General features: G+C 41.1%; 44 protein-coding genes, 15 tRNA genes and 1 rRNA gene (2 of these 60 running past the window's edge). 53 read left to right on the forward strand and 7 right to left on the reverse strand.

Annotated features, from left to right (window positions below):
* The 23 genes from BR73_RS0104270 to BR73_RS0104380 all read left to right on the forward strand — a co-directional run.
* Window positions 1–2,038 (forward strand): 23S ribosomal RNA (locus BR73_RS0104270); it begins 894 nt to the left of the window's first position.
* An 84-nt stretch (window positions 2,039–2,122) separates the two neighbouring features.
* Window positions 2,123–2,194: transfer RNA gene (locus tag BR73_RS0104275), tRNA-Asn, on the forward strand.
* Window positions 2,195–2,278: 84 nt separating this feature from the next.
* Window positions 2,279–2,350, forward strand: a tRNA-Glu gene (locus tag BR73_RS0104280).
* A gap of 33 nt (window positions 2,351–2,383) precedes the next feature.
* Window positions 2,384–2,456 (forward strand) — tRNA-Thr (locus tag BR73_RS0104285).
* Window positions 2,457–2,460: 4 nt separating this feature from the next.
* A tRNA-Ile gene (locus BR73_RS0104290) sits at window positions 2,461–2,534 on the forward strand.
* 64 nt (window positions 2,535–2,598) lie between these two features.
* Window positions 2,599–2,672, forward strand: a tRNA-Asp gene (locus tag BR73_RS0104295).
* Window positions 2,673–2,721: 49 nt separating this feature from the next.
* Window positions 2,722–2,794, forward strand: a tRNA-Val gene (locus BR73_RS0104300).
* A gap of 34 nt (window positions 2,795–2,828) precedes the next feature.
* A tRNA-Leu gene (locus BR73_RS0104305) sits at window positions 2,829–2,914 on the forward strand.
* 27 nt (window positions 2,915–2,941) lie between these two features.
* Window positions 2,942–3,015: transfer RNA gene (locus BR73_RS0104310), tRNA-Arg, on the forward strand.
* A 420-nt stretch (window positions 3,016–3,435) separates the two neighbouring features.
* Window positions 3,436–3,963: a DUF1700 domain-containing protein gene (locus BR73_RS0104315; RefSeq protein WP_033164532.1), complete on the forward strand. Its 528-nt coding sequence runs from the start codon at window positions 3,436–3,438 to the stop codon at window positions 3,961–3,963.
* Window positions 3,964–4,670: 707 nt separating this feature from the next.
* On the forward strand, window positions 4,671–4,844 hold the full coding sequence (locus BR73_RS29045) for a hypothetical protein (RefSeq protein WP_197032616.1): 174 nt from the start codon (window positions 4,671–4,673) through the stop codon (window positions 4,842–4,844).
* A 158-nt stretch (window positions 4,845–5,002) separates the two neighbouring features.
* Window positions 5,003–5,305: a rhodanese-like domain-containing protein gene (locus BR73_RS0104325; RefSeq protein WP_033164534.1), complete on the forward strand. Its 303-nt coding sequence runs from the start codon at window positions 5,003–5,005 to the stop codon at window positions 5,303–5,305.
* Window positions 5,306–5,437: 132 nt separating this feature from the next.
* Window positions 5,438–6,598 carry a class I SAM-dependent RNA methyltransferase gene (locus BR73_RS0104330; protein ID WP_033167075.1) on the forward strand — a complete coding sequence of 387 codons (1,161 nt, stop codon included), beginning with the start codon at window positions 5,438–5,440 and terminating at the stop codon, window positions 6,596–6,598.
* 284 nt (window positions 6,599–6,882) lie between these two features.
* The gene (locus tag BR73_RS27095; protein ID WP_051684960.1) at window positions 6,883–8,082 is read left to right on the forward strand and encodes an N-acetylmuramoyl-L-alanine amidase; all 1,200 of its coding nucleotides are present in this window, start codon (window positions 6,883–6,885) and stop codon (window positions 8,080–8,082) included.
* Between the two features lie 257 nt (window positions 8,083–8,339).
* Window positions 8,340–8,936, forward strand: coding sequence for an XTP/dITP diphosphatase (locus BR73_RS0104340; protein WP_033164535.1), 597 nt, complete (start codon window positions 8,340–8,342; stop codon window positions 8,934–8,936).
* Window positions 8,937–8,982: 46 nt separating this feature from the next.
* On the forward strand, window positions 8,983–9,465 hold the full coding sequence (locus tag BR73_RS0104345) for a metallophosphoesterase (RefSeq protein WP_033164536.1): 483 nt from the start codon (window positions 8,983–8,985) through the stop codon (window positions 9,463–9,465).
* A gap of 166 nt (window positions 9,466–9,631) precedes the next feature.
* Window positions 9,632–9,706 (forward strand) — tRNA-Pro (locus BR73_RS0104350).
* Window positions 9,707–9,747: 41 nt separating this feature from the next.
* Window positions 9,748–9,818: transfer RNA gene (locus BR73_RS0104355), tRNA-Gly, on the forward strand.
* A 26-nt stretch (window positions 9,819–9,844) separates the two neighbouring features.
* Window positions 9,845–9,918 (forward strand) — tRNA-Arg (locus BR73_RS0104360).
* 91 nt (window positions 9,919–10,009) lie between these two features.
* Window positions 10,010–10,083: transfer RNA gene (locus tag BR73_RS0104365), tRNA-His, on the forward strand.
* A gap of 16 nt (window positions 10,084–10,099) precedes the next feature.
* Window positions 10,100–10,171, forward strand: a tRNA-Gln gene (locus tag BR73_RS0104370).
* 51 nt (window positions 10,172–10,222) lie between these two features.
* Window positions 10,223–10,295: transfer RNA gene (locus BR73_RS0104375), tRNA-Lys, on the forward strand.
* A gap of 10 nt (window positions 10,296–10,305) precedes the next feature.
* Window positions 10,306–10,385 (forward strand) — tRNA-Leu (locus BR73_RS0104380).
* Between the two features lie 324 nt (window positions 10,386–10,709).
* Here BR73_RS0104380 and BR73_RS0104385 read toward each other — a convergent pair.
* The gene (locus BR73_RS0104385) at window positions 10,710–11,624 is read right to left on the reverse strand and encodes a glycosyltransferase family A protein (RefSeq protein WP_081848539.1); all 915 of its coding nucleotides are present in this window, start codon (window positions 11,622–11,624) and stop codon (window positions 10,710–10,712) included.
* A 317-nt stretch (window positions 11,625–11,941) separates the two neighbouring features.
* On the opposite strand from BR73_RS0104385, the gene BR73_RS27100 reads away from it, so the two are divergent.
* From BR73_RS27100 to xdh, 14 genes are all read left to right on the forward strand, one after another.
* Complete coding sequence (locus BR73_RS27100; protein WP_051684961.1) at window positions 11,942–12,784, forward strand: helix-turn-helix transcriptional regulator; 843 nt, start codon at window positions 11,942–11,944, stop codon at window positions 12,782–12,784.
* Window positions 12,785–12,799: 15 nt separating this feature from the next.
* Window positions 12,800–14,539, forward strand: coding sequence for an ABC transporter ATP-binding protein (locus tag BR73_RS0104395; RefSeq protein ID WP_051684962.1), 1,740 nt, complete (start codon window positions 12,800–12,802; stop codon window positions 14,537–14,539).
* Window positions 14,540–14,909: 370 nt separating this feature from the next.
* Window positions 14,910–16,148: a guanine deaminase gene (guaD, locus tag BR73_RS0104400; protein ID WP_242860620.1), complete on the forward strand. Its 1,239-nt coding sequence runs from the start codon at window positions 14,910–14,912 to the stop codon at window positions 16,146–16,148.
* Between the two features lie 117 nt (window positions 16,149–16,265).
* Window positions 16,266–16,856: a TetR/AcrR family transcriptional regulator gene (locus tag BR73_RS0104405; protein WP_033167080.1), complete on the forward strand. Its 591-nt coding sequence runs from the start codon at window positions 16,266–16,268 to the stop codon at window positions 16,854–16,856.
* Between the two features lie 339 nt (window positions 16,857–17,195).
* Entirely contained in the window at window positions 17,196–18,212 is a 1,017-nt protein-coding gene (locus tag BR73_RS0104410) for a molybdopterin-binding protein (protein ID WP_033164538.1), read from the forward strand.
* A gap of 128 nt (window positions 18,213–18,340) precedes the next feature.
* Window positions 18,341–19,327 (forward strand): XdhC/CoxI family protein, encoded by a 987-nt coding sequence (locus tag BR73_RS0104415; protein ID WP_033164539.1) that lies wholly within the window; start codon window positions 18,341–18,343, stop codon window positions 19,325–19,327.
* Between the two features lie 347 nt (window positions 19,328–19,674).
* Complete coding sequence (locus BR73_RS0104420; RefSeq protein WP_033164540.1) at window positions 19,675–20,244, forward strand: nucleotidyltransferase family protein; 570 nt, start codon at window positions 19,675–19,677, stop codon at window positions 20,242–20,244.
* 24 nt (window positions 20,245–20,268) lie between these two features.
* Window positions 20,269–21,558, forward strand: a complete 1,290-nt coding sequence (locus tag BR73_RS0104425; RefSeq protein ID WP_033164541.1) for an amidohydrolase family protein — start codon at window positions 20,269–20,271, stop codon at window positions 21,556–21,558.
* Window positions 21,559–21,587: 29 nt separating this feature from the next.
* On the forward strand, window positions 21,588–22,931 hold the full coding sequence (ssnA, locus tag BR73_RS0104430; RefSeq protein ID WP_033164542.1) for a putative aminohydrolase SsnA: 1,344 nt from the start codon (window positions 21,588–21,590) through the stop codon (window positions 22,929–22,931).
* Between the two features lie 71 nt (window positions 22,932–23,002).
* On the forward strand, window positions 23,003–24,697 hold the full coding sequence (locus tag BR73_RS0104435) for a 4Fe-4S dicluster domain-containing protein (protein WP_051684963.1): 1,695 nt from the start codon (window positions 23,003–23,005) through the stop codon (window positions 24,695–24,697).
* 196 nt (window positions 24,698–24,893) lie between these two features.
* Window positions 24,894–26,090 carry a diaminopropionate ammonia-lyase gene (gene dpaL / locus BR73_RS0104440; RefSeq protein WP_156034588.1) on the forward strand — a complete coding sequence of 399 codons (1,197 nt, stop codon included), beginning with the start codon at window positions 24,894–24,896 and terminating at the stop codon, window positions 26,088–26,090.
* Window positions 26,091–26,134: 44 nt separating this feature from the next.
* Window positions 26,135–27,319 (forward strand): YgeY family selenium metabolism-linked hydrolase, encoded by a 1,185-nt coding sequence (locus tag BR73_RS0104445; protein WP_033164544.1) that lies wholly within the window; start codon window positions 26,135–26,137, stop codon window positions 27,317–27,319.
* An 18-nt stretch (window positions 27,320–27,337) separates the two neighbouring features.
* On the forward strand, window positions 27,338–28,933 hold the full coding sequence (locus BR73_RS0104450; RefSeq protein ID WP_033164545.1) for a D-aminoacylase: 1,596 nt from the start codon (window positions 27,338–27,340) through the stop codon (window positions 28,931–28,933).
* A 288-nt stretch (window positions 28,934–29,221) separates the two neighbouring features.
* Window positions 29,222–31,774 (forward strand): selenium-dependent xanthine dehydrogenase, encoded by a 2,553-nt coding sequence (gene xdh, locus BR73_RS0104455; RefSeq protein WP_033164546.1) that lies wholly within the window; start codon window positions 29,222–29,224, stop codon window positions 31,772–31,774.
* Window positions 31,775–32,261: 487 nt separating this feature from the next.
* On the opposite strand, the gene BR73_RS29590 is transcribed toward xdh, so the two are convergent.
* Window positions 32,262–32,387 carry a hypothetical protein gene (locus BR73_RS29590; RefSeq protein WP_278248523.1) on the reverse strand — a complete coding sequence of 42 codons (126 nt, stop codon included), beginning with the start codon at window positions 32,385–32,387 and terminating at the stop codon, window positions 32,262–32,264.
* A gap of 123 nt (window positions 32,388–32,510) precedes the next feature.
* Here BR73_RS29590 and BR73_RS0104460 point away from each other — a divergent pair, with 123 nt between their 5' ends.
* From BR73_RS0104460 to BR73_RS0104480, 5 genes are all read left to right on the forward strand, one after another.
* The gene (locus BR73_RS0104460) at window positions 32,511–33,794 is read left to right on the forward strand and encodes an aminotransferase (RefSeq protein WP_033164547.1); all 1,284 of its coding nucleotides are present in this window, start codon (window positions 32,511–32,513) and stop codon (window positions 33,792–33,794) included.
* Between the two features lie 426 nt (window positions 33,795–34,220).
* Entirely contained in the window at window positions 34,221–35,498 is a 1,278-nt protein-coding gene (locus BR73_RS0104465; protein WP_033164548.1) for a BMP family ABC transporter substrate-binding protein, read from the forward strand.
* 145 nt (window positions 35,499–35,643) lie between these two features.
* Window positions 35,644–37,197, forward strand: coding sequence for an ABC transporter ATP-binding protein (locus BR73_RS0104470; RefSeq protein ID WP_033164549.1), 1,554 nt, complete (start codon window positions 35,644–35,646; stop codon window positions 37,195–37,197).
* Window positions 37,175–38,281, forward strand: coding sequence for an ABC transporter permease (locus BR73_RS0104475; protein ID WP_033164550.1), 1,107 nt, complete (start codon window positions 37,175–37,177; stop codon window positions 38,279–38,281). The genes BR73_RS0104470 and BR73_RS0104475 overlap by 23 nt, the downstream gene beginning before the upstream one ends.
* Before the next feature lies 1 nt (window position 38,282).
* Window positions 38,283–39,260, forward strand: coding sequence for an ABC transporter permease (locus BR73_RS0104480; RefSeq protein WP_033164551.1), 978 nt, complete (start codon window positions 38,283–38,285; stop codon window positions 39,258–39,260).
* 393 nt (window positions 39,261–39,653) lie between these two features.
* On the opposite strand, the gene BR73_RS0104485 is transcribed toward BR73_RS0104480, so the two are convergent.
* Window positions 39,654–40,133, reverse strand: coding sequence for a YbaK/EbsC family protein (locus tag BR73_RS0104485; RefSeq protein WP_033164552.1), 480 nt, complete (start codon window positions 40,131–40,133; stop codon window positions 39,654–39,656).
* Window positions 40,134–40,444: 311 nt separating this feature from the next.
* Between BR73_RS0104485 and BR73_RS27105 the strand changes: the two genes are divergently transcribed.
* The 4 genes from BR73_RS27105 to BR73_RS0104505 all read left to right on the forward strand — a co-directional run bounded on the left by BR73_RS27105 (window position 40,445) and on the right by BR73_RS0104505 (window position 44,390).
* Complete coding sequence (locus BR73_RS27105; RefSeq protein WP_156034590.1) at window positions 40,445–41,500, forward strand: metalloregulator ArsR/SmtB family transcription factor; 1,056 nt, start codon at window positions 40,445–40,447, stop codon at window positions 41,498–41,500.
* Window positions 41,501–41,851: 351 nt separating this feature from the next.
* Window positions 41,852–42,832 (forward strand): ABC transporter ATP-binding protein, encoded by a 981-nt coding sequence (locus tag BR73_RS0104495; RefSeq protein WP_033164553.1) that lies wholly within the window; start codon window positions 41,852–41,854, stop codon window positions 42,830–42,832.
* A complete protein-coding gene (locus tag BR73_RS0104500) occupies window positions 42,829–43,611 on the forward strand; it encodes an ABC transporter permease (protein ID WP_033164554.1) in 783 nt (260 codons plus the stop codon). Before BR73_RS0104495 ends, BR73_RS0104500 begins: the two co-directional genes overlap by 4 nt.
* On the forward strand, window positions 43,611–44,390 hold the full coding sequence (locus BR73_RS0104505; protein ID WP_033164555.1) for an ABC transporter permease: 780 nt from the start codon (window positions 43,611–43,613) through the stop codon (window positions 44,388–44,390). Before BR73_RS0104500 ends, BR73_RS0104505 begins: the two co-directional genes overlap by 1 nt.
* Here BR73_RS0104505 and BR73_RS0104510 read toward each other — a convergent pair.
* The 3 genes from BR73_RS0104510 to BR73_RS28140 form a co-directional block, all read right to left on the reverse strand.
* Entirely contained in the window at window positions 44,387–45,442 is a 1,056-nt protein-coding gene (locus tag BR73_RS0104510; protein WP_033164556.1) for a D-alanine--D-alanine ligase, read from the reverse strand. The genes BR73_RS0104505 and BR73_RS0104510 overlap by 4 nt on opposite strands.
* A gap of 313 nt (window positions 45,443–45,755) precedes the next feature.
* Entirely contained in the window at window positions 45,756–47,168 is a 1,413-nt protein-coding gene (gene ltrA / locus BR73_RS0104515; RefSeq protein WP_033164476.1) for a group II intron reverse transcriptase/maturase, read from the reverse strand.
* A gap of 467 nt (window positions 47,169–47,635) precedes the next feature.
* Window positions 47,636–47,812 (reverse strand): YjfB family protein, encoded by a 177-nt coding sequence (locus BR73_RS28140; RefSeq protein ID WP_081848741.1) that lies wholly within the window; start codon window positions 47,810–47,812, stop codon window positions 47,636–47,638.
* Window positions 47,813–48,287: 475 nt separating this feature from the next.
* On the opposite strand from BR73_RS28140, the gene BR73_RS0104525 reads away from it, so the two are divergent.
* Entirely contained in the window at window positions 48,288–48,830 is a 543-nt protein-coding gene (locus BR73_RS0104525) for a DJ-1 family glyoxalase III (RefSeq protein ID WP_033164558.1), read from the forward strand.
* Here BR73_RS0104525 and BR73_RS0104530 read toward each other — a convergent pair.
* Window positions 48,814–50,124, reverse strand: a complete 1,311-nt coding sequence (locus BR73_RS0104530; RefSeq protein WP_033164559.1) for an amino acid carrier protein — start codon at window positions 50,122–50,124, stop codon at window positions 48,814–48,816. The two genes, BR73_RS0104525 and BR73_RS0104530, sit on opposite strands and share 17 nt — an antisense overlap.
* Before the next feature lie 246 nt (window positions 50,125–50,370).
* Here BR73_RS0104530 and BR73_RS0104535 point away from each other — a divergent pair, with 246 nt between their 5' ends.
* From BR73_RS0104535 to lon, 6 genes are all read left to right on the forward strand, one after another.
* Complete coding sequence (locus BR73_RS0104535) at window positions 50,371–50,601, forward strand: alpha/beta-type small acid-soluble spore protein (protein ID WP_033164560.1); 231 nt, start codon at window positions 50,371–50,373, stop codon at window positions 50,599–50,601.
* Between the two features lie 470 nt (window positions 50,602–51,071).
* Window positions 51,072–52,421: a phosphoglucosamine mutase gene (gene glmM, locus BR73_RS0104540; RefSeq protein WP_033164561.1), complete on the forward strand. Its 1,350-nt coding sequence runs from the start codon at window positions 51,072–51,074 to the stop codon at window positions 52,419–52,421.
* 141 nt (window positions 52,422–52,562) lie between these two features.
* Window positions 52,563–53,852 (forward strand): trigger factor, encoded by a 1,290-nt coding sequence (gene tig, locus BR73_RS0104545; protein WP_033164562.1) that lies wholly within the window; start codon window positions 52,563–52,565, stop codon window positions 53,850–53,852.
* Window positions 53,853–53,864: 12 nt separating this feature from the next.
* Window positions 53,865–54,446, forward strand: coding sequence for an ATP-dependent Clp endopeptidase proteolytic subunit ClpP (gene clpP / locus BR73_RS0104550; RefSeq protein ID WP_033164563.1), 582 nt, complete (start codon window positions 53,865–53,867; stop codon window positions 54,444–54,446).
* Between the two features lie 35 nt (window positions 54,447–54,481).
* Window positions 54,482–55,777 carry an ATP-dependent Clp protease ATP-binding subunit ClpX gene (clpX, locus tag BR73_RS0104555; RefSeq protein WP_033167083.1) on the forward strand — a complete coding sequence of 432 codons (1,296 nt, stop codon included), beginning with the start codon at window positions 54,482–54,484 and terminating at the stop codon, window positions 55,775–55,777.
* A 244-nt stretch (window positions 55,778–56,021) separates the two neighbouring features.
* Window positions 56,022–57,671, forward strand: partial view of an endopeptidase La gene (gene lon / locus BR73_RS0104560; protein WP_033164564.1) — the 5' portion only. 663 nt of this gene lie beyond the right edge of the window; the window shows 1,650 of its 2,313 coding nt (coding positions 1–1,650); its start codon is at window positions 56,022–56,024; its stop codon lies beyond the right edge, outside the window.

The raw sequence follows: 57,671 nt of genomic DNA on the forward strand, positions 1-57,671 counted from the left end.
TAGCCTTGGTTTAGTCTGATGGAGGTAGAGCACTGAATATCCTAGGGGGCGTCAAAGCTTACCGAAGATTATCAAACTCCGAATGCCATACAGATGATGACCAGGAGTCAGACTACACGAGATAAGTTGGGTAGTCAAAAGGGAAAAAGCCCAGACCACCAGCTAAGGTCCCAAAGTGCGTGTTAAGTGGAAAAGGATGTGGGATTTCGAAAACAACTAGGATGTTGGCTTAGAAGCAGCCACACATTAAAAGAGTGCGTAATAGCTCACTAGTCGAGAGGTCCTGCGCCGAAAATGTCCGGGGCTAAAACACGACACCGAAGCTGTGGATAGTAGTAATCTAACGATAACTACTGTGGTAGAGGAGCATTCTTAATACCGACGAAGCGGTACCGTAAGGAGCCGTGGAGGGATAAGAAGAGAGAATGCCGGAATGAGTAGCGAGATGAAAGTGAGAATCTTTCAGGCCGAATATCTAAGGTTTCCAGAGTAAAGCTGATCTGCTCTGGGTAAGTCGGGACCTAAGGCGAGGTCGAAAGACGTAGTCGATGGACAACAGGTTGAAATTCCTGTACCTTATAAAAACAGAACTGTGGGGACGCAGAGACAAAGTCAGGGCCGGGTGAGGAATACCCGGTACAAGCGAGGTACCAGTGGAGCAGGAAAATCCGTTCCACAATGGGAAGACGTTAAGTGGACCGAAATATAAGTAGGGAAGCTGATGGAGGCACTGCCAAGAAAAGCCGCTATTGTTTTTTATAAGCCCGTACCGTAAACCGACACAGGTGGATGAGGAGAGAATCCTAAGGCCGACGGGAGAAGCATTGTTAAGGAACTCGGCAAAATGACCCCGTAACTTCGGGAGAAGGGGTGCCTGTAGAAATACAGGCCGCAGAGAATTGGCCCAAGCAACTGTTTAGCAAAAACACAGGTCTATGCAAAACCGTAAGGTGAAGTATATGGGCTGACGCCTGCCCGGTGCTGGAAGGTTAAGGGGAGATGTTAGGGGTAACCCGAAGCGTTGAACTTAAGCCCCAGTAAACGGCGGCCGTAACTATAACGGTCCTAAGGTAGCGAAATTCCTTGTCGGGTAAGTTCCGACCCGCACGAAAGGCGTAATGATTTGGGCACTGTCTCGACAATGCACCCGGTGAAATTGAAATACCAGTGAAGATGCTGGTTACCTGCGCCAGGACGGAAAGACCCCATGGAGCTTTACTCTAGCTTGATACTGGGATTCGGTATTGCATGCACAGGATAGGTGGGAGGCTAAGAAGCGGTGACTCCGGTTGCCGCAGAGCCGTTGTTGGGATACCACCCTTGCAGTACTGGGTTTCTAACATGTGCCCGTGATCCGGGCAGTGGACAATGTCAGGTGGGGAGTTTGACTGGGGCGGTCGCCTCCGAAAGGGTATCGGAGGCGCTCAAAGGTCCTCTCAGGATGGACGGAAACCATCCGAAGAGTGCAAAGGCATAAGAGGGCTTGACTGCGACACCGACGGGTGGAGCAGGTACGAAAGTAGGACTTAGTGATCCGGTGGTATAAAGTGGGATTGCCATCGCTCAACGGATAAAAGCTACCCTGGGGATAACAGGCTTATCACTCCCAAGAGTTCACATCGACGGAGTGGTTTGGCACCTCGATGTCGGCTCATCGCATCCTGGGGCTGTATTAGGTCCCAAGGGTTGGGCTGTTCGCCCATTAAAGCGGTACGCGAGCTGGGTTCAGAACGTCGTGAGACAGTTCGGTCCCTATCCGGCGCGGGCGTAGGATATTTGAAAGGAGCTGACCTTAGTACGAGAGGACCGGGTTGGACTGACCTCTGGTGTATCGGTTGCACTGCCAAGTGCATGGCCGAGTAGCCAAGTCGGGACGGGATAAACGCTGAAGGCATCTAAGCGTGAAGCCCCCCTTAAGATAAGATATCCCATGCGAATGCAGTAAGACCCCTGAAAGACGATCAGGTGGATAGGTTAGAGGTGGAAGTGTGGTAACACATGTAGCTGACTAATACTAATAGGTCGAGGGCTTGACCTAAATAAGTGAAATTTTATTTCGCTTATGGTTAATAATGTTCATATTTTTCATAAATCAAGTTATTAGAAAAGACAAGTGTAGTATTCCTCGATAGCTCAATGGTAGAGCACACGGCTGTTAACCGTGGGGTTGTAGGTTCGAGCCCTACTCGGGGAGCTGTAGTCAGCAAAAACTGCTGACTACAAAAAAAAAAATAATGATTGACATGCATTAAAGTTTGTGTTATAATATTTAAGTCATGGCCCCATGGTCAAGCGGTTAAGACATCGCCCTTTCACGGCGGTAACACGGGTTCGAATCCCGTTGGGGTCATTTTTTTGATATCATGAACGTGATAAGTAATATGCCGACGTGGCTCAATTGGCAGAGCAGCTGACTTGTAATCAGCAGGTTATCGGTTCGAGTCCGATCGTCGGCTTTTTGGACCTTTAGCTCAGTTGGTTAGAGCAACCGGCTCATAACCGGTCGGTCCGGGGTTCAAGTCCCTGAAGGTCCATTACATTAGTTGTTACAGCTTCAGTTGATATTTAAGATAATAAATACATATTTATTGTAAATATGGCCTAGTGGCTCAGTTGGTTAGAGCGCCGCCCTGTCACGGCGGAGGTCGAGGGTTCGAGTCCCTTCTGGGTCGTTTCTTTAGAAATAAAGAACCAAATAATTAATTTACATGAAAGTTTCGTGGGATCTTAGCTCAGCTGGGAGAGCATCTGCCTTACAAGCAGAGGGTCATAGGTTCGAGCCCTATAGGTCCCATAAATAATTGATTACCAGGTCAATTATTGAAAATGCCGGCGTGGCGGAACTGGCAGACGCACAGGACTTAAAATCCTGCGGGCCTAATCGCCCGTACCGGTTCGATTCCGGTCGCCGGCATTGCAAAATTAATAATTCTTTGAATCCGTGCGTTTAGCTCAGCTGGATAGAGCGTCTGGCTACGGACCAGAAGGTCGGGGGTTCGAATCCTCTAACGCACATATAGGACTGTAATTTCTTAATTGGAATTACAGTTTTTTGTTATTAAAAATGCCAATATAAAAATAGTTCTTGCTAATTCTTATAAATATCCCTTGAAGGTTTATAATAAGCGTTAATAGCAGGCTTATAATATGCAATAATAGAAACTCTAAATGGTTTTGAATTTATTATAAACTCTGTGGAAGTTCTTATATTCAAATCAGCTGCTTTGTAGATGAGCTAATTTTCAATCAAAACCCTCATAATAACTAATTTAATGAAATGTTAATAATAGAGCTATTTACCCCAGTGGAGCATTATGCTAAAATTAGACTAATTCTTAAAACATTAGATAAACTAATTATTATTAGTAGTCTGGATTTGATAAAAAGAAAGCAGCAAAGAAATCGGAAATGTATAGTTTGATAGTAGGAGGATACATGACTAGAGAAGAATTTATAATAGAACTTAAAAAAGCACTTGCGGAAGAGATACCTGCAAATGAAATTGAAAATAATATTAATTACTATAACAGCTATATAAGAGAACAAATGCAAACTAAGTCAGAGGAAGAGGTCCTTACAGAGCTGGGTGATCCAAGATTAATAGCTAAAACCATAATAGATAGCTTTCAGATGTCCCAAGGGCCGCTGTATAACAATAAGAGGCAGCGTAAGGGTTATGAGGATGCTTATACAGAGGAATGGCAGGATAATGATGCCGGAGAGGGATATAGCCAGGATAACGATGTATTTGGCAGTACAGGTACAGGGAGCAGTTATCGTGTCTATAAGAATTATGAGTTAAAGTGGTATCATAAAGTTGCTTTAGCGGCTATGATTGTTGTTATTCTTTCTATAGTGATTATAATTGGCGGTATAATATTAAAGTTATTCTTCTCTATAGGAATCCCTTTATTACTAATTTACATCGTTTATAGGCTGATAATAGCAAATCGGAACAATTGATTAGTGTCAAAGAATTATATTGTATCGATTATATTGTATCGATTATATTGTATCAATTATAATGTATCAAGAAATTATAATACAAGCGGTATGTTCGACAATAATGTAAATAGAGACAATGTATTCTTGATGTTATAATATATATAATGGTAATATTCTATGATTTATAGAATAAGCGTAATTAAAAAAAAGAAGCATAACTAAAAAAAGAAGCTTAACTTATAAAAAAGAAGCAGCAGCTACAGGTTAGAAACAACTTAGCAGCTGCTTTTTATATGCATAGGTCTCTTACAGAAGTAAAATGTTTAATTGGTTTTACGTAACTTTTACATCTGAATAGATCTTTTTAGTTAATTTATAGAAAGGTATATAGTGAAACAACCGCCAAGGGGGAGCCAAGGCGGTTGTTTCGATGAGGGGAGTATAAATAATTAATAAGGGGTTATATAGTGCGTTAGATGAATCTTCCGACCTCTCTCTAACACAACTACATTATAATACATAATTAACAATTATGCAAGATGCTAGCAATATAAAATCTAATATTTTTCTTAAATTTTCTGATTTACTTAAAAATCCAATATTTGTTAAGTGATAAAATAATATTTTCGATAAAATGAATTCACAGTTGCATATTTTAAATCATAAACGTTCATAATATGTGTGTAATCTCAATAAAAAATTAGATTTTTAGGAGGACTTTTAAAATGGCAAACAACAGTTATAATGATTACTCATCAAACTCAGAAAAAAATAGCACAAGCAAAAACACATCAACAAACACAACATCCAATACACAGAACAAAACTTCCAATAGCTCCAAAAACAACGCTAAGAATACAAGCACATCTAATTCTGCGCGTAATACAACAAAAGAATAATATCTGTAATGTTCTAAAAGAGCGTGTTGCGATATTAAAAATTGAGCAACACGCTCTTTTATGTAATATCAATTTTATGTAATATTTGCTCTTTTCACCTATCCAGGCACAATTAGGCATTTTACAGAATATTATAATATCGAAGTGCAGGTGATATTATGACTTTTGAAACTATAAATGCAAAGGATATAATGTACTACATAAGAAGGCCGGAGGTATTGATTATTGATATCAGAGAACCCCTTGAATACAGACAGGGGCATATACCATCTGCCATAAATATACCCTATGATGATTTTGAAGATGGTAAAAGGGATATACCCGGAGATAAACTGTTAATTCTGTATTGTGACAGAGGTAATTTAAGCCTGCTGCTTGCAAGGGACCTTAGCAAAGAGGGTTATTGGGTCAAGAATATTTATGGTGGTATGCATGCATATCGAGGTGCTCTTGAGTATTGATATATATAAATAAAAGCGTTTTTCCTGCCCAAACTCCTTGAAGCTGGTTTATTTATTGCATTGGTATATTTCATATGTTATAATTCATTGTTAGTTCAATTTACCTCAGTTAAACAAAGGGAGTACAATATGATGAATCAATATGAATTTTTGGCACCATGCCATTTCGGTTTAGAAAGTGTTCTGAAGAAAGAGATAACAGATTTAGGCTATGAAATAAAACAAGTTGAAGACGGACGTATTCTGTTTGCCGGAGATGAGACGGCCTTTGCCAGAGCAAATATATTTCTTCGTACAACAGAACGTATACTTCTTAAGGTAGGTAAATTTAGAGCAGAAAGTTTTGATGAGTTGTTTGAGGGCACGAAAGCAATTCCCTGGGAAAATTACATTCCTAAAGATGGTAAGTTCTGGGTAGCCAAGGCTACTTCTATCAAAAGTAAAGTATTCAGTCCGTCAGATATTCAATCAATCATGAAAAAAGCTATTGTTGAGAGATTGAAACAGGTCTATAAAATAGAATGGTTTCCGGAGGATGGGGAAAGTTATCCTATCCGTGTTACATTTATGAAAGATGAAGTTACTATCGGTATTGATACCTCCGGTGAATCTCTTCATAAAAGAGGATATAGAAAATACGCAAGTAAAGCTCCTATAACAGAAACCCTGGCAGCGGCTTTGATTATGGTTACCCCCTGGAAATACGATCGTATACTGGTGGATCCTTTTTGCGGCAGTGGCACTATCCCTATTGAAGCTGCCATGATAGGAGCTAATATTGCACCTGGAATCAACCGCTCCTTCCTCGCTGAGAATTGGAAACTGGTTCAGAAGAAGAACTGGTATCAGGCAATTGAAGAAGCAAACGATGTGAGAAAAAAAGATGTTGAAATGACAATTCAGGGCTATGACATTGATGGTGAAATTATAAAGGCAGCAAGGCAGAATGCTGCTCTGGCTGATGTGGAGGATTATATTCACTTTCAGCAGAGACCCCTCAGTGAATTAAGCAGCAGTAAAAAATACGGTTTTATTATTACAAATCCGCCTTATGGTGAAAGATTAGAGGAAAAGGAAGCTCTGCCGGCTCTTTATAAAGAAATAGGAAAAACCTATGCTAATCTGGATGCCTGGTCCATGTTTCTGATTACCAGCTATGAAGATGCCATAAAATATATTGGACGTAAAGAAGATAAGAACCGTAAGATATATAATGGTATGCTTAAGACCTATTTCTACCAGTTTATGGGACCTCGTCCGCCTAAAAGAAATAATACTGCTAAAGAAATTTAGTATACCCCCTGATAAGAATTTCATAAGAAGGCTGTCATATTACGGTTAAAAGCTTATAATCCTATTAATAGATAGAGTTATAAGAATGAAAACACAGTAATAGGCAGCTTTTTTTTCATAAAAACAATTAAACTTTATACAGTTTATATTATCCTACTTATTACCCATTAGCGAAGAATACAGTTAAATTAAGCACTTATAAATTGGGATATATGTAATAATATTTTGCTTATTGTAGAAAAATTAGATGCATAGTATAATCTTTCTATCAGGGGGATTATAGAATGGGAGATAAAGTGCTAAAGTATACGGCAGTTTTCACCTTTGGTCTGATGCTGTCGGTAGTTATATTTTCACTGATTTTATCTTATAGAGCGGGTCTTGTGGGGGATGATTCAGCTTTGGCTGCAATTAAAACGGTGTATGAAAAGCAAAATGAAAGTAAAGATTACCTTTCTACCGTCGATGAATTGAAAGATGAACTAGGGGATAAATATATAGCAATAAATAATACAGGTAATAATGAATTTACGGTAAGCGAGGACTATATTAACAAAGGTCTGACTTTGATAATAAAGGGCCTAAAAGACAAAAGTCTGACAGAAGACAGTATTGTAAGAGTAAATAATAAGGAAAGTTATCAGGGGATTGTTTCACAGAAGGCAGAGGCAGAAAAGAGCGGATATCTGGTACCAGAGGTATTAAATGCGGAGGATGGAGAAATTTCCTATGGTATAATACCGGAATTCGAGGATACCGACCCTGTTACTAAAATAGATATTGACTATAATAAGAAAGAAGATGGAACCTACGAAGCAATTATACAGTTAACACTGGATCATGTTTATGCTCCTTTTATGTTAGAAGAGAAGGGACAGGTCTATATTGCATTAAAGAAACCTTCTGAGGTCTACGAGCATATAGTTGTTTTGGATGCAGGACATGGAGGAAAGGATCCCGGTGCGGAAGCCTTCGATGGTTCTTATTATGAGAAGGAGATAAATCTTAAGATACTTTTATATGTTAAGGAGCTGTTGGACAAGGAGAATATAAAAGTATATTATACCAGAACTGACGATAGAACAATTTATCTGAATCCAAGAGTTAATCTGGCTAATGAAACAGAGGCCGATCTATTTATCAGTATTCATTGCAATTCCAGTGAATCCTCGCTGCCAAGAGGCCTTGAGGTGTTGTATAAGAGTAATTGGAACAAAAGCTCCTACAGCTCTGAACAGTTAGCCAGAATTGCACTGGAGGAAATGAAGACAGTGACTGGTCATGTTAACAGAGGTTTGGTTGCAGGAGATGAAATGTTGATAATTAATAAATCACAGGTTCCGGTCGCTTTAATAGAAGTTGGTTTTATGTCAAATCCCCAGGAGCTGGAGTTCTTAAAATCCAGTAAAAGAGAGAAAGAGATAGGGAAAGCAATTACTCAGATTATTAAAAGGGCTCTTGTTGAAAAAGATATTAGCAATTAAGGTTATACAAAATTGAATTGGTTCAAAAAAGATTTTTTAAAGAGAATTTTCACTTAAGATACTTAAAATGGAGTTTAAAAGGTAGCTCATACCAGTAATATAAAGCTTTTTTGAGATGACGGAGAAGCAGTCGTGTTAGTAATTATGTGAAAGTATGAAAGTAATAAACAATAGAAAGGTGCCACAAGGGGTTTTTCATATATATATTATTTTGTGGCAATACTGGCAGGAAGGCCTGCGGTATACAAGAGGTTAGAATGATGCAAAGAATTATATTCGCCACAGGAAATGAAGGCAAAATGAAAGAAATAAGAATGCTTCTAAAGGATCTGGACTGCCAGGTGATATCTATGAAGGAAGCAGGTATAGATACTGATATAATAGAAGATGGTGACACCTTTGAAGCAAATGCAATAATTAAAGCAAAAGCAATTATGGATATGACAGGTGAGATAGTTCTGGCAGATGATTCAGGACTGGAGGTGGATGCCATGGATAAAGGCCCTGGTGTTTATTCCGCACGGTTTATGGGTGAGGATACTTCCTATGATATTAAAAACAATTATATACTGGACAGGTTAAAAGGACTCAAAGGCAGTGACAGGAGTGCCAGGTTCGTTTGTGTTATCGCCTGTGCTTTTCCTGATGGCAGAATTCTTACTACCAGAGGTGAGTTTGAAGGTTTAATCGGGGATGCTATTTCCGGTGAAAATGGCTTTGGTTATGACCCTATATTCTGGGTACCTGAGTACGGCTGTACTTCTGCTGATTTATCCCCTGAGGTTAAGAATGAGGTAAGTCATCGAGGGAAAGCTTTAAGAGAAATGAAGGATAAACTGAAGGATTTAATGTAACAATAAATATCAACAGAAAGGCTATAATCGGGTCATAAAGGAATTTATGAAAATACTAATCGTAAGTGATACCCACGGAAGATTAAGCAATTTGGAAAAAGTTATTGCAAAGGTAAGCCCGCTGGATTTAATGCTCCATTTAGGGGACTTTGAAAGCGGTGAAGACTATATTAGATCTATAGCCTTTTGTCCCGTGGAATTTGTATCCGGAAACAATGATTTTTTTGCAGACGTACCAAAAGAGAAGATAATAACCCTGGGCAGCCATACAATACTAATGACACATGGACACCGGTATGGTGTTAATTTCGGTACGGGGAGACTAAAGGAAGCAGCTCTTTTGCAAGGTGCTGATATTGTTTTGTATGGGCATACCCACAGACCCTCCATCGATCTGAGTACGGGGGTATGGGCAGTAAACCCCGGCAGTATCAGCCAGCCCCGGCAGGAGAACGGCAAGCCCTCTTATATTATTATGGATATAGACGGGCAGGGAAAGGCCCATTTCAGCCTTAATTTCCTGGCTTGAGAGTACTTTATTAATCCACGGAAAAGCATAAACAATAAGCCTTAAAATCTGCCAAGACAAGACATTGTAGAAAAATTTAAAAAAGTTTAAAAAGTTGTTGACAATTATGTTGGCATAATATATAATGATTCTTGCGTCACGAAAGCCGCAAAAAATAAAAGCCTAACGGGGTGTGGCGCAGCTTGGCTAGCGCGCTTGATTTGGGATCAAGAGGTCGCAGGTTCGAATCCTGTCACCCCGACTTTTACTTTTGTTAAGGTGGCTAAAGATAAAATTTCATACGCGGGTGTAGTTCAATGGTAGAACACTAGCCTTCCAAGCTAGATACGTGGGTTCGATTCCCATCACCCGCTTGATGTATGTAATATACATCATATGTGTGCTAGTAGCTCAGTTGGATAGAGCAATGGCCTTCTAAGCCATGTGTCGGGGGTTCGAATCCCTTCTGGCACATTTTATCTTGTAAAGACATATATACGTCAGTTGATATCGACAGCTCCTGCGTTGGGTTAATGTGGACAAGATAAGGTGTTATTGTTTTATGGTGGGTATAGCGCAGTTGGTTAGCGCGCCAGATTGTGGCTCTGGAGGCCAAGGGTTCGAATCCCTTTATCCACCTTGGTAATAGTACCATTGGGCTGTCGCCAAGCGGTAAGGCACAGGACTTTGACTCCTGCAGTCGCTGGTTCAAATCCAGCCAGCCCAGTCAGCCATCGCTGAAATCAGGGAACCTGCCGCGAATGGTGTTATACTATATGGGATATTAGCTCAGTCGGTAGAGCACTTGACTTTTAATCAAGGTGTCCCGGGTTCGAATCCCGGATGTCTCATTTATAATAAGCGGATGTGGCGGAATTGGCAGACGCGCTAGACTTAGGATCTAGTGGGATACCGTGCAGGTTCAAGTCCTGTCATCCGCATTATAAGGAATTGCAGTGATAATGAGAAATCAAAATCGGGCATAAAACCAAAAAGTAACCACTACCTAAGTAGTGGTTACTTTTTGCTGTATTCGTCGGGAGTTAAAGTTAATGCATAGGTGGTTTTACGGCATTTCCATAGCGCAATAATTTGTCATTTTTTTTATATTTAGCGTATCATTTGCCATAGCAGCATAGCTTTTTCATTTTTTTATATATATTTATTAATAGTCATATGATAATACTTCTTAATACATCGCTGCAGCTTACTGTTACTTAGAGTTTCAGATATTAGAGTTTCAGATATATAAGTGGACAGGTCACTTATTCTACGGGAAGTTTCTTTCTCGCTTTATCAGAAGACTTATTTTTAGGCAGAGAAGTTTTTTTAATCTTTTCTGCGTTTTTAGTCGAACGGACAGATTTCTTGCGTTTTCCCGGATCCCGGGCTACTGCCAGATAAAACATCTGAATCCGCAGTTTGTTCTCATCATAGATATCAATGCTCTTATATAAATCTTTGTAATAATCAAAGAGAATGCGTTTGGTCCTTACTGTCTGTTTTAAATTTACCTGGGTTGATACAAGGCTTCCTTTGGTTTTTACGTAATAGTAGACAGGTTTCTTTATAACACAGACATCCTTTATGTATTGCAGGTATTCCAGGTTAAATAGAAAATCCTCGCACCAGTTAAGGTCTCTTGAGCATTTTAGCTTATGGGATTTTACGATATCGGTTCTAAAAAATTTGTTCCACATAACACCGTAGTAGAAGTTAGCAGGTGCTTTCATCATATATTCGGCAAATTCCCTGCGGCTGATTAAGCCCTCTTTGGGGATATGTCCCTTAATATAGATCTTACGGTTTACTACTCGGTGATAATCAGTAATAATCATGTCGCAATTATAATTTTCAGCAGCGGTGACAAAGGTTTCCGTTGCATCTTTTACAAGCCAGTCATCACTATCGATAAACTGCAGGTATTTACCTCTGGCATGTTTCATGCCAATATTTCTGCTGTCACTTACACCAGAATTCGTTTTATTTATTATCTGAAAGCGGGAATCCATTTCTTCAAATTTCTTCAGCACCTTCATGCTGTGATCCTTGCTTCCGTCATTTACCACAAGTACTTCAATATTTCTATAACTTTGATTACGGATGCTGGTTAGGCATCGTTCAATTGTTTGCTCCCCATTATATAGTGGTACAATAATACTGACCAGTGGTTCGTTCATAAATGCCTCTCATTCCGCCGTCTAAGACGGCATATTACAATAATTAAACCCACCGCTATTGATATTAAAGTAAGTAAATTATATCATTATTTACTATATATTACTATCGGAATTCGAAAGGAATTATGAATGATTTTCCATAATTCATGTGATATTCCTAAAAAACAACAAGGGAGAAATGCTCAGACTAACCATGAATTAAACCTACAGTTGATTTTGCATAGGAATAGTTGTTTGCATTCAACTAAAAGATGATATATAGTTAAACCATAAAGATACTGAATTCGCGAAGGATCTATTTTTAGTTGGAGGTTATCATGGCAGTTGGTATATTGGGTAAGAGGATTAAGGAATTACGGCAAAAGAAGCAGGTAACCCAGGAGGAGCTTGGGAAAGCGGTGGGTGTGACGACACAGGCGGTTTCCAAATGGGAGTGCGGCGGTGTACCGGATGCAGAGCTGCTGCCTTCCATTGCAGACTTTTTTGACGTTACTATAGATAGCCTGTTTGGAAGGACAGAGGAAATCAAGCAGAATATTGGACTGGCTATCCGTCATGAACTTATTGAACTGGCAGATGATGAAAAATACGAGAAATGCTTTAACTATTGCTGGAGTATTATTCTTGGAATATTAGGTCAAGCCTCCACTTCGATTATACGGGATATAGAAGAAATGTACGAGGATGATAAAAACCAGTTTTATTCCAGAATTATATCGGATAAAGGTTATATTTTTGCAAAATTATCAAAGGATTTTCATTATTTCTTTCTGCTGCCGGAGGCAGAGGAAGGAAATGAATACGACCTGCCGGGAGAGGAAGAATATCAAAAGCTTTTTCAAATCCTGGGTAAGAAAAACATGATGAAACTGGTTTTGTATCTGAATCACAGAAAAAATGATGGTTTTACCGTGAAGTTCCTTTGTAAGAACCTTAAGCTGGAGGAAGAAGAACTTGAAGATATGTTACGTGAACTCTGCAATATAGAAATCGTTATCAAACAGGAGATAGAAACTGAAGAAGGTTTTCTGGTTTCCTATTGCCTCATTGATAACCCTTCTGTTCTGCCTTTTCTTCTGTTTGCTAAGGAGATTATTAAGCAGCCTTATATGATGTACCCAATACTTTATGATAGAAATAAACCACTGCTGCAGAAATAGAAAGGATATTATTATATGAAGCAAAACAATAATATTTATACAAAGCAGTTTTATAAAAAGAATCACTTAAATTTTACTGGTACTGTGCTTACACTTTTAATCTTTGTAATCACACAGGTAGCCATTGCTGTTGTCCTTCAGTTATTTCTGGACGTGGCATACGGCGGTACCATGAAGGAATTCTGGCGGGCCATGATAACTTTTGTTATTGTTATGGCAGCTATGGTAGGCTCACAATATATGAAGAAGATATTTATGAATCACTTTATAAAACGGGCCTTGCTGCAATATAAAAATTATATCTTTGGCAGAATCCTGAATAAAAATATAAACTCCTTTCATAAGGAGTCTTCCAGTACCTATCTTTCAGCTTTCAGTAATGATCTGGCTTCCATCGAGCAGAACTATTTAAGAGGTACTTTCAATATTATCTTGCATGGAGCTATGTTTCTTGGAGGCGTAGCTGCAATGGCGTATTATAACTGGAAGATCTTCTTATGTACTATGCTGGCCAGTCTGCTGCCCATACTGGTTTCAGTTCTTTATGGTAATAAACTTACCAAAGCGGAAACAAACGTATCGGAAGAAAATGCTACCTTTTTAGCTCTCTTAAAGGATTTACTGGCAGGTTTTCCGGTTATTAAAAGCTTCAAGGTGGATAAGGAGATCTATCATAATTTTGAAGAAAAGAATGGGGAACTGGAGCAGACCAAGAAAAGAAGAGGGGACCTTAATGATTCGGTTGAAATACTTAACATCCTGTCTGGCCTGGTTGTAGAACTGACGGTATTTGGTATGGGTGTATATTTCGCCTTACAGGGGGTTATCACAGCAGGTGTGGTGGTTGCTTATATTCAGCTGCTTAATTATGTCTTGGGGCCTATAAACAGTTTGGGGCAGCTGATTGTTAACAGGAAAGCAGCAGGAGCATTGATTGATAAAATAGGAAAGCTGGCTGAGGCCAGTGAGGAGCAGGAAGGAAGTCAGGAGCTTGCTGCTGTTGAAGAGGGAATAATTTATGAGAATGTTTCCTTTGGATATGATGAAGGCTCAAGAACCCTCAGGAATGTGAATCTTAAGTTTGAAAAGGGTAAGAGTTATGCGATTGTAGGAGGCAGCGGTAGTGGTAAATCCACACTGCTTAATCTTTTATTAGGATACCACAGGAACTATGAAGGACAGATTAAGTTTGACAGGCATGAGTTAAGGGAAATCAACTCCTCCAGTTTATATGACATGGTATCCACCATACAGCAGAATGTATTTGTTTTCAATAATAGTATTGCCGATAATATAAGCCTGTTTCAGAAGTTTGATAAGGAGCTGTTAGAGTATGCCATTAAATGTTCCGGGTTAACGAAATTGATTGAAGAGAAAGGGCCGGATTATAAATGCGGAGAAAATGGCTCCAATCTCTCCGGTGGAGAGAAACAGCGTATCTCAATTGCCAGATGCCTGATCAGGCAGACGCCTTTTCTCCTAATGGATGAAGCAACGGCAGCTTTGGATAACCAGACCTCCAGACAAGTGGAGGAAGCAATCTTAAGCATTGGTAATCTCACAAAAATAATTATTACCCATAAGATGGAGGAGAGTATTTTAAGAAAGTATGATCAGATCATCGTAATGAATCAGGGGATGGTGGTTGAGCAGGGCTCTTTCGAAGAATTAACAGAAGCGAAAGGTTATTTTAATTCATTATATGCAGTTAACAAAGCTCCGGTGGGAAATTATGAGAAGGAATCAGTAGCATAATAATTATATAACATCAATTAAGTCATGTGTTAAGCTATAAAAGGTAAGCTGTTTTACTAAATTTACCTTTTATAGCTTTGTTTAGCTACTGTTTTACTTGACATTATGGCGGTTATCCGATATCATAGGTAGAAAAAGTGGCTGCAGTAAGTCAGAAATAATAGTTTTTACTTCTTTCAATGAGGAAAAGACGGTTATTTGTGACTTTTTTTATGTTGTAAAGCCAGCCTATGCGGAAACTATTGAGGAAACACGTATCAGTGAATCACAAAAGCAAAAAGATGTTATTATAATAGTAGGTAGCATTTTATTTGAAAGGCGTTGTATGGTGAAGAAAGCTTCGTTTGTAATTAAAGGAAATATTATATATATGAAATCAAGGTCAGAGCTTGTGACAGTTGACAAGGGGTATCTGGTATGTCTTAATGGATTGGTAGAGGGTACTTATAAAGAACTTCCTGAGAACTATACGCATCTGCCATTAACAGATTATGGTGACGATCTTATAATTCCTGGGCTTGTTGATACGCATACCCATGCGCCTCAATATACCTTTGTCGGCCTTGGTATGGACATGGAGCTGATAGACTGGCTTAATACAAATACCTTTCCGGAAGAGCGTAAATATGCCGACAGGGAGTATGCCAGGAAGGCATATGAGATATTCTGCAGAGATTTACAGGCAGGTGCCACTACAAGAGCCTGTATCTATGCTACAGTTCATAAAGAGGCTACCCTTGATTTAATGGATATGCTGGAACAGACAGGCCTTAAATGTATGGTAGGTAAGGTAAACATGGACAGGAATTGTCCGGATTTTTTAAAAGAGGATACCAGTAAATCTATTGAGGATACAGTTGACTGGCTGAAGGCCTGTCAGGGAAGATATCAAAATATCACACCGGTGATTACCCCCAGATTTGTACCAACCTGTACGGATGAGCTGCTAAAGGGACTTGGGCAGATCCAAAAAGAGTATAAGGTTCCCGTGCAGTCACACCTTTCCGAGAATTTTTCTGAAATTGAATGGGTGAAGGAGCTCTGTCCTGATACGGATCATTACGGAGAGGCTTATGATAAATTCGGCTTGTTCGGTGAAAACGGAATAGCAGTGATGGCTCATTGTGTTCATTCCACTGAGGAAGAAATTGCCCTGATGAAGGCAAAAGGCGTATTCATTGCTCACTGTCCTGACTCCAATACCAACCTGGCTTCGGGTATCGCTCCTGTGAGGAAATTTGTAGACCTGGATATGAGAGTGGGTCTTGGAACAGATATGGCAGGAGGTAATTCCAATTCTATTTTCCGCACTATGGTGTCTGCCATACAGGTATCCAAGCTTCGCTGGAGACTAAAAGACTCTTCGCTAAAACCTTTGACTGCAAAAGAGGCCTTCTATCTTGGAACCATGGGCGGCGGTGCTTTGTTTGGTAAGGTTGGAAGTTTTCTGCCGGGTTACGAGCTGGATGCATTGATTATAGAGGACAGCAATATACAATCACAAAAAGAACTGACCTTAGAAGAAAGACTTGAGAGAATTATCTATCTTTCGGATGACAGACATATTAAGGGGAAATATATAGCGGGTAAACGAATAGCAGCAGGCTGATTCTATTTGATTGATTAATTCAGCAAATATTGTCATTAGAATAAATACAGAGGAATTTAGAATACCATTTAATTTACATGCCGGTTAGGCGGCATTATGAGAGGCGAGGATAAAAAGATGAGAGTTAAAAGCTTAGTAGAGAAACCGGAGGAGAAGATACTGGATGCAGCATTGGATATAGTGGTTGAGAATACCATCTGCGGAACCAGGATGCACCTTATAGCTGACAGAGCCGGAATGGTACAATCAAACCTTCATTATTATTATCGGACCAAAAATGATCTGATGCTTGCTTTACAGAAGAAGGTGTTAAAGAGATGCCTTGACTTAAGGGAGAGACTGAAAGTTGAGGCAGACAATACCCTGGAGGATCAATTAGAGGTATTTATCAAACAAAAATTAGAGTTTATATTAAATGAGAAGAAATATGATTTTGCTGAAATTGACTTCTGGGTACAGGGACATACCAATCCGGATATCCAGGAGAATTTTGATTCTTCTTTTGAAGGCTGGCGGAAGGAAATCAGAAAGATGCTTGATAACTATGCGCCTGGAATTTCAGAGCAGAAGAAGAACTTTCTGCCCTATTTTATCGTATCGATTCTGGAAGGTGCATCCATGCAGTATCTTATCAATGAAGACAGATTTGATGTAGAGGAATATTTTAAATACAGCAAAGAGGTTATATTAAAGACTATACTGGAATAGTGCAGCATATCAGTACATAAATCGGTAATGAGAGCAGTACAGAGAACTGTAAAGAATACACAGAAAGACTAAAGAAAAGAATATATTGAACAGTAAAAAGTAAGCAGAGAATATTATTTATCCTTTGAACCATAAAAAGTAAATAGAAAAAATTATTGATCAGAAAAAAATTAAACAGAAAAGAATCAGTGTATAGAAAAAAGTACGCAGAAAAGAATACAGAGACAGAAAGAAGTAACAGAGCAGAAGACTTGCAGAAGACAGATACAGAAGGACAGACAGAGATTTAAGGGGTATATTTGCTTTAAAGTGTGTCCCCTTAAGAAGGATGTGAAAAAATTGAAGACGATTAAAACAACAGAAGCAGTAGGGCATGTACTATGCCATGATATCACACAAATAATTAAAGGTGAAATAGATGATGCTATCTTCCGTAAAGGACATGTGGTCAGGGAGGAGGATATACCGGTTTTACTCTCCATCGGAAAAGAACATCTCTATGTCTGGGAGAAGAAAGAGGGAATTCTTCATGAAAATGAAGGGGCGGATATACTGTATGGCCTCTGTAAGAACGAGCATATGGTGCCAACGCCGGTGAAGGAAGGCAAAATAAATATAGTTGCGGACAGAGACGGACTTTTTAAGGTGGATAAAGAAAGACTGTTTCAGATAAATTCTCTGGGAGAAATGATAATAGCTACCATGCATAGCAATCAGCCGGTGAAAAAGGGAGATATGCTTGCAGGCACCAGAGTGATTCCCTTGGTTATTGAAGAGGAAAAGATGAATAAGGCCAAAGAAATCGGAAATGGAGCACCGCTTCTGCAGCTGCTTCCCTTTACGGTAAAAAAGGCAGCTATCATTACTACAGGAAGCGAAGTGTTTCATGGACGTATTAAAGATACCTTCGGGCCGGTTATCCGTAATAAGCTTGCAGAATATGGTGTTGAGGTTATCAGCCAGGAGATATTAAACGATGAAAAGGATAAGATTACAGCAGCTATTATAAAGGCAATAGATACAGGTGCGGAAATCGTATTATGTACCGGGGGTATGAGTGTTGATCCGGATGATACGACTCCGGGGGCAATCAAGGATACTGGGGCAAAGGTTATATCCTATGGTGCTCCGGTCCTTCCTGGTGCTATGTTTATGCTGGCTTATTATAATAACAGAGCTATTATGGGATTGCCCGGTTGTGTTATGTATGCCAGACGGACCATATTTGACCTGATCCTGCCGCGGGTACTGGCAGAAGATCCGGTAACCGCAGAAGAACTGGCCGCTTTGGGGCATGGTGGACTTTGCTTAAACTGCGAAAGCTGTACTTTTCCAAACTGCGGGTTTGGTAAATAGTATAAGAGGATGCAAACCGATTTTATCACATAAATTAGTTATTTATACAGGTGTTCGCTTAATTACTGATTTATGTGATGTTTGCGGACGCCTGCATTACTATCATAAACTGGAAAGGAGGCGATGGGATGATCTACAAACAGCTTGTTGAAGAACTGGAAAAAGACAAACCTATGCGGCTGGTTACAAAACTCCAAAAAGCAGAAGGAGTGGTTAACACTGAGCTTGAACGTTATCTGGAAGAAATCAGCGGTGTGGAGGCAGAAAACAGGATAAAAGAGGAATTATGTATTTCGGAGGTATTTTACCCAAAGGAACGCCTGATTATATTAGGCGGCGGACACATTGCCCTTCCTTTGGCAGAGTTCTCTGGGAAAACAGGATTTCAGGTGACGGTTGCAGATGACAGACCATCCTTTGCAAATTCAGCCAGATTCCCTGAGGCTGAGACAGTTATCTGTGACAGTTTTGAAAATATTATACCCAGGCTACGGATTACCCGAAATGATTACATTGTAATTATTACCAGAGGTCACCGTCATGATATGGATTGTCTTAAGAGCATCTTAAACTTACCGGAGACTATCTATCTTGGGATGATTGGTTCCAAAAGAAGAGTTAAGGCAGTACTTGAGCTCTTGGAAAAAGAAGGATATGATAAAGAAAGGCTCAACGGGGTGTGCACTCCTATCGGGCTTTCAATTGGTGCCGTAACACCGGAGGAAATCAGTATCTCTATTCTGGCCCAGCTCATAGAAAGAAAACGTCTGGGCAACCACCTACAGGCGCAGGAAAAAACGGATGTAGAATATGAGCTGTTAAAATTCCTGGCAGCAGGAAGGACAGAACCCATGTGTGTGGTTACGGTTACGGAAACCAAGGGTTCTACACCCAGAGGAAAAGGTGCTAAGATGGCAGTCTTTCCAACTGGCAGTGTAAAGGGCAGCATAGGCGGTGGCTGCGCAGAGGCAGAAATTATTCATGAAGCAGTATCTATGATTGGGACAGGGAGGTACAGGCTTCGGGATATAGACATGACAGGGGATGTGGCAGAATCAGAAGGTATGGTGTGCGGGGGAATTATGAGGGTTCTTATGGAGGATTATACAACCTGATTTAATTCATGGGTTTCCATTGTAAAAAAGGGTTTGACATTTATAATACAGGGTGATAAACTACTAAGCATAAAAAGAACTCACGGGCGAGATATATTACAGCAGTAATGTATTTCGCTTATTTTGCATATTCATATATCAACTTAAGGTGCCGGTCAATCTATGGTATTTTTTGACACCCCCTGAAGAAAGATTAATCAGACTTTAAATTCTGCAGTAGTTATCACCCCTTTTATAAATAATATGGAAGAACGCCGGTATATCCCGGTTTAGAATTGGGATATAATTTTTATCGGTACAAATTAGATTGACTAGTCAATCTAGAATAACCTGAAAGAGGAGAAGTTATGGATACGGATGCAGTAATATTGGCAGGCGGCCTCTCAAGCCGGGCAGGAGGGTTTAAGCTTGAGCTGCTGATTGAAGGAAAGCCTTTGCTTGCCCGTGTAATTGAAGTATTTTTACCCATTTGCACTAATATTATCATTGTAGGCGGATATTCCATTGATAGACTTTATCCCTTAATTAAGCCTTATGACAACAGAGTACAGCTGATATGGAATGAAGATTATGAGAAAGGGATGTTCACCTCCGTAAAGACTGGTGTTGCAGAAGTAAAGAGCCCATATTTCTTTCTGACGCCGGGAGATTATCCTTTTCTTACAACAGAGCTCTGTAAGGAGCTGTTAAAGGAAATACCGGGTATCGTAAAACCCAGCACTGCAAACAGAGGAGGGCACCCATTACTGCTTCCCAGGCAGGCAGCAGCAGAAATTCTTCGTCTGGAGGATAGTGCTAATTTACAACAGTATTTACATACAAAGAAAGTAAAACGATTCCTCATTGAGGATGAAAGGCTGCTGTTGGATATTGACACCCCGGAAGATTACGAAAAGGCAAAAGGCAGGCATATGTAATAACCTTAAAAAGGAGAGATTCTAATGGAGTTAGGAATTGTAAACGGATTGGTCTATTTGGATGGACAGTTCAGAGAGGAAAATATCTATATCAAAAACGGCAGGATTGAAGCCGTTACTAAGAGTTATCTTCCCTGCGAAGAGGAATTTGATGCAGAGGGTGCCAGAATACTGCCGGGTTTTATTGACCCCCATGTTCATTTTCAACTGAAGGTAGGTAAGAATACTTCAAAAGATGACTTTTATACCGGTTCTGTGCTTGGAGCCTTGGGAGGGGTTACTACATACATTGACTTTCTTGATCCAATACAAAGCAGCACAGAATTTGAAAAGGCTTTTAGAGAACGTATGGAGCTGGCGGCTTTCAGTACTACGGATTACAGCTTCCACACTACCATTGCAGCACCCAGGGAAGATGCGGCAAATCTTCTGAAAGCAGGGATTAAAGCAGGACTTCCCTCACTTAAACTATTTACCACCTATTCCGATACGGATAGAAGAACCTACGACAGAGACATTGACAGACTCCTTCAGGTATCAAGTGAATTAAAGGGACGTATTGTTATCCATGCAGAAAACGATACCTTGATTGATACCAAAAAGGATATCCTGGTAAAAGACCATGAAAAATCAAGACCGGTATTAAGCGAGAGAACGGAAATCTTAAAGCTTGCTGAAATGGCCAGGGAACGGGAAGGACAGTTATATATCGTACATGTCAGTGCCGGCAGTTCTGTAAGACTATTGGCGCAAAACTACCAGGAAGAGCTTAAGAAGGGCAGGATTCTCCTGGAGAGCTGTCCCCATTACTTCTTCTTTCACAGCGGATATTATGAGAAAGAAGACGGTTATCTCTATACTATGACCCCTCCTTTACGGGAAGAGAAGGAAATGCTGTTACTAAGAGAACAGGTTGATAGTCTTACGGCTATTGGAACAGATCATTGCCCCTTTGATAATGCCTTGAAGCGAGAAAAATATACATCCCAGATTCCCATGGGCATCGGAGGGATACAATATTCCTTTTTAACGATGTATGAAGCCTTTGGAGAAAAGATAATACCAAAATTTACAGAAGGTCCGGCAAAAGCCTATGGACTTTATCCCAGAAAGGGAACACTGCTTCCCGGAGCGGATGCAGATATTGTAATTCTTAAAGGTGAAGCAGTGCATCAGATACAGGATGAGGCATCTGTTTATAACGGAAATAAAGTGAAGGGATCTGTTTCTCAGGTGTTCCTAAGAGGAGAGCAGATAGTAAGAAACGGAAAATTCCTTGGGGGAAAAGGCCGGTTCTTAAGAAGAGAATTGTAAGGAAGCTGTCAGGAAGGAGAAGCTGGAATATGCTTTTAATAGGAAACGGAGCGGTAGTAGCCAGGGATGAGGATAGCACCTTTTTTGACAATGGTGCAGTTTGTATTACGGATAATTTTATTACAGAAGTAGGACCCTATCATGTATTAAAAGAGAAATACCCGGAGGCTGAGTTTATTGATGCCAAAGGTGGTGTAATCATGCCGGGTCTTATAAATACTCATCACCATATATACAGTGCTTTTGCCAGAGGCATGAATATACCGGGGAATACCCCCCGGAATTTTCTGGAGATACTTGAGGGGACCTGGTGGAGGCTCGATCGTGGGCTTACGTTGAAACAAAGCAGCTTAAGTGCCAGAGCGACCTATATGGAGTGTATCAGGAACGGCGTGACAACTATTATTGACCATCATGCCAGTTACGGACATATAAGGGGAAGCCTTGCAGCTATTGCAGAAGCTGCCAAGGTAAGCGGTGTCAGAACCTGTCTGGCTTATGAGGTTTCTGATCGTGACGGCAGGGACAAGATGCTTGAGGCAGTAAAGGAAAACAGTGAATTTGCTGCTTTCACAAAAGCAGATAACTCCGGTATGATAAGTGCTCTGATGGGATTGCATGCCTCCTTTACCTTAAGTGATGATACGCTGGCTTTATGCAGAGAGCACACCGATAAGCAGTCAGGCTTCCATATTCATGTAGCAGAAGGCTTAAAGGATGAAACAGACTGCAGAAATCTCTATGGCAGCTCTGTAGTAAAGCGCCTGTTAAAGGAAGGAATCCTTGGGGAACATACTATTGCTGCCCATTGCATACATATTGACGAAGAGGATATGGATATTTTAAAAGAAACCAATACCATGGTGGTTCACAACCCGGAATCCAATATGGGAAATGCGGTAGGTGCCCCTAAGGTACTGACCATGTATAAAAAAGGAGTGCTGCTGGGGATTGGCACCGATGGATATACCTCTGATATGCTGGAGTCGTTAAAGGTAGCGAATATCCTGCAAAAGCATGAAGCTAAAAATCCTTCCGCCGCCTGGACAGAGATACCAGAGATGCTTTACTTTAATAATCCTTCTATAGCAGAACGGGTTATGAGCAGTAATGCAAAGGGTAAAGCAGGGCTTGGAAAACTTGTTCCAGGAGCTTTTGCAGATGTGATAATTATGGATTACAAACCCATAACACCACTTACCAAAGAAAACATTAATGGACATATTCTGTTTGGTATGAGCGGAAAAGACACTTCAACGGTGGTTGTTAATGGTAAGGTTCTTATGAAAGAGAGGCAGCTTTTAGCAGAAGACGAAGAAAAAGTGTTATTTCAATGCAGGGAAGCTGCCAAAGAGCTGTGGAATACACTTTAGAGGTTAAAAGGAAGCGTTTTAAAGAGTTATGAGCACGGCTGAAGCAGGGATTGCCGGAAGGGTGGATTTGTATGAGTGATAAATTGAGACCAATACCATTTAAAGAGTTGCTACGGCAGTCAGTAATGGAATATAAAGAGACGAAAAGTTTTTATGGAGTGCCGGTAAGCAGACCGGAAAAAATATTAAAGAACCTGATAATAAATGGGCAGAAGATAGAAACACCTTTTGGCCCGGCAGCAGGCCCACATACCCAACTGGCACAAAATATTCTGGCAGCCTATGCAGCAGGAGCCAGATATTTTGAACTAAAAACCGTTCAGGTAATGTGGGGCGAAGAACTGGGAATCCTTAAGCCCTGTATCTATGTAGAAACGGAGGCCTATAACACAGAATGGTCCTCTGAGCTGTCACCGGAAAAGGCTTTGGAGGAATATATAAAAGCCTGGATGCTGCTTCATTTACTGGTGAAGGAGTTCGACCTTGGCAGAAGCGATGGCTTTGTGTTCAACATGAGTGTGGGGTACCAGCTGGCGGGGATACAGTCTCCTGCCGTCGATGCTTTTCTGGAAGCTATGAAGGAGGGGAAAGACACCACAGTTTTTAAGGCGTGTAAAGAGACTGCCATTGAGGAAAAGGAATTGTTTGGTAAGGTTACAGAGGAATTTATAAGAAATATTCCCTCCTGTATCAGTGATACGGTAACCCTTTCCACCATGCACGGCTGTCCCTCCGGAGAGATTGAAGAAATTGTTCTCTATCTGATGAAAGAGAAGAAACTGAATACCCACTTAAAATGTAATCCTACCCTTTTAGGTTATGATAAGGTCAAAGAACTGCTGGAGAACGGCGGTTATTCCCAGGTGGAAATGAACGAGGAGATCTTCCGGCATGATATCAGCTTTGAAAAAGCGGTTGCATTAATTGGAAGACTGAAAGAAAAGAGCATGGAACTGGGAAAGGAGTTTGGTATTAAGCTTACCAATACTCTTCCTGTAAAGATTATCAATCAGGAGCTTCCGGGAGAGGCAATGTATCTGTCAGGTCCGGCTCTCTACCCCATAACCATAGGAGTCGCAGCAGCTTTACGAGAAGCACTTGAAGAAATAATAAAAGAAGATATATCCATGTCCTATTCCGGAGGAGCTGACAGCGGAAACATTGCAGCTATTTTAGAAACAGGCATCAAACCTGTCACAGTATCCACTCTGCTATTAAAGACCGGGGGGTATAAGAATCTTACAGCCCTGGATAAAGCCCTTGCAGCAGAGCTTAAGGAAATACCTGAAATAATTGACAGAGACAGGTTGTCTGCATTGGCAAAGGCTGCAGAACAGGATAGCAGCTACCGGAATAAAGCTAAGAGAAATGCAAAAACCCCAGCCAGTGATTACTCGGCTTTTTGTGCTAAGTGCAGGCAATGCACCGACGTCTGTCCTAACAGGGCAAACAATAAGACGGAGGGAGATGGAAAAGTATATATCCTGCATCGTGACGGTTTATGCAATGAATGTGGTAACTGCGTATATTTCTGTCCTTTAGGGCACATTCCCTATAAAGAGAAGTTCACTTTGTTTGAAACGCCGGAACTGTTCCTTGACAGTCTGAATCCCGGTGTCTGCAATCTGGAGAGCGGTTATCGATTAAGATGGAAAGGAAAAATCTATGAGGCCGGGGCAGAAGTCTTTGAGCATATTAAAAATGTTACAGAATTAGAACCGGCAGATATTGATAAGCTTCTTGAGGAAACTACGGAAGTTGTCTGATGAGCATTTTTACAATTGATGAAAAAGACAATAATTAATACAGTAGAATTATAGGAATAGCTTTTCATATGAACAGTTATATGACAGCCCGGCGCAAGGAGTTTTAAATACATCCTTGAAAGAAAATTTATAATTCAACTTACATAGTAAAATATTTAATTGGAATATTTGGGATAATATTCGGAAAGAGGTAGGTATGAGTTTTGAACTGGTTCATTTTGAACGTAAAGCTGCCGGTAAGAAAGATATAAGCCATTTAGGGCCTGAGGCAGCAAAAAAGGCACTGGATTTTCACAAAAGCTTTGATGTGTATAAAGAAACTCCGTTAGTGGCCTTAGAAGAGCTTTCAAAGCAGCTTGGCGTAAAAGGAATTTATGTGAAAGATGAATCCTACCGCTTTGGGTTGAATGCCTTTAAAGTGTTAGGGGGCAGTTACGCCATTGGAAATTACATTGCAGAAAAGTTAGGAAAAGACTTGTCTGAGCTTCCTTACCGGGAATTAATCTCTGAGGAGGTGAAGCAGCAGACCGGCGATATTACCTTTATATCTGCAACTGATGGTAATCATGGCAGAGGTGTTGCCTGGACAGCTAATAAATTAAAGCAGAAATCCATAATCTATATGCCAAAGGGCAGTGCATTGGAAAGACTTGAAAATATAAAAGCAGAAGGGGCACTGGCAGAAATCACGGAATTTAATTACGATGACGCTGTTCGCCTTGCAGATAAACATGCAGGAGAAAATGGCTGGGTATTGGTACAGGATACTGCCTGGGAGGGGTATGAAGACATTCCCACCTGGATCATGCAGGGCTATACTACCATGGCATATGAAGCTTATGAACAGTTAGGGGAAGTGAAACCTACGCATATCTTTGTGCAGGCAGGTGTCGGATCCCTGGCAGGTGCCGTACAGGGCTTCTTTGCCAGTGTTTATGGAGAAGACAGACCTGTTACTACAATTGTTGAGCCCAATGAAGCAGCCTGCATTTATAAGACTGCCAAGGCAAATGACGGCAGGATTCATCCGGTAACCGGAGACATGAATACCATTATGGCGGGGCTTGCCTGTGGTGAACCTACCACTGTGGGCTGGGAGGTCTTAAAGGATTATTCCGATTTTTTTGCATCCTGTCCGGATTACTCCGCAGCACAGGGAATGAGGGTTTTAGGAAATCCCGTAGGAGAGGACAGAAAAGTAATATCCGGTGAAAGCGGTGCTGCGGGATTTGGTCTTTTCTATGAAGTGCTTACGAATCCTTCCTTGCAATGGATGAAGGAGGAACTTGGTATTAATGAAGCTTCCGTTGTATTGTTCTTTAACAGTGAGGGCGATACTGACAGGGAGAATTACAGAAGAATTGTATGGGATGGCTTATATCCCAGATTATAATAATTAACAGACCGTCATAAAGGCAGGAAAGGCAGGAAAAGAAGATGCTAAATAATATAAGAGAAGAAGAGGTAATACAGCTGTGTCAGAAACTGGTGCAGGCGAAGAGCTATTCCGGTGAAGAGGAAAGAGTCAGTGAAGGGCTGACAGAGTTCTTCTACTCCAAGGGATTTGATGAGGTAATAAAGGACAGCTATGGAAATACCATCGGCATTATTAAAGGAAAACGCCCTGGTAAGAAACTTTTATTTGACGGACATATGGATACCGTACCCGTTGGTAATATCAAGGACTGGACTTATCCGCCCTTTGAGGCAGAAATCCATGACGGGAAGATCTATGGCAGAGGGACCTCTGACATGAAAGGAGCCCTTGCAGCCATGGCTGCAGCTGCAGCAAATTTTGCGGAGGATACGGATAAGGATTTTGCCGGTGAAATCTATGTGGCCGGTGTTGTCCATGAGGAATGCTTTGAAGGAGTTGCTGCCAGAAAGATAAGTCAGGCAGTAAAACCTGATTTTGTAGTAATAGGTGAAGCTTCGGAGTTAAATCTGAAAATCGGTCAGCGAGGAAGAGCAGAAATAAAAGTGGAGACCTTTGGTGTTCCTGCACATTCTGCCAATCCTGAAAAGGGTGTAAACGCCGTATATAAGATGGCAAAGATTATCGAAGCCATCCGGGGACTGACTCCAACAGAGCATCCGGTGCTTGGAAAAGGTATCTTAGAGTTAACGGATATCAAATCCAGTCCCTATCCAGGTGCCAGTGTAGTTCCGGAATATTGCAGCGCTACCTATGACAGGAGACTTCTGGTGGGAGAGACCAAAGAAAGTGTACTTGCGCCTATTGAAGCCTTGCTGGCGGAGCTTAAAAGCAAGGATCCTGAATTAAAGGCCAGGGTATCCTATAGCGTAGGAAAGGAAAGCTGTTATACCGGAGAAGAAATCGAAGGTGAAAGATTCTTTCCCGGCTGGCTTTTTGACAAGGAAGAAGAGTATATTGAGGCAGTGCTCACAGAATTAAAGGAAATGGGTTATTCACCTGCCATTACCCAGTATAATTTCTGCACCAACGGAAGCCATTATGCAGGAGAAGCTGGGATTAAGACCCTCGGTATGGGCCCGTCCAAAGAAAATCTGGCACATACCATAAATGAATATATAGAAATCGATCAGTTAACCCGTGTAACTGATAATTATTACGGTATCATGAAGGCATTACTGCGTTAGAAGCAAAGGAGGCCCCTTATGCACATACTTATAAAGAATGCCCTGATCGCAGACGGCAGCAGGGCACCACTATATAAAGGTCATATTATAGTGGAAGACGACAGAATAAAAGAGATAAGCACGGAAGCCGTAATAAAAGAAGACGGCTTTGAGGAAGTAATAGAAGCGGAAGGGCTTGTTGCGGCTCCAGGCTTTATTGACACCCACAGTCACAGTGATTTAAAGGTATTAACAGAGCCGCTGGTATTGCCAAAGGTAATGCAGGGTATTACAACAGAAGTCCTGGGACAGGATGGAATCTCAATGGCACCTTTGCCAAAGGAATATATTGATTCCTGGCGCAAGAACATAGCAGGACTGGATGGTGAAAGTGACACTATCAACTGGGAGTATGAAACGACGGAAAACTATTTAAAGCAGATAGAGGAAGCAAAGCCAGGTATTAACGAGTCCTACCTGGTACCCCACGGAAACGTGCGCATGGAGGCTATGGGGCTTGCAGGCAGAGAACCTTCTGATGAGGAAATTAAAAAGATGTGTGAAATCACAAGAAGAGAAATGGAGGCAGGGTGTCTGGGGCTTTCCTCAGGGCTGATCTATACTCCCTGCGCCTATTCAGAAACTTCTGAGATAATTGAACTGTGTAAGGTAGTGGCGGAATATGACGGTGTTTTTGTAGTTCATCAGAGGAGTGAAGCAGATACCATACTTTCCTCCATGGAAGAGATTATTGAAGTGGGAAGAAAATCCGGTGTCAAGATCCACTATTCCCATTTTAAAGTATGCGGAAAGGATAACTGGGATAAGCTTGAGGATATGCTGGGACTGCTGGACAAAGCCAGAGAAGAAGGCATCAGGGTATCGCTAGACCAGTATCCTTATGTGGCCGGCAGCACTATGTTGGGTATAATTCTGCCGCCCTGGGCTCATGACGGCGGGACCAATGAGCTGATCAGGCGTCTTAAGGATGCAGAACAGCGGGAGAAGATGAAGCAGGATATAGAAGCAGGAATACCTGGCTGGGATAATTTTATTCAGTTTGCCGGTGTAGAGGGAATCTTTATAACCAGTACCGCTACTGAGAAGAATCGGGAACTTATAGGAAAGAGCCTGAAAGAAATCGGTGAGCAAAAAGGTATAGATCCGCTGGAGGCAGCTTTTGATCTGCTGGCTGAGGAAAACAATGCCGTAGGTATGGTGGACTTCTACGGCACAGAAGAAGCAGTTATTAAGATACTGAAAAGAGAAGAAATGAATGCCTGCACCGACGGGCTTCTTTCCGGCAAACCCCATCCCCGTGTATATGGCTCCTTTCCCAGGATTCTGGGAAAGTATGTCAGAGAAGAGAAAGCACTGCCCTTAGAGGAAGCAGTGTATAAGTTAACCCATAAAGCGGCGGAAGCCATGAACTTAAAGGACAGGGGACTGCTAAAGGCCGGGTATTATGCGGATATTACTGTTTTTAATCCCGATACCATATTAGATAAGGGAACCTTTACAAACCCTATACAGTATCCGGAAGGAATCAGCCATGTGCTGGTAAACGGGCAGATTGCCGTAAAGAACGGTGAACATACAGGAAAACAGGCCGGCAGAGTCTTAAGACGTCTTTAAAATTGTTTGAGTATCATAAAGTCAGTTTTACTGGCTGGGTGGCATGGGGTTCTCGACCCCATGCCACCCGTCGGGTGCTCGGTGCGAATCGGTCAAGTGCATCGTGCAAAGGGACGGTGAAGAGCATATAGCAGAAAGAACACATGCTACGATTTCAGGCCCGTGCCTCCCTTTACCTGGCACTATTTCTCTGAATATTTAGTGCCGGCCATAATATAAAAATTAATCCCGTAAGATAAAAACAGAATACACAATTAAAATCTCAATACAGGTAAACGGAGGGATATAATGTACCAGTTTTGGATAAATAACCAGATGACAGACACGGAAACAGACGTTAATTTATTGGAATATATGAGGGATAACCTTGATATTACTTCCGTAAAGAATGGATGTATGGAGGGAGCCTGCGGGGCCTGTATGGTGCTTCTTGACGGAAAACCTGTACGAGCCTGTCTTTTGACAGCATCAAAGGTCCATGGGAAAAAGATAATAACAGTGGAAGGGATTTCAAAAAGAGAACAGGAGGCCTATGCTTTTGCATTTTCGGAGGCAGGTGCAGTTCAGTGTGGTTTCTGTATTCCAGGAATGATTATCAGCGCCAAGGGTCTTTTGGATGTGAATCCAAATCCATCAAAGGCTGAGGTGAAGAAAGCAATCAAGGGTAACATATGCCGTTGTACCGGATATGTCAAGATAGAGCAGGCGATACTGATGGCCGCAGAATATATAAGAGATGAAAAACCTCTGCCAGTCCGTGAATTTACCGGTCAGGTGGGAGAGCGGAGCCACAGACCCGATGCACCGGACAAGGTACTTGGTAAGGCTAAATTTGCGGATGACCTAAAGGCACCGGGTATGGTGTATGGTTCTGCCCTTCGTGCGGAATATCCCAGAGCCCTGGTGAAAGCAATCCATCTGGAGAAGGCGCTTAAACATCCGGAGCTGGTACGGATTGTTCTGGCAGAAGATATTCCCGGTGAGAGGGTAATCGGACATTTGACCCTTGACTGGCCGGCAATAATAGCGGTCGGTGAAGAGACCAGGTATCCGGGAGACTCTGTCTGTCTTATAGCAGCCAAATCAAAAAAGGCATTAAAGGAGATAAAGGAACTCATAGAAGTAGAATATGAGGAGCGTACACCATTATTGTCTGCCAAAGAAGCCATGAAGGAAGGGGCTCCCCTTATACATAAGAGCGGGAATATCTATAGAAGAGAGCTTATTCAGAGAGGGGATGTTGAGGCTGCCCTTCAGAATTCAGCACATGTAGTAACCCGTGTCTACAATACACCGGCACAGGAGCATGCCTTTCTGGAACCGGAAAGTGCACTAGCTGTTCCTGAGGGAGATTCCCTGACAGTCTATACCGGAGGTCAGAGTGTTTACGACGAGTACAGAGAAATTGGTATGCTCCTTGGCATCCCCAGGGAAAAGCTCAGGATAGTCAGTGCCTATGTCGGAGGAGGTTTTGGCGGGAAGGAGGACATGAGCGTTCAGCATCATGCAGCCTTATTAGCTTATCTGTGCAACCTTCCGGTAAAGGTAACACTGTCCAGAGAAGAAAGCCTGCGGGTACATCCCAAACGCCATCCAATGGAAATGGAACTTACCACCGGCTGTGATGAGAAAGGAAGGCTTACAGCCATGCGCCTTCGCCTGGTGGCAGATACGGGGGCCTACGCTTCCCTTGGAGGACCTGTGCTCCAGCGTGCCTGCACCCATGCGGCAGGCCCCTATAATTATCAGAATATAGATATTATAGGACTCTCTGTCTACACGAATAATGTGCCCTCAGGAGCCTTCAGAGGTTTTGGAGTTACCCAGACAATGTTTGCTACGGAATGTAATTTAAACCTGTTAGCAGAAAAAGCAGGCCTTGATCCCTTTGAAATCCGTTATCTGAATGCAATCCGTCCGGGGCAATCCCTGCCCAACGGCCAGCTTGCCGATGAAGGTACCGGTATGGTGGAAACACTAGAGGCAGTAAAAGAGGAATATTATAAGAATTATGACAGGGCCGGAATTGCCTGCGCCATCAAGAATGCAGGCGTTGGTGTTGGAATACCGGATACAGGCAGGGTGCGCTTAAAAATCGTGGAAGGCAAGGTATCCTTAAGAACAAGTGCGGCCTGTATGGGCCAGGGAATAGCCGCAACCATGCGGGCTGTCTGCTGTGAGACCACAGGGCTAAAGGCTTCTGAGGTAATCGTGGCCATGCCGGATACAGATATCACGCCGAATTCCGGTACCAGTACAGCCTCCAGACAGACAGTTATAACCGGTGAAACCACAAGAAGAGTGTCCCTCAAATTAAAGGAGGCATTAAAAGAGCATACCCTGCAGGAACTGGAGGGAGAAGAATTCTATGATGAATTTGTGGGCATTACAGACCCCATGGGCTCTGACAAACCCAATCCAGTCAGCCATCTGGCATATGGTTATGCAACACAGGTGGTCATACTAAATGAAGAAGGCAAAGTTTCCAAAGTAATTGCTGCCCATGATGTAGGCAAAGCCATCAATCCCTCCAACGTAGAAGGACAGATTGAAGGCGGCGTAGTTATGGGACTGGGATTTGGTCTTACGGAGAATCCAAGGATCGTAAACGGAAGGCCAACTGCCAGATATGGCACGCTGGGACTTTTCCGGGCAACGGAGGTTCCTGAGATAAAGACCATCCTGATTGAAAAGAATAATGCAGAGCTGGCATATGGAGCAAAAGGAGTGGGAGAGATACCTCTGATACCAACTTCACCTGCAGCCCAGGCCGCTTATTACAAGTGGGACGGCAAGTTCCGTACAAGTCTGCCCCTTGAAGCTACACCTTACAGCAAATAATAAATATGCATCCATAGAAACCCACAGGTAATCTCATTATCCATCCTGTGCAGTCTAACCTTAAGAAGTATCGCAAGCAAGCTTGAGACACTTCTTAAGGTTAGGCTGCTTCTATCATGGAACTAATACTACCTTATTAGTTGATTTCATAAAAAGTTGTTTCAACTTAACTAACACATATATAACCATCACTTATCGTACAGACTGATATAAGTATCAAAAACGCTGTTTTAATACGATTTCAGGAAAATTGCACCAGGCAGAAAGATGAATGCGCCTATGGAAATGTATTAGAAGTCCTTTTCTCTGAAGATTTTATGCTATATCAACAAACAGATTGTCTGAGCGAAGCGAGTTATCTGTTTGTTGATATGCCAAGCATAAAATCTTCAGAGAATTAGGACTTCTTATACATTGGAATTGAAGCATGAATCTTTCTGCCTGGTGCAATTTTCCGTCCCCTTTCTAAAAACTAAAATTTTCACACCTAATCCCAGATATCAAGAGCATCTATAAAACCCTGTAAAGTTACATAATTTAACATGAATACAGGAACAATTCTCATAAATCCAGCGAAACCATCTGATAAATAAGCAGAACCTATAAGTTGCATAAACAGTCCTTATAGGTGCATAATTATTTTAAATTATGGCCGCAAAATGGCTTGTTTTCCATTGCATGGTACGGGGATTTGTGATAGACTGTCAGAAATGGCGCTGCAAAGGAGGTCTTTTTCTTGAAACCTTATAAAGAAATGTCCAGAGAAGAATTACTGGAATTAAGAGAAGATTTAAGAAAGCAATACAAAGCAATGAGAGGTTTGCATTTAAGTCTTGATATGTCAAGAGGTAAGCCTTGCATTGATCAGTTGGATATATCCATGGAGATGATGGATATCTTAAACAGCTCTTCTGATTTAACCTGTGAAGATGGCACAGACTGCCGCAATTATGGTGTTCTGGATGGCCTTGCTGAAGCGAAGAAGCTTATTGGAGACATGATAGAGGTTCCTGCCGAGAATCTTATCATATATGGTAACTCCAGTTTAAATATAATGTATGATGCTATATCACGTTCCATGACCCATGGAGTTATGGGAAGTACCCCCTGGTGCTGTCTGGATAAGGTAAAATTCCTCTGCCCGGTACCCGGTTATGACAGACATTTTGCAATTACCGAATATTTTGGTATTGAGATGATAAATATCCCAATGACAGAAGAAGGACCGGATATGGATCTGGTGGAGAAATACGTAGCAGAGGATGAAGCCGTTAAGGGTATCTGGTGCGTTCCCAAATACTCCAATCCCCAGGGTATTACCTATTCGGACAGAGTGGTGAAACGCTTTGCCAGGTTAAGGCCGGCGGCCAAAGATTTTAGAATCTATTGGGATAATGCATACAGCCTGCATCACTTATATGAAGATGATCAGGACAATATCCTGGAAATCCTTGAGGAATGTAAGAAAGCCGGGAATCCGGATATGGTTTATAAATTTTCCTCCACCTCTAAAATCAGTTTCCCGGGATCTGGTGTAGCTGCTATTGCAACTTCTCCCAACAATCTGGTGGATATCAAGAAACAGCTTGGAATACAGACAATCGGACATGATAAGGTAAATCAGCTGCGGCATGTCAGGTATTATAAGGATATAAACGGAATAATCAGTCATATGAGCAAGCATGCAGAAATCTTAAGGCCAAAATTTGAGATAGTATTAAATAAATTATCCGAGGAGCTGGAGGGACTGGAGATTGGTTCCTGGTACAAACCCAAAGGCGGTTATTTCATTTCCTTTGATACCTTAAACGGCTGTGCAAAAGCAGTAGTAGAAAGAGCTCAGAAAGCTGGGGTTAAACTAACAGCAGCAGGTGCAACCTACCCTTATGGCAAGGACCCTGAGGACAGTAACATCCGTATAGCACCTTCTTTCCCCCCGGAAAAGGATTTAAAGACGGCTATGGAACTCTTTACCCTTTGTGTAAAGCTTGTTAGTGTAGATAAGTATCTGTCAGAGTAGAATCAGTTATAGGACAGAAGTTACAAATTATAGCGAAAAACTGTAAAGAATTAAGATATAGGACAGGTTCAGAGCTGCCGGAAAGGTAATAGACTTCCGGCAGTACCTTTTGTCCAATACAGAGTATCCACATAAGAAAACTGAAAAAATGTACATAAATTTGCTTGATTAATCCATCGATATTAATTGACAAAAACTTTTTTTATGATATACTAAGAAATCATAAAAACGGATTTAAAACCCGATGGAGGGAGTTGTATGTACATTAAGTACATACAACTCCCTTACTTTTTTGGATTTTTCCAATCTTTGTTCCATCTTCTGATACATATGCTTTTAGGGCATTATGTTATAAATGTGTCTACAAAATAATTGCAGGAGTTCTACTTCTCGAGAACTCCAACCAAATTACAGGAGGAAGATTATATGAAAAAAGTAGTATCGTTATTGCTTCTTATGGCAATGGCAATGACACTGGTGGTTGGCTGCGGTAAGACAAATAATACGAACACTGCAGGCAATGGCGCAACTGAACCTACCCAGGCTGCAACGGACACTCCCGCTGCAACAGAGGAAACAACACCTGAAGCAGGCGGTGATGTATCCGGTATCAAAGTTGGTGTTATCTACATAGGAGATGAGAATGAAGGCTATACTGCCGCTCATATGGCAGGTATCGATGAAATGATCGCAGCACTTGGTTTATCTGCAGATCAGGTAATTGAGAAGACAACAATCGGTGAAGATGAAGCTGCTTATGATGCAGCAGTTGATTTAGCTGATCAGGGCTGTAATATAATATTTGCAAACAGCTTCGGACATGAGACATATATGATGCAGGCAGCAGCAGAATTTCCTGAAGTTCAGTTCTGCCACGCTACAGGATATCAGGCGAAATCCTCAGGACTTCCTAATATGCATAACTACTTTACTGCTGTTTATGAATCCCGTTATGTATCCGGTGTTGTTGCAGGTTTAAAATTAAATGAAATGATTGAAAAAGGTGACATCACTGCAGACCAGGCTAAAATGGGCTATGTAGGAGCTTTCCCTTACGCAGAGGTTGTTTCCGGTTATACTGCCTTTTATCTTGGTGCCAAGAGCGTATGCCCTTCTGTAACAATGGAAGTTCAGTATACAAACAGCTGGGCAGATATGGCTGCTGAGAATGAAGTTGCAAAGAGCCTTATAGCAAACGGTGCAAAGGTAATCAGCCAGCACGCAGATACTACCGGTGCTCCTACTGCTTGTGAAGAAGCCGGTGTACCTGTTGTAGGATACAATGTGGATATGACTAGCGTAGCTCCTAACACGGCATTAACTTCAGCTACTATTAACTGGGGACCTTATTACACTTATGCCGTTAAGAGCATTATTGACGGAACACCTATTGCAACTGACTGGTGCCAGGGATTTGCTGACGGTGCTGTTGGTACCTCTCCTTTAAATGAGAAGGCAGTTGCTGCAGGAACAGCTGATAAGGTTGCAGAAGTGGAAGCTGCTTTAAAAGACGGATCTCTTAAAGTATTTGATACAAGTACATTTACTGTACAGAACTCTAAGATTGAAGACTTGATTGCTGACAATGCTGACTTTGCTAAATTCTCTGCATATGTTTCAGACGGATATTTCCATGAATCAGAAGTAATTTCTGCACCTGCATTTGAATTAAGAATTGATGGAATTACTGAATTAACAAAATAATTGGTAATTTACAGGTGGATTTTTTCAGTATGTATATATAGTCTGAAAGAGTAAGCGAAATCAGTATATAGATGGGGTGATACTGACCCTTTGTGCGGGACTGCAGTAGTGCAGTTCCGCAAATTTGATGTTAGGAGGTTTTTTTGTGGAACAGGTAAACGCCATTGAATTAAAAAATGTTACCAAACGCTTTGGGGAGGTAATAGCAAATGACAGTGTGAATCTCTCCGTCAGGAAAGGTGAAATTCTGTCTATATTAGGGGAGAATGGCAGCGGCAAGACCACTCTTATGAACATGCTTTCCGGTATTTATTTTCCGGATGAAGGACAGATTTGTATTGACGGAAAAGAAGTTACAATACGTTCCCCGAAAGATTCCTTTGAGCTGGGTATTGGTATGATACATCAGCATTTTAAGCTGATTAATATATTAACGGCAGCAGAGAATATTATTTTAGGTCTTAAAGGCAGCGAAACCTTAAAGATGAACCAGGTACATGAAGAAATCAATAAACTTACTGCCCAGTATGGTTTTGATCTGAATCCGTCCCAAAAGATATACGACATGTCGGTTTCCCAGAAGCAGACAGTGGAAATCGTTAAGGTGTTATACCGTGGTGCTGATATCCTAATCCTGGATGAGCCAACGGCTGTATTAACACCTCAGGAAACCAAGAAGCTCTTTGATGTATTGCGCAATATGAGAAAAGCCGGAAAATCAATTATTATTATAACCCATAAACTGAATGAAGTACTGGAGCTTTCCGACCGTGTAACGGTACTTCGCAAAGGCAAATACATCGATACAGTCAATACAGCAGAAGCAACCGTATCTTCCCTGACGGAGATGATGGTAGGAGAAAAGGTGAAGCTTGATATTGACCGTACAGAGCCGGCAAATACAGAGAAACGGATTGAGATGAGAGGCATAACCTGTAGGAACAGGGAAGGACTTAAAGTATTAAAGGAGGCTTCTTTCCAGGCTTACAGCGGTGAAATTCTGGGAATCGCGGGTATAGCAGGAAGCGGTCAGAAGGAATTGCTGGAAGCAATAGCCGGGCTTCAGTCTATAGAAAGCGGTGAGATTCTATACTTTGCACCGGATGGAAGTACAGAGAAGATATCCGATATGAAAGCCGCTGATATTAGAAATCTTAAGATTCATTTATCCTTCGTTCCCGAGGACAGGCTTGGAATGGGACTGGTTGGCTCCATGGATCTAACGGATAATATGATGCTTCGAAGCTATACCGACGGGAAGCATTTCTTCGTGGATAGAAAGAAGCCTAAGGATCTGGCAGAAAATATCGTAAATAAATTGGATGTAGTTACTCCCGGAGTTTCCACACCGGTAAGAAGGCTGTCCGGCGGTAATGTGCAAAAGGTATTGGTAGGACGTGAGATTGCCTCTAATCCAACAGTTCTAATGGTAGCTTACCCTGTCAGAGGTCTTGATATTAATTCCTCCTATACCATCTATAACCTGCTCAATGAACAGAAGCAAAAAGGTGTTGCAGTTATCTGTGTTGGTGAGGATTTAGATGTATTATTGGAGCTCTGCGACAGAATTATGGTACTCAACAGCGGAAGAGTTGCCGGTATCGTAGATGCAAGAAATACCACCAAAGAAGAAATTGGCTTACTGATGACGTCAGAGCGGAAAGGAGCGAAAGCACATGAGCAAAGAAGGAGCAAATAAAGAGGTTTTCCTGCGAATGAGCAAGCGGGATAACATTTCCAAAACGAAAGCATGGACAATCAGGCTGATAGCAATCGCTCTTTCCTTAATTGTATGTGCCTTGGTCATCGTATTTATTACGAATGATAACCCCATTCAGGTATATCTGGGTATCATTGATGGTGCAATCGGTAAAAAACGCCGTATGTGGGTAACCATCCGTGAAATTATGACGCTTCTTATTATAGCGGTGGGACTTACACCTGCTTTCAAGATGAGGTTCTGGAATATCGGTGCGGAAGGACAGATCTTAATGGGTGGAGCGGCTACTGCGGCTGTTATGATTTATTTTGGCAATTCCATGCCTAACTGGTTACTGCTCCTTATTATATTCGCAGCCAGCAGTATTGCAGGTATGCTGTGGGGAGTGCTTCCGGCAGTCTTCAAAGCTTATTACAATACCAATGAAACACTTTTTACACTGATGCTGAATTATGTAGCAATGCAGATTGTTACCTTCTGCATTGTTTTCTGGGAGAATCCTACGGGTTCCAATACAGTAGGTATAATTAACGGAGCCACCAGAAAAGGCTGGTTTCAGGAGATTTTTGGTATGCAGTATGGATTGAATATAATTGTAGTACTGATTATGACAGTGGGTGTCTATCTCTATATGAGACACAGCAAGCAGGGGTATGAAATTGCGGTTGTAGGTGAGAGCCAGAATACAGCAAAATATGCCGGTATCAATGTAAAAAAGGTTATTATCAGAACCATGATGATATCCGGTGGAATCTGCGGACTTGCTGGAAGTATTATAGTTAGCGGTGCCAGCCATACCATTTCTACCAGTACAGCTGACGGAAGAGGATTTACAGCCATAATCGTTGCCTGGATGTCCAAATTCAATCCCATTGCAATGCTGGCGGTATCTGCCTTCCTGGTATTTATGCAGCAGGGCTCCATACAGATTGCTTCACAGTATGGATTAAATGAAAATGCTTCCGATATCATAACCGGTGTTCTGTTATTTTTCCTGATCGGTTGTGAATTCTTTATTAATTATAAAGTGGAATTCCGCGGAAATAAGAAGGGGGTACAATAACATGCTGCTTTTAACCTTTATTCAAAATGCAATCAGCCAGGGAATCAGTATTCTATTTGGTGCCACCGGCGAAATCGTAACGGAGAAATCCGGTAACCTGAATCTTGGTATACCCGGCATCATGTACATGGGCGGTATAGCAGGACTGATGGGGGCTTTCTTCTATGAGAAATCCACTGAAACACCCAACGCATTTATCGGACTTGTAATATCCTTTATCGTTACCTTACTGGCTTCCGCCTTTGGAGGTCTGATATACAGCGTACTAACCATTACCCTTAGAGCAAATCAGAACGTAGTTGGTCTTGCATTGACCACCTTCGGTGTTGGTTTCGGTAATTTCTTTGGAGGTTCCATTTCAAAGCTTGCAGGTGGTGTTGGCCAGATATCTGTTAAAACAACAGCATCAGCATACAGAGCAAAATTACCCCTGCTCCATGATATCCCTGTAATAGGAGACCTTCTGTTTTCTTATGGTTTCCTCACATATCTCTCTGTGATTATTGCCTTGTTATTAGCTTATTTCCTTAAAAAGACAAGAAAGGGACTTAATCTTCGGGCAATCGGTGAAGACCCGGGAGCGGCGGATGCTGCCGGTATCAATGTATCCAGATACAAATATATTTCAACGGTATCCGGTGCTGCAATTGCAGGTCTTGGCGGTCTTTATTTTGTTATGGAGTATCTTGGGGGAACCTGGACCAATAACGGCTTCGGAGACAGAGGCTGGCTTGCTATTGCACTTGTTATCCTGGCTTTATGGAAGCCTGTTAATGCTATCTGGGGTTCTTTCCTTTTTGGTGGACTTTATATTCTCTATATTTATCTGCCGGGGCTTACAAGAGCTACCCAGGAGTTATGCAAGATGCTGCCTTATGTGGTAACGATTATCGTACTTATCTTATCCAGCAAGAGAAATAAACAGGAGAATCAGCCGCCGGCAAGTCTGGGTCAGGCTTATTTCAGAGAAGAGAGATAGAGAGCGGTTTTACTTAACTGTCTTAAACGAATTATTGAAAGGCACATTTGCTCTTTTTTGTTTAGGGAGTTTAACAGAAAGCTATATGAAAACAAGGTTTTGGAACCTTTATATAATCTAGCTTGAGATAAGTATTTAAAAGTATATTGGTATATGATAACAGGATTTGAGACTAATTATGTGTCTCAAATCCTGTTTTTTAAATACCATCAAGGTGAGTAATTGATAATAACAGATCATGATTATTAAATTATTCTTATTAACATTCTGTCAGTAGTGAAACTTTTTGGCTTGGATGTTAATGTTTATTGTTTGATTTGGAAAGAGAAGGGCTAAGAGATATCAACCAATTAATTTAATAGGGCATTTATTTTTTCTGATTATAAGAAGTCCTTAACTCTCCACAGTGAAAGCTTTGCTGACATCGATCCACACTGAACTGCCTGAGTACCTCTCAAGTTCGCCTAAGGTTAATTCGATTGCGCTATTGGAGCTGCCGCAGGCCGGAAAAACAGTCTGATAGCGTTTAAGTGATTCATCCAGGTAAATCTCAACCTTATCATTTACAGCAAAGGGACAGACCCCGCCTACGGCGTGTCCTATTAGAGGTTCGGCTTCCTCGTAGGATAACATTTTAGCCTTTGTTCCAAAGTATGCCTTATATTTTGCATTGTCAATCCTCGCATCACCAGCAGCAACGATTAGTACTACCCTCTCGCCTACATGAAAGGAAAGTGTTTTTGCGATACGGCCTTCCTCACAATTCAAAGCTTTCGCTGCAAGTTCTACGGTTGCACTGGAAACCTCGAATTCCAGGATCTTATCTTCGATTCCATATTGTTTGAAATAGCTTTTAACCTTTTCAATTGACATATTTACCTCGATTCTCAGCAGAAGTACTTAAGCTGCTAATGTATTGTCTTATGTGTTTTAGGGTACAACCTCATACGATATCGGCTGTACTTAGTTTTCTTTACAGTATAACCCAAGAAATAAGTGATGACAATAGAGGTGGTTAATTTTTTGTTTCTTTTTAAGACAGGGTTTGCTATAATTTACATAATAAAGCGTTTAAATTATAGATTGTCCTTTAAATGTGCTTAATCTGCTAAGCTGATTATAGTACTTTTGTAAACTGCTATGGAGGGACAGCCATAACAGCAAATGAGTTTTCAAACACACCCTTGAAACTGAAATTACAGCGATTGAAAGACGGGTATGACAATATGTATTATCAGAAATTAAATAAGAATAGTTATTTTATATATTCAGAAGACATTGAGCTGTTAATGGCGGCCAGTAATATTTTAGAGGGGGAGAAGTGGCATACTTTATGTACGGAGACTTATTCCTCAGGAAAGCTTGAGGGCTTAAAGAAAAAATATGCGTACCTTGTGGAAATATTTCAGGCGGTAGGCTGTCCTTCGGGGATGTTGGAATTCCTGACGGATTATCCACTGGTTGAGTTTAACCTTGAGGAATACAGGGAGCACCTGCTTCAAATGGATGTGGCTGCTTTTGTCTCCAGCTATTTTAATATATTTAATGAAGAGCTTGTAAGAGAGGCCTTGGAAAATGAAGATAAATTGGATAGACTTTTCAGAGAATATGAGAAATTTCTGGGTAGTTATCTGGGGTTCAAAGTATTTATCCGTGAAACTGGAAAGATAATTAACGATTACTTTGCCTTTGCCAGGGAACTGGATACCGAGGAATTTCATGAAAAGAACCGGCAGGTAAGAGCAGTGCTGCAGACAGAGGCTATAAAAGCTCAGGAAGGGCTAAAGGCAACGGAGCCTTTAGAATTCTCTCAGGAATTAATGGGTAAGGTTTTTTATAATCGGGGACCATATAAGGAATTCTATTTTACCATTACTCTCTTTGCCGCCTATAAAAAAATCCGATTCTTCGGGAAGAACCAGGTGCTATTCTATTCACTCAGGGAATCCAGGGAGAAACAGGAACAGCTGCTGAAACAGCTAAAAGCTATCGGAGATGAGACCCGTCTTAAAATTATTTCTCTGCTCAATGAGAAAGAACCTTTAAGAGGACTTGATATTGCAAAGGAATTATCCATGGCTCCCTCTACCATTTCTCATCATATGGATCAGATGAAGAATTGTGGACTCTTAAATGAAGAGCAGAGCAAAAGCTCCAAATTTTACAGTATCAGCAGAACTGCTGCCAGAGAGTTGTTGAAAGCACTGGCGGAGCTCCTTGATAAAAAGGGGCAGGTCTAATTATATTAATACACCAAACGATCGGAAAGTAATCCGGTCGTTTTTTTATACAAGAATTTATGAATCCTGTATTGACCTGATCTGTATATTCGATTATAATAATATTCGATATATATCGAATATTATTAACTATAAGTTTTTAGGCGTGGCTGAAAACTATTTGCACCCTTCTGGAGGCCTAACCTTGAAGTGTTCTGTATTGCAATTTTGGAAATGTGTGTTTCTATGGCTAAAAAATAGCACCTGGCGTTATCGTACAAATTAATTCCCAAAAGCGGAAGCTTCAGACGGTTGCATGCTTTTGCAGACATGCCATAATAATTTCATATGAAAGATAGGAGAGATTGGAGAATGGATAAGGACTGTGTCATTGAAGTCAAGGATTTAAAAAGAGAATTCATTACCAGAAAGGGATGGATTAACAGCAAAAAAGAACGAGTAATGGCGGTAGACGGAATTTCCTTTCAGGTTAAAAGAGGAGAGGTATTTGGTCTTCTTGGGCAGAACGGAGCAGGAAAGACTACGACGATAAAAATGCTGATTACCCTCCTTGCACCTACGAAAGGGAAATGCGAGGTTTTAGGTTATAACACCTTTACCCAGGAGAAGCTCATTAGAAACCGTATTAATTTTATCTTCGGCGGGGAACTGGGACTTTACAGACGTCTGTCAGCCAAAGATAATCTTAAATACTTTGCCTGCCTGTATCATATAGGCAAGGAGGAGGCGGATAAAAGAATCACCAGGACATTAGAGCTTGTGGGACTGACGGAGAAAGCAGATATCCTGGTAGAAACTTTTTCAAAAGGTATGGTACAGAGGCTGCAGATTGCCAGAGGATTGATCAATGAACCGGAGATAATCTTTATGGATGAGCCGACAGTTGGCCTTGACCCATTAGGAGCCAGGATGCTGCGGGATATAATAAAGAAATTAAAGTCAGAAGGTAAAACAATTCTGTTGACTACTCATTATATGTATGAAGCCGATGAACTCTGTGACAGAATTGCCATATTAAATCATGGGAAACTAATAGCCCTTGATACACCTGTTAACTTAAAAAAACTAACCGGTGATGATAAAAACCTGGAAATCAAGCTGGACAGAGTAGAGGAATCTGTAATAGCAAAGCTGAAAGGTATTCCGGGGGTTAAAGAGGTAATAAGTGAACCAGATGAAAGTGGTTACCGTCTGATGATGAAATACATAGCAAAGACAGATATCAGCGAGGAAATTCTTAATTCCTTAAAAGGAACCGGTATTCATTCTTTTACCAATAAAGAACTGACATTGGAGGATGTGTACGTAAAGATACTGGAGGAAGGGCAATGAAGGGATTAAGTGTTATTGTTTCAACAGCGGTGCTTCAGATAAAAAGCTCACTTGCAAGGCCTATGTTCCGATTCTGTCTGCTGGCAAATCCGGCAGTCAATACAGTGCTCTTATATGAGATGTTTGTTAATTCAGAACGAGAGGATTTTCTGTCGTATGTGGTACTGGGGGCAGGATTGATGGCACTCTGGAGCTGTATCTGCTTTTCTTCAGCGGGAGATATCAACAGAGAGCGTTATAACGGCACCCTGTCACTTATCTATACCGCGCCGGCAGGTTTTAAAACCATTATAGCAGGAAAAGTAGCAGGTAATACCTTTCTTAGTATGATAACTTTTCTGTTATCTTTTGCAACTGCGAAGCTTTTATTTGGAGTAAGGCTGGAAGTTGCCCATCCAATTTATTTACTGTCAGCTTTTATCTGCACTGTAGTGAGTTTTTCCGTCATATCGATTTTTCTGGCATATCTGCTGACTTTGTCAAGAAAAACCCAGTTGTACATGAATTGTATCGAGATACCTGTTATTCTTGTATGTGGTTTTGTGTTTCCGGCAGATATCCTTCCCGTCTTTATAAGACCTGTAAGTTATGTTCTTTCTCCGACTTGGGCAGTTAAACTGCTGCGTTTGAGTGTGTCGGATACCTTGAATTTAAGGGAGTACTGTCTGACGCTCCTGATTCTTTTAGGAGTAACAGGTTTTTATATATTACTGGGACATTTCCTGGCAGAGGTAATAGAGCGCCAGGTACGAATAGCAGCAACACTGGAGGTGAATTGATGAGACGTTTTTTTACTCTTGCATGGCTGAGTTATAAGAGCAGACAGTCAATTTTCAGACTGGATGAATTTCTATGTCTTGAGACCATATATCCGCTGCTGACGCTTATTTTCTACTGTGTTCTTGCAGGTTACAGTTATAATACGGATAATCTTGCCCGGTGGGTGGTGGGAAATTCCTTTCTGCTATGTGTCAATACCTGTATATTTACCCTTGGCAGCACCTTTATGGCAGAGAGAGCCTATGGCTGTATCAGAAGCCTTGTTACAGCCCCTGAGGGGAAGCTATTAATTATACTTCATAAGGGACTATTCACCTGTATCACTGCAGTGGCTACTGTAACAATAGGTTTCTTCGCCGGAAGTCTTTTGTTTCAGGTAAATTTCTCACAAATTAACCTGTTGCTGTTTTTTACTGCTGTTATTGCTGCAATGTTTGCGGCTGCCGGGTTCGGATTGTTTATCGGAATCTTTGGTCTGATAACCGACCAGATGAATTTTGTATTGAATTTTATGTCCTATGTCCTTATGATATTTTGCGGAGCTAACTTTCCCATATCCCAGCTGCCCGCAGCAGGCAGGCTCATATCGCAGCTGATACCTTTGACCCGCAGTATTGAAGCGGTTAATCTGCTGTTTTCAGGAGTGATAATTGAGAAATTTGCAATGCTGTTATTACAGGAAGCAGGGATAGGTGTATGCTATTATCTCCTGTCCTGGCTGTTAATCAAAGGAATCGAGAAAACAGCCAGAAGAAAAGGAACCCTGGAGGCATTTTAACGTGCTCCAAGCAATGCAATTTTTTGGCATAATTCTACGTAGGAAATTCCTGCTGCTTTTGCTTCCTGAGGAAGAAGGCTCATTGGTGTCATACCGGGCAGGGTGTTAGCTTCAAGGCAGATAAATTCATTGGTTTCGTCTAAAATAAAATCTATCCTGGAATAGGAGCCAAGGTGCAGGGCATTGTGTACTCTTAATGCAAGTAATTGTACTTTTTCCCTTAACGGCTCGGATAAATCAGCGGGACAGCATTCGTTTGTAAGGCCCTGCTGATATTTATTTTTGTAATCATAGAAGCCTTCCTTCGGGATGATTTCTATCACCGGCAGGGCAGTCTTCTCAAGAATTCCAACAGAGAACTCCCTGCCTTTAATCATTTTTTCAACCAGAACTTTACCGGTGCCAAAAGATGCTATTTTCTCTGTTGCAAGACTTAAGGCAGATGTCAGTTCTTCTTCACAATATGCAAAGGAAACACCGATGCTGGAACCGTTACTAACCGGCTTTACGACACAAGGAAAACCTATTGAGGTGGTTATTTTTTCGGGAGTTATCTCAGCAGCTTCTTCTGTTATCCATGGGGCGGTGGGGATACCCTCCTGCTTTAAAAGCTTTTTGCTTAAGTCTTTATCCATAGCCAGAAGACAGCCTGCATAACCGGTACCGGTATAGGGAATCTGGCAGCAGTCCAGTACGGCCTGGAGCTGCCCGTTTTCGCCCATAGAACCGTGTAGTGCGATAAAGACCACATCGGACAATTTGCACAGGGCAAGGATATTTTCACCGATCAGTTCTTTTCTACCATGGTTGCTTGCTATGAGTTCCTCCAGATCAGGTATTTTATCAGGAATATGGTATTCATGTCTTTTTCCGTCTTCTTTTTTTAAAAATAAGGAGTCTGGCTTAGTTTTGGAGGTTTCGATTCCCTTATACACATCAGCAAGTGCTACCTCGTAACCGGCATCCATTAGTGCATTGGCAATAAGACAGCCGGAGGATAAAGATACATCTCTTTCCGGACTGAGACCTCCGGATAAAACAACTATTTTCATAATACTTTAACATTATGAGTATACCTGCAGAAGTACGGCTGGCAGATTATATTCTGTATGGCATACTCAGGCTCCTTTCCTATAATCGATGGGAAAGCGTCGTGTACTTCCCTGAAAATAACCTGGAATGTCAACACGGGAATTCCTGTCTAATGCTTATTATATTCACGTGAAAATTTGCGGAATAGTAGTATAATGCGAAGAATTATCAGAATAGTGCTATAATAGCCTGTAATCGGGTAGGAGGTAGATAATTATTTTATCTACCGACCTCCCACACCACCGTACGTACGGTTCCGTATACGGCGGTTCTTTAGTTTTCATAAACTATCAGATAATAGTCAAGCATGGATGTATATCCTAGCTTGGCTATTATTTTATTAGAAAATATCTGGTTCAGCACTTGCGCCATGCGCCAGTACCCTTTTCTACTACAGGCAAGTTCTTTGGCTCTCCAATGCTCACATCCTATGGCTCTAAGCATTCTGTACTTTGTCTTGATTTTCTTCCACTGTTTCCAATAGACCGCTCGTATTCTGCGTCTAGCCCATTCATCTATGCCTTTTAGAAGATTCTTCATATCTGCGAGTTTAAAGTACTCTATCCATCCTCTCACAAACTGTTGGTATTTATCTTCTCTCGCTGTGTTGCTCATGCCATTGTTTCGGTCTGTCAGATTTCGTATTGCGTCTTTCATCTTTGTTACGGATTTCGGATGTACTCTAAATCTGCATTTACCTCTATATCTATAGAATGTATATCCAAGATATTTAACTTTACTGATGTGCGCGACTTGCGTTTTCTTCCTATTCACTTTCAGAAATAGCCTTTTCTCAATGAATGGTATGATGTTTTCCAAGGTTCTTTCTGCACTCTTTTTGCTTTTACAGAAAATCATGCAATCATCTGCGTATCGGACAAACCTATGTCCTCTGCTTTCAAGTTCCTTGTCCAACTCATTTAGCATGATATTACTTAGCAATGGACTTAATGGTCCACCTTGTGGCATGCCGACCTCTGTTTTCTTAAACACCCCTTTTGTTATCACTCCAGCATTGAGGTATTTATGTATCAAAGAGATAACTCTGCCATCTTTGATGGTTCTTCCCAATACCTCAATCAGCTTACTCTGGCATACGGTATCAAAGAACTTTTCCAAATCCATATCAACCACATATACGTAGCCTTCGTTTACATTCTTTTGGCATTGTTTCAGTGCATCATGTGCACCTTTTTTCGGCTGAAAACCAAAACTGTTTTCTGAGAACTGCTCCTCGTAGATAGGCGTTAGTTCTTGTATGATTGCTTGTTGGATAACTCGGTCAACCACGGTTGGAACTCCAAGCTTTCTGAACTCACCTTTTGTTTCTTTTGGTATTTCTACCCTTCGAACTGGGTTTGGCTTAAATCTGCCTCCCTTTATCTCTTGAATTAAGGTGTCTTGGTTTTCCTTTAAGTAGGGCAGAAGTTCATCCACCTGCATTCCATCCGTTCCACCTGCTCCTTTATTTGATTTCACTCGCTTATATGCCTTGTTGAGGTTATCTTTTCGCAAAATCAATTCCAAGAGATTATTCATCCAATAGTTTGTGATGATACCGCTCTTTTCAGTAATCTTCCCGTAGTCGAACACTTCTGCATCCTCTTTCTGTTCCGCAGATACCATTTGCAGATAGTCTTCCATATGAAGTTGTCTGTTCTTAAATCTACTATCAGTTACTTTCATTGCTTGTACCTCCTAAAGTTCAGTCCTTCCCATATCATTTGCAACTGAAATGGTACTATGACCTCGGCTGACTTCTCGTCATTCGTTGTTACTACAAGTTTCATACTCTGTTTTCACTTGCTGACGAGATCTCCCTGGGTACCACACGTTTCTTTCTCTCCATCCATCTGCCACATTTACTACAGTTAATTCCGAGTAGTTATTGGACTTTAACTTGTATTGCAGTCTTATCCTTAACTGTAGCCTGATGTGATTTCTGTTCGTCAGACCAGAGATTTGCCTCCACCTTCCTTCAGATTCGCAGTCACCCACGACACCCTTGGTCTTGGCTGTGTCTTTCCCACTACTAGGGCAGACTAGGGACTTTCACCCATTAGAAACGTGCGCCGCCAGGCGCACAATAAAAAACCTCTGCAGAACCCGTGGGGCTGCAGAGGTTTTTCTTGGATGGAAATCATTATTCCATGCTATAACTTAATGTCAATATTACCGCCGATATTGGGATTTACGGAAGTTTCCATCATTTTGACGATTCCATCTCCTGCCGTTTCAACCGTATCCAAAGAAAGATTCATAACGGCAAAACTATATGCGGTTGCGGTATTTTGCATTGCTAAGGAATATGATAATTGAGCTATATCCATGTTTTCACTTATCCTTTCTGAATGAAATTCAGCAGAACTATTATGAATATCGGTTTTCTTATTATAAAACTTTAGCAGAATTTTAGTTTTCCAGTTATTCTGCCAGGTATAAGAGATGTCACCAGTCATACCTTAGAGCTGTTTAAAAGATTCTTGTATTGCTCTGAGGCTGCCTGATAATATTCTGTAGAACCTTAAATTACGGTGACATAAAGCTTAAGTACCAGTATGCACTGCCTGATAATACTCTGTAGAACCTTAATCCGGAAGGTATGATGTTCTGATACTATACCGTAAAGTACGGTATATCAGGACGGCAAAATATCAGTGCCTAAATTTATGCAAGGTAATACTGGTACTTAAGCTTGTTTTTCTGTATAATTAATTTAAATAGCAAGTAACTGTAAAATGATATAAAATCTGAGAATGCTTTTGAAGAAAGGAAGCTTACACAGAAAGAGACAGGAGGTTTTTTATGGTATATTTATTTTTAGCGGATGGATTTGAAGAAATCGAAGGCTTAACAGTGGTAGATATGCTGCGACGTGCAGAGATTGAAATAACTACGGTTTCAATTACCGGAAAAGAGATAGTTAATGGCGCACATAATATTGAGGTGAAGGCTGACGGGCTGTTTGAGGAATTCGATTATAAAAATGCAGTTATGCTGGTGCTGCCGGGAGGAATGCCGGGAACCAGGAATCTGGCAGCTCATGAAGGCCTTGTGAACCTGTTAAAGGAATTCAGAGAGGAAGACAAGGCACTGGCTGCTATTTGTGCTGCACCCAGCATTCTGGGAGAGCAGGGACTCTTAAAAGGGAAATCCGTAACCTGTTTTCCGGGCTTTGAAGACAAGCTCCTGGGAGCCAACCCTACAGGTCACAGGGCAGTGACAGACGGAAATATTATTACCGGTAAAGGAATGGGCACTGCAATTGACTTTTCACTGGAAATAATAAAGTTTTTAAAGGATAAGGAAACTGCTGAGAAAATCGGTAAGACTATTCAGTATCTCTAATCTCTTTTCTCAGGATCCATAAGGTCAGTACGTTAGGAAGTATCATAAGCGCATTGATCAGGTCAGATAACTGCCATACGAATTCCAGGGAAAGAACGGCACCAATAAAAATCATTACAATGTAACATAATTTATAGGTGCCGATTCCTTCTTTCCCAAAAAGATATACCACGGCCTTTTCCCCGAAGTAAGACCAGCCGATCAGTGTTGCAAGGGCAAAAGCAATGATTGAAAAACCCAGTATGTATTCGCCGTAAGGCAGCTGCATAAAAGCAGCGGTGGTAAGGTCAGAAGCCGGCAAGCCTTCAATGGATGCCGGATTTTTTAATATGTTTGCCACTATTACAATTCCGGTGACTCCACACATAACTACCGTATCCCAGAATGTCGCACTCATTGATACCAGAGCCTGGTTATGGGGATTATCAGTTTTGGCACTGGAAGCTGCAATAGCAGCTGTTCCGATACCGGCTTCGTTTGAAAACAAACCTCTGGCAATACCGTATCTGGCAGCTGTTTTAATCGTACTTCCGATGAAGCCTCCGGCTACAGCACTGGGAAGAAAAGCCGAGCGAAATATAAGGGTAATGGCAGGCAGCACGTAATCACGGTTTAAAAAAACTAAAGCCAGGCAGGCCAGAATATAGAAGGCACCCATGGCCGGAACCAGTTTTTTGCACAGGTTACCAATGGATTCGATTCCTCCAAGAATTACGAGGCCTGTAATAACAGCAACCACGATACCTACAATGTAAGGTGAGAAGTGCCAAAGAGAGCTGGTGACATTAGTTATGGAGTTTGCCTGAGTAGAACAGCCGACTCCATAAGAGGCAGCAAGGGTCAGAAAGGCATATAACACAGCCATTCCTTTTGACTTAAGCCCGTGTTCCAGGACATACATAGGACCACCGGAATAGGTGCCATCCTTTGCAAGCTTACGATAACGAATGCCCAGATAACACTCTGCATAAGTTGTAGCCATTCCAAGTACTCCTGTTAACCAAATCCAGAGAATTGCGCCAGGACCGCCAAAAGCAACAGCAGTTGAGACACCGACGATATTACCTATGCCAAGGGTTGCTGCCAGTGTGGTAGTAAGAGCAGCAAAGCTGCTGGTTTGCCCCTTTTCATCATCTGATGATTTGGTTGAAAGGCGGATACCTTTAAAGACTTTTTTTTGAACGAATTTAAGGCGAAAAGTCAGAAACAGATGGGTGGCTAATAAAAGGAACAGCATAGGTCCGCTCCATAGCAGATGATTTGCACTTGAGATAAAAGACAAAAGGTTTTCCATATGAATTTTCACTATACCGTTAAATTGGATTTCTATAGTATATGCTTCTGTTAGGACAGATAGTCCGATAATTGTCCATAAGGTGATTTTGAATAATCAATAATTTATTTTCCACAACTTACCATAATAATTTTTGAAATATTGATAACAATATTACTACGATGACTGATTCATACAGAGCGGTCATCGAGAAAAAAGGGTAATCCCTTATAAAGAACTATCTAATAATTTCGGAGGTGAAATTTTATGGCAAGTAATAACAGCGGATCAAACAGATCAGAAGTTCCTCAGGCTAGAGAAGCACTTGACAGATTTAAAATGGAGGTTGCTTCTGAAATCGGAGTACCTTTAAAACAAGGTTACAACGGAGATTTAACCAGCGCTCAGAACGGTTCTGTAGGTGGAGAAATGGTTAGACGTATGATCAAAAGACAGGAAGAATCCATGTCCGGTCAGGGCTCATCTGGTTCTTTTTAATTTCTGAATAAGCTAACCGTCGGCTTAAACTATAAGACAGATGCCTTATAGCTGTCATAGGCCAGACGAATAAAACATCATCTAATATATATGACCATTGGCTTAAAAGAGCTGTTACAGTCATACATATAAGATGATGTTTTTTTATCAAAAAATATACTTCCCCTTATTAGCGCAGGCAATAAATATAAAATGCACACAGGGACAAAAAAAGGCTCATATTATATAGTAGCCTCAATTACTTGCGCATGCCAATTGGTTATGATACAATCGTTTTTGGACTGCAGAAACCTTGCAGGATATACTATTGATTATTAGAACATTACATATATAGGTTGAACAGGTTCATATAATATGTTCCGGTACAAATTTTAATTGCATTTAAACACAACTTATATGGGATTATTAGAATAGAAAATGAAAGGGTAGCAGGCAGGTATCAAACCTGACCGAAGCTATAGGGTAAAAACATGGGAAAATATTTCGGTACCGATGGTTTCAGAGGGGAAGCAAATATTGATTTAACGGTAGAGCATGCCTATAAGGTAGGCAGATTTTTGGGTTATTATTACGGCAAAGAACACAAAGCCAGAATTGTAATCGGAAAAGACACCAGACGCTCCAGTTATATGCTTGAGTATTCACTGGTTGCAGGACTGACTGCCAGCGGTGCAGATGCATATCTTTTGCATGTAACCACTACACCCAGCGTATCTTATGTTGTCCGCAGTGAAGATTTTGACTGCGGTATTATGATATCTGCAAGTCATAATCCTTATTATGATAATGGCATCAAGATAATAAACGGGTTGGGTTACAAGCTGGAAAGTGAAGTGGAAGAACTTATCGAGAATTACATAGACGGAAAAGGGGAGGAAATACCCTATGCAACCAAAGATAACATCGGCAGAACTACGGACTATGTAAATGGAAGAAACCGATACATCGGTTATCTGATTTCCCTGGTGGCTAATTCCTTTAAAAATATGAAGGTGGGCCTCGATTGTGCCAATGGTTCTGCTTATTCCATAGCCAAAGGAGTATTTGATGCGCTGGGTGCTAAAACTTATGTAATAAGTAATGAACCAAACGGTCTTAATATCAATAAAGACTGTGGTTCCACACATATGGAGCAGCTGCGCAGATATGTGCTGGAGAATAACCTGGATGTGGGTTTTGCCTACGATGGTGATGCTGATCGATGTTTAGCAATAGACGATAAAGGCAATATTATTGACGGAGACCTTATTCTATATGTATGTGCCGTTGATATGAAGAAAAACAATGAGCTGAACAATAATACCGTAGTAACTACCATTATGAGTAATCTGGGACTATATAAAGCACTTGAGGAAAAAGGAATCGCTTATGAGAAAACAACTGTAGGTGACAAATATGTGTTTGAGAATATGATGGAAAACGGTCACTCTATTGGAGGTGAACAGTCCGGGCATATTATTTTCAGCAAACATGCCACAACAGGTGATGGAATCCTTACGTCTTTAAAGATTATGGAAGTAATCATACAAAACAAAACCAAACTGTCCGACCTTATCAAAGATGTTCAGATATATCCTCAGATATTGGAGAATGTTCGTGTCAATAATAAAAAGACCGCCAGAGAAGACATTGAAATCGTAAATGCAGTGGCAAAAGTAACAGAAGAGCTGGGGGATAACGGCAGAATTCTGGTCAGGGAGAGCGGTACGGAACCGGTGCTTCGTGTAATGGTAGAAGCTCCTACAACGAAAGACTGTGAAAAATATGTTAATATGGTTGTAGACAAATTAAAAAGCCAGGGCCATGTAATAGAAAAGTAGATGCTGCTTCATGAAAAAAATATGGTATTTACAGATTACCTATGATATAATATACTAATGTCAAATCGTCAAAATGGGAAGTTATACAATTTACGTGAGAAGCGTAATATAGTTTCACATATTTTAAGGAGGAAATTTTAAATGAGTTTACAGGTAGAAAAATTAGAGAAAAACATGGTAAAGCTTACCATCGAAACTGCTGCGGAGGAATTCGACACAGCTCTTGAGAAAGCTTATGCCAAAAATAAAGGAAAATTTAATATACAAGGTTTCCGTAAGGGTAAAGCCCCTCGTTCTATTATAGAGAAGATGTACGGTTCCGGTGTTTTCTATGAAGATGCTGCAAATATTATTATTCCTGATGCATATGAGAAAGCTGTTGAAGAAAGCGGTCTTACACTTGTATCCAGACCTGAGATCGATGTTACACAGATCGAAAAAGGAAAGGCTTTTATCTTCACAGCAGAAGTTGCTCTTAAACCTGAAGTAACACTTGGTGATTACAAAGGAATCGCTGTTGAAGTTCCTTCAGCAGAAGTAACAGAAGAAGACATCACAGCAGAGCTTGACAAAGTAAGAGATCAGAATGCAAGAATCGTAACTGTAACTGACAGACCTGTTGCAGACAAAGATGAGACAGTAATCAACTTTGAGGGATTTGTTGATGGAGTTCCTTTTGAAGGCGGAAAGGCGGAGGATTACGCTTTAACTATCGGATCCCATTCCTTTATTGACACATTTGAAGACCAGTTAATCGGTAAGAATATCGGGGAAGAAGTTGAAGTTAATGTAACCTTCCCCGCTGAATACCATGCAGCGGAACTGGCAGGTAAGCCTGCTTTATTTAAGGTTACCGTAAAAGAGATCAAAGCAAAGGAATTACCTGCAGCAGATGATGATTTTGCACAAGATGTTTCCGAATTTGATACATTAGAGGAATACAAAACTGATATTCAGGCTAAATTAAAGGACAAGAAAGAAAAAGAAGCTAAGAGGGCTAAGGAAGATAAAGCAATCGATAAGATTATCGAGAATGCACAGATGGATATTCCTGATGCTATGATTGATACACAGGTTAGACAGATGGCAGACGATTTCGCTCAGAGAATCCAGTCTCAGGGACTGACTGTTGAACAGTACTTCCAGTTTACAGGTACTAACAGTGAGCAGCTTTTTGAGCAGATGCGTCCTCAGGCTTTAAAGACTATTCAGGTAAGACTGGTATTAGAGGCTATTGTAAAAGCTGAGAATATTGTTATCGCTGATGAAGATTTCGAGAAAGAAATCGCTCAGATGGCAGAGAACTATAAAATGGAAGCTGATAAGTTAAAAGAATTAATCGGTGAGAAAGAGAAAGAACAAATCATTATGGATATGGCTGTACAAAAGGCAGTTGATCTGATTGGAGAGACAGCCGTAGCAGCAGAGTAAAGGAGGATAACTATGAGTTTAGTACCTTATGTCATTGAACAGACAAGCCGCGGTGAAAGATCTTACGATATTTACTCAAGATTATTAAAGGAAAGAATTATTTTCTTAGGAGAGGAAGTAACTGATGTGTCAGCCAGTGTTATTGTGGCACAGTTACTGTTCCTTGAGTCTGAAGACCCTGGAAAAGATATTCATCTGTATATAAACAGCCCGGGTGGCTCCGTTACAGCAGGTATGGCCATTTATGATACTATGAATTATATCAAATGCGACGTATCTACCTATTGCCTTGGTATGGCAGCCAGTATGGGAGCCTTCCTGTTAGCTGGCGGTGCTAAGGGTAAGAGATTTGCCATGCCCAATGCTGAAGTTATGATTCACCAGCCTTCCGGCGGTGCCAAAGGTCAGGCTACAGACATTAAGATTGTTGCTGAGAATATTTTAAAGACCAAGAAGAAACTGAATGAAATTCTGGCAGCGAATACCGGAAAACCTCTGGAGGTTATCGAAGTCGATACAGAAAGAGATTATTATATGACAGCTGAAGAAGCAAAAGCTTACGGGCTTATCGACAATGTTATTGTAAACAGGTAATTTAAATTGCTGGAAGAAGGGAGTTGGGAAAGAGAGTGGCAAACAGAACCGATGACAGAAAACAACTAAGATGTTCCTTTTGCAATAAAACACAGGATCAGGTAAGAAAGCTCATTGCTGGACCGGGTAACGTATATATCTGTGACGAGTGTATTGAAATCTGCTCTGAGATAGTGGAAGAGGAATTTGATGATAAAGTACATGATACTGATATAAACTTATTAAAGCCAACTGAGATCAAGACCTTTCTGGATCAGTATGTAATTGGACAGGAGGATGCTAAGAAGGTCCTGGCGGTATCCGTTTATAACCATTATAAGAGAGTGTTGGCCGGAAGAGATTTGGATGTGGAACTGCAAAAGAGTAATATTCTTATGGTAGGACCTACCGGTTCCGGTAAAACCTTTCTTGCACAAACCCTGGCAAAGCTTATTAACGTACCTTTTGCGATTGCAGATGCTACTGCTTTAACAGAAGCGGGTTACGTTGGTGAGGATGTAGAAAACATACTTCTAAAGCTTATTCAGGCAGCAGAATTTGATATTGAAAGAGCTGAACACGGTATTATCTATATCGACGAAATTGATAAGATAACAAGAAAATCTGAGAACACCTCCATAACACGAGATGTATCCGGTGAAGGTGTACAGCAGGCTCTGCTTAAGATTCTGGAAGGAACCGTTGCTTCCGTACCTCCCCAGGGCGGAAGAAAACATCCCCATCAGGAATTTATTCAGATTGATACCACCAATATCTTATTTATCTGCGGTGGTGCCTTTGACGGCCTGGAGAAGATAGTAGAGGGCAGAATCGGTCAGAAATCCATAGGATTTAATGCTTCAATCATAGAGAAGAACAAAGGTAATATAGGTGAATTATTCCGTCAGGCAATGCCTCAGGATTTCGTAAAGTACGGCTTGATACCCGAGTTCGTAGGACGTGTACCTGTTAATGTGGCTTTGGATGCGCTGGATGAGGAAACACTTGTCCGAATTCTCACAGAACCTAAGAATGCTATTATCAAGCAATATAAGAAACTCTTTGAGCTTGATGGAGTAGAATTAGACTTTGAGGATGAAGCAATTCGTGTTATAGCCAAACGTTCTCTTGAGAGAAAAACCGGTGCCAGAGGTCTGCGTGCTATAATGGAATCCGTTATGATGGATTCCATGTATAGAGTCCCTACAGATACTCAGATTTTGAAATGCATTATAACAAAAGAAGCTGCTGAAGGCGGTAATCAGCCAACACTGATAAGTACAGAGGATAACCAGCCAAGAAAAGCTATCACGAAAAGAATATCGAAGAAGAACAGCAATGAGATTGCATAAGCGGAATAAGCAAATGCAATAAATTGAGTAGATTCGATTGTTATAGGGACTGCCTTAAAATACCTTATAAGAGGATTTAAGGCAGTTTTTATCTTAATTAAACGAGAAAATCACATCGAAACATCTTAATTCTGTGTGTATAAGGCACATAGATGAGGGTTCGTGTGGATAAAGGACATTTTTACACGCAAATTTAAGCCTGCGGCCCAAAGATTGCAGGCTAAGAGAAAGGCATGGTTATAGTATGAGTGATTACAGCAGAAAAGTGCCTATTGTTGCACTTCGGGGAATGGCTGTGCTACCAGGAATGCAAATCCATTTTGACGTAAACCGACAGATATCCATTGAGGCTATCGAAAATGCCATGGAAAATGACCAATTGGTACTTTTGCTGACTCAAAAAGATGCAGATATGGAAGCACCGGATCAGGAGGATTTGTACTCCGTCGGCACAATAGCACTGGTAAAGCAGATAATTAAGCTGCCCGGAAGTGTTATCCGTGTACTGGTTACCGGAACAGATAGAGCAGAATTAGATCATATAGTGGAGAAAACTCCTTTTTTAGTAGGTGAAGTGAAAATACTGGAAGATGACCTGGAAGCCGCCGGTGAATCAGAGAAGAAGGCTATGCTAAGAGGGCTTAAGGATATACTGGAAGTTTATTTTAATGAGAACCCTAAGATTGGAAAAGATATCTATAAGACTATCATGAAGCTGGAGGAGGTAGGCGAGTTAATCGACCAGATAGCCATTAACCTGCCCTTAACCCTGGAGGATAAACAGAGCTTACTGGAATCGGCAGAGGTTCTTGTGCGTTATGAAAAGATTATGGTTATCCTGACGGAAGAAATTGATATCATCCGTATCCGCAAAGACCTTCAGGTCAAAGTGAAGGAAAAAGTGGATAAGAATCAGAAGGAGTATATCTTAAGAGAACAGCTTAAGCTTATAAGAGAGGAACTTGGAGAGTCAAACAGTGCTGCTGACGCAGATAACTATTTGATAGCAGCAGAGAAGTTAAAAGCAGCTCCGGAAGTCAAAGAGAAGATAATCAAAGAAATAGAACGTTTTAAGAATGTTTCCGGAAGTTCCTCTGAGGGAGCAGTCGTAAGAGGATATATTGAGACTTTATTAAGCCTTCCCTGGGATAAGGTTAGTGATGACAAACAAGATATCAAAAATGCAGAAGCTATCTTAAACCGTGAACATTACGGCTTGGAAAAGGTTAAGGAGAGAATTCTTGAATTCCTGGCCGTCAGAGTACTGACCCAGAAAGGGGAGAGTCCCATTCTCTGTCTGGTTGGTCCTCCGGGAACCGGTAAGACCTCCATTGCAAATTCTGTAGCAAGAGCTTTAAACAAAGAATATGTACGCATCAGTCTTGGCGGAGTAAGAGATGAAGCAGAAATCAGAGGACACAGAAGAACTTATGTGGGAGCGATGCCTGGAAGAATCATTACAGGTCTTAAGAATGCAGGTGTTAAGAATCCTTTAATGCTTCTGGATGAAATAGATAAGGTAAGCAGTGATTATAAAGGTGATACTTCTGCTGCACTTTTGGAAGTGCTTGATTCTGAGCAGAATAAGAAGTTTGTAGATCATTATGTAGAGCTTCCGGTAGACTTATCAGAGGTGCTCTTTATTGCAACAGCTAATTCCCTGCAGGGAATTGCCAAGCCCCTTCTGGACAGAATGGAAGTAATCGAAGTCAGCAGCTATACGGAGAACGAGAAATTCCATATTGTTAAGAAGCACCTGCTATCAAAGCAGATTACCCGTAATGGTCTGAGTGGCAAGCAGATAACAGTGTCTGATAAAGCAATTACTAAAATCATTACAGGCTATACCAAAGAAGCCGGTGTGCGTAATCTGGAGAGAAGACTCGGTGCAATC

This window comes from Clostridium sp. KNHs205, assembly GCF_000702945.1.
In the GTDB taxonomy this organism is placed as follows: Bacteria; Bacillota; Clostridia; order Lachnospirales; family Lachnospiraceae; genus Anaerocolumna.

Bases quoted from the DNA above. Each gene is read 5' to 3' on its own strand.
- BR73_RS0104480 (WP_033164551.1), top strand. From the start codon at position 38,283: ATGCTGCTTTTAACCTTTATTCAAAATGCAATCAGCCAGGGAATCAGT.
- xdh (WP_033164546.1), top strand. From the start codon at position 29,222: ATGTACCAGTTTTGGATAAATAACCAGATGACAGACACGGAAACAGAC.
- tig (WP_033164562.1), top strand. From the start codon at position 52,563: ATGAGTTTACAGGTAGAAAAATTAGAGAAAAACATGGTAAAGCTTACC.
- BR73_RS0104420 (WP_033164540.1), top strand. From the start codon at position 19,675: ATGGATACGGATGCAGTAATATTGGCAGGCGGCCTCTCAAGCCGGGCA.
- BR73_RS0104505 (WP_033164555.1), top strand. From the start codon at position 43,611: ATGAGACGTTTTTTTACTCTTGCATGGCTGAGTTATAAGAGCAGACAG.
- BR73_RS0104500 (WP_033164554.1), top strand. From the start codon at position 42,829: ATGAAGGGATTAAGTGTTATTGTTTCAACAGCGGTGCTTCAGATAAAA.
- BR73_RS0104495 (WP_033164553.1), top strand. From the start codon at position 41,852: ATGGATAAGGACTGTGTCATTGAAGTCAAGGATTTAAAAAGAGAATTC.
- ltrA (WP_033164476.1), bottom strand. From the start codon at position 47,168: ATGAAAGTAACTGATAGTAGATTTAAGAACAGACAACTTCATATGGAA.
- BR73_RS0104510 (WP_033164556.1), bottom strand. From the start codon at position 45,442: ATGAAAATAGTTGTTTTATCCGGAGGTCTCAGTCCGGAAAGAGATGTA.
- BR73_RS0104395 (WP_051684962.1), top strand. From the start codon at position 12,800: ATGAAGCAAAACAATAATATTTATACAAAGCAGTTTTATAAAAAGAAT.
- BR73_RS29590 (WP_278248523.1), bottom strand. From the start codon at position 32,387: ATGCAACTTATAGGTTCTGCTTATTTATCAGATGGTTTCGCTGGATTT.
- glmM (WP_033164561.1), top strand. From the start codon at position 51,072: ATGGGAAAATATTTCGGTACCGATGGTTTCAGAGGGGAAGCAAATATT.
- BR73_RS27100 (WP_051684961.1), top strand. From the start codon at position 11,942: ATGGCAGTTGGTATATTGGGTAAGAGGATTAAGGAATTACGGCAAAAG.
- BR73_RS0104340 (WP_033164535.1), top strand. From the start codon at position 8,340: ATGATGCAAAGAATTATATTCGCCACAGGAAATGAAGGCAAAATGAAA.
- BR73_RS0104405 (WP_033167080.1), top strand. From the start codon at position 16,266: ATGAGAGTTAAAAGCTTAGTAGAGAAACCGGAGGAGAAGATACTGGAT.
- BR73_RS0104485 (WP_033164552.1), bottom strand. From the start codon at position 40,133: ATGTCAATTGAAAAGGTTAAAAGCTATTTCAAACAATATGGAATCGAA.
- BR73_RS0104415 (WP_033164539.1), top strand. From the start codon at position 18,341: ATGATCTACAAACAGCTTGTTGAAGAACTGGAAAAAGACAAACCTATG.
- BR73_RS0104465 (WP_033164548.1), top strand. From the start codon at position 34,221: ATGAAAAAAGTAGTATCGTTATTGCTTCTTATGGCAATGGCAATGACA.
- BR73_RS29045 (WP_197032616.1), top strand. From the start codon at position 4,671: ATGGCAAACAACAGTTATAATGATTACTCATCAAACTCAGAAAAAAAT.
- BR73_RS0104435 (WP_051684963.1), top strand. From the start codon at position 23,003: ATGAGTGATAAATTGAGACCAATACCATTTAAAGAGTTGCTACGGCAG.
- BR73_RS0104475 (WP_033164550.1), top strand. From the start codon at position 37,175: ATGAGCAAAGAAGGAGCAAATAAAGAGGTTTTCCTGCGAATGAGCAAG.
- BR73_RS0104325 (WP_033164534.1), top strand. From the start codon at position 5,003: ATGACTTTTGAAACTATAAATGCAAAGGATATAATGTACTACATAAGA.
- ssnA (WP_033164542.1), top strand. From the start codon at position 21,588: ATGCTTTTAATAGGAAACGGAGCGGTAGTAGCCAGGGATGAGGATAGC.
- BR73_RS0104450 (WP_033164545.1), top strand. From the start codon at position 27,338: ATGCACATACTTATAAAGAATGCCCTGATCGCAGACGGCAGCAGGGCA.
- BR73_RS0104535 (WP_033164560.1), top strand. From the start codon at position 50,371: ATGGCAAGTAATAACAGCGGATCAAACAGATCAGAAGTTCCTCAGGCT.
- BR73_RS0104445 (WP_033164544.1), top strand. From the start codon at position 26,135: ATGCTAAATAATATAAGAGAAGAAGAGGTAATACAGCTGTGTCAGAAA.
- BR73_RS0104345 (WP_033164536.1), top strand. From the start codon at position 8,983: ATGAAAATACTAATCGTAAGTGATACCCACGGAAGATTAAGCAATTTG.
- BR73_RS0104330 (WP_033167075.1), top strand. From the start codon at position 5,438: ATGAATCAATATGAATTTTTGGCACCATGCCATTTCGGTTTAGAAAGT.
- BR73_RS0104530 (WP_033164559.1), bottom strand. From the start codon at position 50,124: ATGGAAAACCTTTTGTCTTTTATCTCAAGTGCAAATCATCTGCTATGG.
- clpP (WP_033164563.1), top strand. From the start codon at position 53,865: ATGAGTTTAGTACCTTATGTCATTGAACAGACAAGCCGCGGTGAAAGA.
- BR73_RS0104385 (WP_081848539.1), bottom strand. From the start codon at position 11,624: ATGAACGAACCACTGGTCAGTATTATTGTACCACTATATAATGGGGAG.
- BR73_RS0104425 (WP_033164541.1), top strand. From the start codon at position 20,269: ATGGAGTTAGGAATTGTAAACGGATTGGTCTATTTGGATGGACAGTTC.
- BR73_RS0104315 (WP_033164532.1), top strand. From the start codon at position 3,436: ATGACTAGAGAAGAATTTATAATAGAACTTAAAAAAGCACTTGCGGAA.
- BR73_RS27095 (WP_051684960.1), top strand. From the start codon at position 6,883: ATGGGAGATAAAGTGCTAAAGTATACGGCAGTTTTCACCTTTGGTCTG.
- guaD (WP_242860620.1), top strand. From the start codon at position 14,910: ATGAAATCAAGGTCAGAGCTTGTGACAGTTGACAAGGGGTATCTGGTA.
- BR73_RS28140 (WP_081848741.1), bottom strand. From the start codon at position 47,812: ATGGATATAGCTCAATTATCATATTCCTTAGCAATGCAAAATACCGCA.
- BR73_RS0104525 (WP_033164558.1), top strand. From the start codon at position 48,288: ATGGTATATTTATTTTTAGCGGATGGATTTGAAGAAATCGAAGGCTTA.
- dpaL (WP_156034588.1), top strand. From the start codon at position 24,894: ATGAGTTTTGAACTGGTTCATTTTGAACGTAAAGCTGCCGGTAAGAAA.